The following is a 57,425-nucleotide window of genomic DNA, read 5'->3' on the forward strand; positions in this document are numbered from 1 at the left end:
CCCTGGAGAGTGCCGCCATCTGTTCGCCAAGTCCGCAGGCACACGATGCTGTCTTCATTGCGAGTGTGCCAGCGTTCATCGTTGCGGTCCGGCCAGCGGCGTGCAGCGCTGGCGCTGCCTGGCCTGCCGACGCCGATTCAGTGCGTTGAAGAACATGCAGCTGGCTCGTCTGCGCAAGTGGACCGCCTGGCTACCCTGTTTGCAATATATGCCATTGTCGGATTATCAGATTACACGCTTTGGTTGGCATATGAGCTGGCTATCGGTAATGCAAGGATGATATTGCTCGGTACTCAGCCAAACACTATTGAAGTCATGAATTATGATATACCTCAAAACCCAGGTCGCCTCGATTTTATTCGCAGTTTGCATCATGGTGCCATGCTCCTCGGCGTTAGCGCTCGATACTATTACCACCTTGCCAAGGCCTGAAGAAGTAAAGCGCGCATCCATCGGGTTCTATGGATTGCATATCGACACCTATGCTCCCGTCTCACAAGCGCAGATCGTACAAAACGGCTGTAATTATCTCACCAAGGAAGGGTCCAAGGAGAATGTGGAGTTAATTCAAATTCTTCGGGATGGCGTCAAATTATCAGACAAAGGCCCCCACCGATTTCGCTTGCGCACCATAATCAATCTACATTTGAAAGATGATTCGGTGTTCACCATGCTGATAAGCGACGCCGGCAATAAATTCCCCGGTGTATTCGGTACTGTTGATAATGAACAGCATGACGCCCAAGGTTTCCTGACGTCGGACTTGAAAACGCTAAAAACTTTAAGGAGCTGGGCCAGTAAGCATTTACAAGCAAGACAACTGAACCACCATTGTCAGATATAAAGACCGGTCAGCGATCCGGCCGCTACTAACCGGGTCTCGAAGCATGCAGGCACAGCGGACGAGCGGTCGATCTGCGCGCCGGGATCAAGGCGGGTGGCGCGATCGATCCGAAATAACGTGGATGCCTTGCATGCGCGATGCAAGAACTAGGTCAAGCGCTTCAATGGCAATGCAGTTGCTACCTTGTTAACTATTCAATCGGCTGTAGTAAGCCGGGCGCCTTTTCAAGGTCCGGCAGGAGCGATCCTCATCGTGGCGTGGAGCAAGTCCCTACCAGGCGCCGGGTAGATTCAAGCAAGCCGTACTCACTCACGCAAAATCAGCTTGCAAAAGAGAGGGGCATCATCGATTTTGTTCACCGGTGCACGACTACCAGGACGGCCTTTGCCTCGGCCTTGCCTGTATTGCGAATCACATGGTTCTGGTCGGCCGGATAGCGCGCCGTCGCCCCGTGCCGCACCTTCCTTTTTTCGTTCCCCACTTCCAGCTCGACCGTCCCGGTGATGACCGTCAAATGTTCCCCGGTGCCCGGGTCGTGCGCCTGCGACGCCAGCTCTCCGCCCGGCGCGAGGGTCAGCTCATACCATTCGTACTTGCCCGCCAGGTCCATCGGACCCAGGATGCGCAGGGAGTAGCCGGCATGGGCGCCGGGCAGGGTAGGGATCTCGTGGGCGTCGACCACCCGGATCAGGTCGGCGGTACGCACCTCGGACGACAGCAGTTCGCCGATCTGTACCCCAAGCGCATTGGCCAGGCGCCAGGTGATGGCGATGGTCGGATTGGCCTTCTCGCGCTCGATCTGCGACAGCATCGATTTCGATACGCCGGCGATACGCGACAGGTCTTCCAGCGTCAGGCCGCGCGCCAGCCGCAGGCGTTGCAGCGTCGCGCCAACTTCTGGAGGTGCATTATTTGTTAGAGTGGTGCTCATTTTCCGTGTGCGTGCCTGTCAGGTATTGCCTGATTCAAATTATTTATAAGGATATGTCGACCCGCTTGCCAAGTTCATTGGCTGGGCGTAAGATTCGATATATCGAATTTCTGTTCGAGATAGCGAACTAGTTCTCTACATCGAACAAGCCAACGGTACAACATCCGCCGACCGCCGGTCAAGCCGCCGGTCTGCCCACACCACCAGGGAACAGGGGAACACCATGAGCGATCAAGCTTTCTACAGCAGCCTGCAGCAAAAACTCGCCACCTTGAACGAAGATGGCCTGTTCAAGCCCGAGCGCGTGCTGGCCTCGCGCCAGGGCGCCGAAGTGGTTGCGCAGGACGGCCGTACCTTGATCAATATGTGCGCCAATAACTACCTGGGCCTGTCGGGCGACCTGGAAACGCAGCAGGCGGCGGCGGCCGCGCTGGAAAAATACGGTTATGGCCTGTCGTCGGTGCGTTTCATCTGCGGCACCCAGACCGTGCACAAGGAACTGGAACAAGCGCTGTCCAGGTTCCTCGGCACCGAAGACACCATCCTGTACGCGGCCGCCTTCGACGCCAACGGCGGTGTGTTCGAACCGCTGTTCGACGAGAACGACGCGATCATCTCGGATGCCCTGAACCACGCCTCGATCATCGACGGCGTACGCCTGTGCAAGGCCGCGCGCTATCGCTACGCCAACAACGACATGGCCGACCTCGAGAAGCAGCTGGTCGCCGCCACCGAAGCGGGCAAGCGCCACAAGGTCATCGTCACCGACGGCGTGTTCTCGATGGACGGCACCATCGCCCGGCTGGACAAGATCGTCGCATTGGCCGAGAGGTACGGCGCGCTGACCATGATCGACGAATCGCACGCCTCCGGCTTCATGGGCGCGACTGGCCGCGGCACCCACGAGCACTGCGGCGTGATCGGCAAGATCGACATCATCACCGGCACCCTCGGCAAGGCCCTGGGCGGTGCGATGGGCGGTTTCACCTCGGGCAGGAAAGAAGTGATCGAGACCCTGCGCCAGAAGTCGCGTCCTTACCTGTTCTCGAACACGCTGGCGCCGATGATTGCCGGCGCCTCGCTGGCGGTGCTCGAGCGCATCTCCAAGTCGACCGAGCTGCGCGACCGGCTGCATGAAAATACCGCCTACTTCCGCAAGGAGATCGAGCGCATCGGCTTCACCATCAAGCCGGGCACGCACCCGGTAGTGCCGGTGATGCTGTTCGAGGCGCCGGTCGCACAGAAGTTCGCGGCGCGCATGTTCGAACTGGGCGTGCTGCTGTCGGGCTTCTTCTACCCGGTGGTGCCGATGGGCCAGGCGCGCGTGCGCGTGCAGCTCTCGGCAGCCCACACCCGCGCGCAGCTCGACACCGTGCTGAAGGCTTTCGAGCAGGCCGGCAAGGAACTCGGCATTATCAAGAACTGAACAAGAATAACTCAGCATCAAGGAATCGACAGCATGGAACGCATCCTCATCATCGGCGCCAACGGCCAGATCGGCAGTGAACTGGTCAGCGCGCTGGCCGACAAGCACGGCGCGCAGAACGTGATCGCCTCGGACATCGGCGCCAACAACCTGTACGGCGCCGCGCGCTACACCGTCCTCGACGTGCTGGACAAGGACAGCCTCGCGCGCCTGGTGGCAAACGAGGACATCACCCAGGTCTACCAGCTGGCGGCCATGCTGTCGGCCACCGGCGAAAAAGCGCCCTTGAAGGCCTGGAGCCTGAACATGGACGGCCTGCTGAACATCCTCGAGATCGCGCGCGAACGCGGCGAAGCCGGCAAGCCGCTGAAAGTGTTCTGGCCATCGTCGATCGCCGCCTTCGGCCCCAACACGCCGAGCGAGAACACGCCGCAGTTCACGATCATGGATCCGACCACGATCTACGGCATCAGCAAGCTGGCCGGCGAGCGCCTGTGCGAGTACTATCACAGCAAATACGGCGTCGACGTGCGCAGCATCCGCTACCCGGGCATCATCAGCTACAAATCGCCCCCGGGCGGCGGCACCACCGACTACGCGATCGCGATCTTCCACGCGGCCCTGCGCGGCGAGACCTATGAATGCTTCCTGGGACCGGACACCACGCTTCCCATGATCTACATGCCGGATGCGATCCGCGCCACCATCGAGCTGATGGAGGCCCCAGCCGAACAGGTCGTGATCCGCTCGTCGTACAACGTGGCCGGCGTGTCGTTCAACCCGCGCGAACTGGCCGCCGCGATCTCGATCGCGCTGCCACAGTTTTGCATCGACTACAAGCCGGACAGCCGCCAGCAGATCGCCGACTCGTGGCCGAAGAGCCTCGACGATAGCCGCGCCAATGCCGATTGGGGCTGGAAGTCGCGCATCGGCGTCGACGAGATGGTCGATTCGATGTTGAAGAATATCGACGTCGGGCTGGGCGTCGCGGCCTAAGCTTCGCACACCGAGCATCCAACGGCCTGCCGCCTCGACGCGCCAGGCCGATTCACTTTATAAGAACAAAGACCAGCGAGACAACCATGGACATGAGCGTTTTTGATTTGTTCAAGATCGGCATCGGCCCCTCGAGCTCCCACACCGTGGGCCCGATGGTGGCCGCGCGCCGCTTCCTGCTCGAATGCGGCCTGCTGGAACAGGCGGTCGGCGTCGAAGCCCACCTGTACGGCTCGCTGGCGCTGACCGGCGTCGGCCACGCCACCGACAAGGCCGTCATCCTCGGCCTGATGGGCGAGACCCCGCAGGGCGTCGATCCGGTCGCGGTCGAGGACAAGCTCGCCGAAGCTGAACTCGACGGCGTCCTGTACCTGCTCGGCAGCAAACCAGTCCCGTTCAGCGCCAGGACGCACCTGGTCTGGCACAAGGCCTCGACCCTGCCCGAACATCCGAACGGCATGCGCTTCGTGCTGAACCTGGCGGACGGCAGCATCATCGAGCGCATCTATTACTCGGTCGGGGGCGGTTTCATCACCGCGGCCGGCGAGGGCCAGGCGCGCGCGGCCGAGAGCACCGCGGCCCCCGTCCCGTATGCCTTCGACACGATGGCCCAGCTGCTCGAGCACGGCCGCCACAACGGCCTGAGCATCCCGCACATGCTGCGCGCGAACGAGTGCACGCGCATGAGCAGCGATGAACTGGACGCTGGCCTCGACAACATCTGGCGCGTGATGCGCGACTGTATCTGCCACGGCCTCAAGACCGAGGGTCGCCTGCCCGGCGGCCTCAACGTGCGCCGGCGCGCGGCCGGCCTGTGGAAGCAGTCCCAGCAAACCCAGCAGCAACCGCTGAACGCCTTGCCGCACGACGCGGTACAGCAGGTGAGCCTGTACGCGATGGCGGTCAATGAAGAAAACGCGGCCGGCGGCCGCGTCGTCACCGCGCCGACCAACGGCGCGGCCGGCATCATCCCGGCGGTGCTGCGCTACTACGCCGAGGACTGCCGCCCGATCGATCCGCAGCGCGGCGTGCGCGACTTCTTGCTGGCGTCCAGCGCGATCGGCATGCTGTGCAAGAAGAATGCGTCGATCTCGGGCGCCGAAGTCGGCTGCCAGGGCGAAGTGGGCGTGGCCTGCGCGATGGCTGCCGCCGGGCTGGTGGCGGCGCTCGGCGGCAGCAACGAGCAGATCGAGAATGCCGCCGAGATCGGTATCGAGCACCACCTCGGCATGACCTGCGACCCGATCGGGGGGCTGGTGCAGATTCCCTGCATCGAGCGCAACGGCATGGGCGCGATCAAGGCGATCACCGCCGCTTCGCTGGCGCTGAAGGGCGACGGCACGCACTTCGTCAGCCTCGACAGCGCGATCGAGACGATGCGCCAGACCGGCGCCGACATGCAGGTCAAGTACAAGGAAACGTCGCTGGGCGGGCTGGCGATCCACGTTGTGACCGTCAACCACGCGGCGTGCTGAAGCGGTCGTGGCTGCGCGCCGGTCCTGGATTCCCGCTTGCACGGGAATGACCGTCTTCAGGCGCGCAGGTGCGACGAGCCGGCCAATGATTCAGCGCCGGCAGATGCACGTCATTCCCGCGAAAGGCGGGAATCCCGGCGTACCGCCCCCCACCGCCCAATTTTATTTCCCGAATAGAGTTTTTTGCAGCACAGCATACATTTTCCCCGGCTCCTACTATAATAAAGTTTCAACGTGAGCCAACCGGATCTTCAAACTGTATGCATTATGTGTCCACCCGCGCGACCAGCGCGTCCGCAGCACGCAATCCCCAGCAATTCTCCGACATCCTGTTAGGCGGCCTGGCCCCGGACGGCGGCCTGTATCTGCCGGCCGAGTATCCGCAGGTCACGGGCGCCGAGCTCGACGCCTGGCGCAAGCTGTCCTACGCCGAGCTGGCCTATGAAATCCTGCGCAAGTTCGCCACCGACATCCCAGACGCCGACCTGAAGGACCTGACCGCGCGCACCTACACGCTTGACGTCTTCCGCAATGCGCGCGCCGACGAAGCGGCCACCGAGATCACCCCGCTGCGCGTGCTCGAAGACGGCCCGCAAGGCAAGCTCGTGCTGCAGGCGCTGTCGAACGGCCCGACCCTGGCCTTCAAGGACATGGCGATGCAGTTGCTGGGCAACCTGTTCGAATACGCGCTGGCCAGGAACAACGATGAGCTGAACATCTTCGGCGCCACCTCGGGAGACACCGGCAGCGCCGCCGAATATGCGATGCGCGGCAAGCGCGGCGTGCGCGTGTTCATGCTGTCGCCGCACAAGAAGATGAGCGCCTTCCAGACCGCCCAGATGTTCAGCCTGCAAGATCCGAACATTTTCAATATCGCGGTCGAAGGCGTGTTCGACGATTGCCAGGACCTGGTCAAGGCCGTCTCGAACGACCTCGAATTCAAGGTGCGCCAGAAGATCGGCACCGTCAATTCGATCAACTGGGCGCGCGTCGTGGCCCAGGTGGTCTACTACTTCCGCGGCTACCTGCTGGCGACGACCAGCAACGATCAACGAGTGTCGTTCACCGTCCCATCGGGGAACTTCGGCAATATCTGCGCCGGCCACATCGCGCGCATGATGGGCCTGCCGATCGACAAGCTGGTGGCCGCCACCAACGAGAACGACGTGCTGGACGAATTCTTCCGCACCGGCGTCTACCGCGTGCGCAAGTCGTCCGAGACCTTCCACACCAGCAGCCCGTCGATGGACATCTCGAAGGCCTCGAACTTCGAGCGCTTCGTCTACGAACTGGTGGGCCGCGACGCCGAGCGCACCCATGCCTTGTTCCGCAAGGTCGACACCCACGGCGGCTTCGACCTGTCCGGCGCGCCGGGCAGCGATGGCGACGAGTTCAAGCACGTGGACAAGTACGGCTTCCAGTCGGGCCGCTCGACCCATGCCGACCGCCTGGCCACGATCCGCGACGTCGCCGACGACTACGGCATCACGATCGACACCCATACCGCCGACGGCATCAAGGTGGCGCGCGAGCACCTGGCGCCGGGTGTGCCGATGATCGTGCTCGAGACCGCGCTGGCCGCCAAGTTCAACGAGACGATCCTCGAGGCGCTGGGCCAGAACGCCGAGCGTCCCGCCGGCTTCGAGGACATCGAAGCGCTGCCGCAGCGCTTCGATGTCATGCCAGCCGATGTGCGCCTGATGAAGGCCTACATCGCCGAACGCACGGGGCTGTGATGAGCGCACCGGTACAGAAAGCGCCGATGCTGTCGGTGCGCGAGGCGCTCGACTTCCTGCTCGCGGCGGCGCGTCCCGTGGAGCAGGTCGAGACCGTGCCGACGTTCGAGGCCAACGGCCGCGTGCTGGCGCAGGACCAGCTGGCGACGATCGACGTACCCTCGGCCGACAATACGCAGATGGACGGCTACGCCTTGCGCGCCGACGACTGCGCGGGCGGCAGCGCGACCCTGAAGGTCAGCCAGCGCATCCCGGCCGGCAGCGTCGGCCACGCACTGGAACCCGGCACGGCGGCGCGCATCTTCACCGGCGCCTTGATTCCGCCGGGCGCCGATGCGGTCGTGATGCAGGAGCAGGCCGAGGCGGTCGGCGACAGCGTCACCATCCACCATGCGCCGCGCGCCGGCGAATGGATCCGCCGCAGGGGCGAGGACATCAGCGCCGGCGCCGTGATCCTGCCGGCGGGCAGCCGCCTGCGCAGCCAGGAGCTGGGACTGGCCGCATCCGTCGGCCTGGCCAGCCTGCCGGTGCGCCGGCGCCTGCGGGTGGCGGTGTTCTTCACCGGCGACGAGCTGACGATGCCGGGCGAGGTGGCGGCCGACCAGCTCAAGCCGGGCGCGATCTACAACTCGAACCGTTTTACCTTGCGTGGCCTGCTGGAGAACTTCGGCTGCGAGATCAGCGACCATGGCATCGTGCCGGATTCGCTCGCGGCGACCCGCGCCACCCTGGTGGAAGCGGCGAAAGAGAACGACTTGATCATCACCTCGGGCGGCGTCTCGGTCGGCGAGGAAGACCACATCAAGCCGGCCGTGGAGGCAGAAGGGCGCCTGTCGATGTGGCAGATCGCCGTCAAGCCGGGCAAGCCGCTGGCGTTCGGCGAGGTGCGCCGCGACAATGGATCGGCGTTCTTTCTGGGATTGCCGGGTAACCCGGTGTCGAGCTTCGTCACCTTCCTGCTGTTCGTGCGGCCGTTCCTGCTGCGGCTGCAGGGCGTCACGGGCCAGGTCGAGCCGCAGGGCTATGCGGTACGCGCCGATTTCGACTTGCCAAAGGGCGATCGCCGCAACGAATTCCTGCGCGTGCGCCTGAACGCGGCCGGAGGGCTGGACCTGTTCCCGAACCAGGGCTCGGGCGTGCTCACTTCGACGGTGTGGGGCGATGGCCTGGTCGACAACCCGGCCGGCAACCGCATCGCGGCGGGCGACCTGGTACGCTTCATTCCGTTCGCCGAACTACAGCATTAGGAAAGTCATGAAGATCAGTTTGAAATACTTCGCCGCGCTGCGCGAGGCGGTGGGGACGGGGCAGGAACAGCTGGAACTGCCGCCGGATGTCACGACGGTGGGCGGCGTGCGCGAACTGCTGCGCGCACGCGGCGGCGCCTGGGCCGAGGCACTGGCGCCGGAACGGTCAGTGCGCATGGCCCACAGGCACGTTATGTGCGGTGGCGATACCCAGGTCGAGGACGGCGCCGAAGTGGCGTTTTTCCCGCCGGTGACCGGGGGTTGAGCAGTCGAACGCGCCGCCGTGCCTTACAGCGCCGCGATCGACTGCTCCGCCAACGCCATCAGCTTCGCGCAATTGCTGTTACGCGCCGCGAAATCCTTCCACGCCGTGTTACGCGCGACCGACTGCCAGCCGCGCAGCGCCTCCGGATTGAGGTCGACCACGCGCGCGCCGACGCCGCGATAGACCGACACCACCGCCGCATCGTCGACGCGCGCCATCTTCATCGCGAACTGCTCCAGGTCGGCGCCGACCTTGACGATGGCGTCCTGCTGGGCTTTGGAGAGGCGCTCGAACACGGTGCGCGACATGAGCAGCGGCTCGAACATGAACCAGTACGAACCGCCGCGCGCCGTGGTCAGCGAGCGCGCCGTCTCTTGCAGGCGGAACGAGATCAGGGACGTGGACGACGTCAGCGCCGCGTCCAGCGCGCCGCTGCGCATGGCGCTGTGGATTTCGTTGGACGGCAGGCTGACGACGGTCGCGCCGGCATCCTGCAGCAGCATATCCATCTCGCGCGAGCCGCCGCGCACCTTCAAGCCGCGCACGTCCTCGGGCGTGACGATCGGGTCGCCGCGCGAGGCGACGCCGCCAGCCTGCCAGATCCAGCTGACGATGACCAGTCCCTGTTCGCCCAGGATGCGCGTCAGTTCGCGCCCGACCGGGGCGTTCTTCCAGCCATAGCCCTGTTCGTAGGACGTGACCAGTGCCGGCATCAGGCCGATATTCGCCTCCGGCGCTTCGGTGCCCGCATACGACAGCGGCACCAGGGCCATATCGAGCGAGCCGCTGCGCAGCGCGCCGAACTGGGCGTTCGGCTGCATCAGGGTCGAACCGGGATGGATGGAAAACTTCAGGCCGCCGCGCGTGCGCTTCTCGACCTCGGCCGCGAACATGCGGCACAGGCGGTCGCGGAAGTCGCCGCGGGCGATGTTGCCGCCGGGGAACTGGTGCGAGATATTGAGATTGTTCGGCTGCGCCCAGGCGGACTGCATCCATAGCGGACTGGTCGCGAGCGCGCCCAGCATTGCCCTGCGGGTCGTGAACGACCTGTTATCTACCGACATATACATCCTCCAAGATGTTTTAACGGACTACCGTATGAATCGTGGCTCACCTCGTCTATGCGGGCGCCATCGTTCACATTGGCGTGTACAAGAATATTCCTGCTACACAGCGTGTCAAGCGAAATATTGCAGCTATGACAAAGGCATACACATGCCACTGCCGCAGTATTACGCAGCCCGGCGGGACCGGCCTTGATCCACCCTGGAGAAAATTCGGGTCAACGCGACTTGTCGGAGATGGCCTGGCTGGCCGCACGCCAGCGCGCGGCGACGAAAATGGCCGCCGCTGCGGCAGACCATGCCAGGGTCGGGCCCCAGGTCGCGGCCAGGCTGTCGCCGCGCATCAGGTCGATCGCGGACAGCAGCAGGAACATGGTGCCGGCGGCCAGCAGATACTGGCCGATCCAATGCAGGTAGGGTTGTGACGCTGGACGCATGGAGACGACTCCTTTCAACGACGGTCGAGATAACGGCGCAGGATGCCGGCCAGCGCGAGCGGCTGGTCGATCATCAGGAAGTGGCGCGACGGCGCGATCGGGACCACCTCGACCGAGGGGATTCCTTCGACCAGCATCCGGTAGTGCTCGACCTTGTCGTTCACCGTCAGCGCATCCTGAGCCGCATCGTACTGGTAAAACGGGGCCACGACCAGCACCGGGGCGCTGATTTTCGCCAGGCCCGGGCGCAGGTCGAGCGCCAGCAGGTCGGCCACGTAGGCGCCGACCGCCTCGCGGTCACTGCGCAGCAGCAGCGGCGTGATGTCGTCGGCCTTGCCGATATCGAGTACGCCCTGGCCGCGCATGTACTGGCGCTGCTCGGCGGCGTAGGCGGCCGGCCGGCTGGCCGCCATCCGCGTGCGCACGTTGATCGCGGCCTGCGGACGCTGCTGCGGCGGCATGTTCTCGGTACCGGGGAAGACCGGCAAGCCGTCCAGCGCGACCACGCCGCCGATGGTGCTGCCGAGGTCCTGGGCCACCGCGTAGGCCAGCGTGCCGCCCAGGCTGTGGCCGACGATCACCGGCTTGTCGAGACTGCGCTGGGCGATCAATCCGCGCAGGGCGGCGCGCGCACCCTCGAACGGCGCGCCCGCGGGCGCCGGCCGGCCGTCGAAGCCGGGCAGGGTGACCACGTACAGCGTGAATTCGTCCTTGAACTGGCGGATCACTTCTTGCCACACCCACGGGCCGCTGGCAAGACCTGGCACCAGGATCACGGGCCGGCCGCGGCTGCCGTGGCGCTCGACCAGCAGCGTGCCGGATTCGAAGCGTTCGGCGGGCTCGATGGTGGCGGCGAAGCGGTTGGCGACTGGCGCAGGCTGGGCCGGGGGCTGGGCCTGGGCTGGCGCGGTCGAAGCAGCGCCGGCGGCCAGTGCGGCCAGCGCGAACAGCAGGGAGGTGTGTTTCATGCGGTTTCCTGATCGGGTGAGAAGATGGCTTCGACCGGCAGGCCGAACAACCGTGAGATGGCGAAGGCGAGCGGCAGGCTGGGGTCGTAGCGGCCGGTCTCGATCGCATTGATGGTCTGGCGCGAGACGTCGAGGCGCTCGGCCAGCTCGGCCTGGCTCCATCCGAGTTCGGCGCGCAGTGCGCGGATGCGGTTCTTCATCGCTGGCGCAGCGCCCGCACCACGCTCACCACGGCGGTGGTCGCGCCAAGCACCATCCACACGGCGAACATCGACAGGCGCGGATAGCCGGCGGTCTCGAGGAAACCGTAGCTGAAGGTCAGTCCGGCGGTGAGGGCGGCGGCCAGCGCGAACGATTCGAGCAGATGGCGGCGCAGGTATTCGTCGACCCGGTTCAGGTGGCGCGCGATCGCCCACAGCATCAGGCAAAAGCCGAGCATCGGCGACAGCAGGGCCAGGGTGCGCAGCAGCCCGTCGTCCATCGGGCGGCCGTAGCGGATCGTCCCCACCAGCAAGGCCGCGTACACGGCAAGCGACACGCCCAATTCGCGCAGATATGCCTTGCCGACCCGCTTCTCATGGGTAGTCGACTTCATGTGCAGCCCCCGTCATGTGGTAAAGGATGCTTTACATCGTAGGCCGCTCCCGACGCCATGTCAAGCATCCTTTACATGGTCGCCACGGGCCCAAACTCGACTACAATGCGGGTCCTTCCATCCCCGCATCGCGTCCTGTCATGAATCTGTCCATCCAAACTCCACAGCGCGTCGCCGTGATCGGCGGCGGCCCTGCCGGGCTGATGGCGGCCGAGGTGCTGGCGGCTGGCGGCGTGCAGGTCGACGTCTACGACGCGATGGCGAGCGTCGGCCGCAAATTCCTGTTGGCCGGGAAGGGCGGGATGAACATTACGCACTCCGAACCGTACCCCGACTTCGTGCGGCGCTACGGCGCACGGCGCGAGGAAGTGGCGCGCTGGCTGGCCGGGTTCGACGCCGACGCGGTGCGCGCCTGGATTCACGGCCTCGGCATCGAGACCTTCGTCGGCAGTTCGGGCCGCGTGTTCCCACTGGAGATGAAGGCGGCGCCGCTGCTGCGCGCCTGGTTGCATCGCTTGCGCGAGGCCGGGGTACGCTTCCATATGCGCCACCGCTGGGTCGGCTGGCAGGATGGCTTGCTGCGCCTTTCGACGCCGGACGGCGAATGCCTGGTCAAGGCCGACGCCACGATCCTCGCGCTCGGTGGCGCCAGCTGGGCAAGGCTCGGTTCGGACGGCGCCTGGGTTCCCTTGCTGGCCGATCGCGGCGTCGCAGTCACCCCGCTGGTCCCCGCCAACTGCGGTTTCGACACCGGCTGGAGCGAGCATTTCAGCAGCCGCCACGCCGGCGCGCCGCTGCTCACGGTCGCCGCTGGCTATCAGGACCAGGATGGCCAGATCGCCTGGCGCAAGGGCCAGTTCGTGATCACGCAGGCAGGCGTGGAGGGCAGCCTGGTGTATGCGCTGTCGGCGCAGCTGCGCGACGCGATTTCGCGCGACGGCAGCGCCACGCTCTGGCTCGACCTTGCGCCCGACCACGACGCCGGGCGCGTGTTCGACGAAGTGACGCGGCCGCGCGGTTCACGCTCGATGTCGAGTCACCTGCAAAGCCGGCTGGGGATCAAGGGCGTCAAGGCCGCTTTGCTGCACGAATGCCTGTCGCGCGACGCGTATGCGGATCCCGCGCGCCTGGCGCAAGCCGTCAAGCGCCTGCCGCTCACGCTGCTGCGCACCCGGCCGATCGACGAGGCGATCAGCAGCGCCGGCGGCGTGCGCTTCGGCGCCCTGGCGGACCGGGCCAGCATGCTGGCCGCGCTGCCGGGCACGTTCGTGGCGGGCGAGATGGTCGATTGGGAAGCGCCGACGGGTGGCTACCTGCTGACGGCGTGTTTCGCCAGTGGCCGCGCCGCCGGGCGCGACGTGCTGGCCTGGCTGGCGAGCGCAGGCGATCGCGCCTGAAGCGCCGGGATGCTTCCTTCGCGCTGGCGTTCACCCGCGGCTTGGGAGAACCATGCCGGTACAGGCATCATGCGAGCGGGTGCGGGCCGGCAAGCGCGAAGTCCGGCGCCTCGGCAAAACGCATGACCGGCCGATGCAATACGTGAATCGTGACGCGGTGTGACATTCGGTGAGCCATGGGGCCGGGCGAGGGGATAATATGGGCCTTTTGTCGCCTGGCCCTCCATGAAACCCCTCCGTGTACTGACACTGGCTGCGCTGCTCGCGTTCATCAACACTGCCGCATCGGCCGCCATGTACTGCGCGGAACCATGCAACACCCTGGTCCGCGACGCGCACCTGCTCGAGGGACAAGGCAAGTACCAGGAGGCGATGGACAAATACACGGCTGCGCAGAAGGCCGATCCGAAGGCTTCGCTGCCGCTGTCCCTGCAGGCCGGGTTGCTGTTCAAGCTGTCCAGCACGGCCCCGAAGGACCGGGCCGGGCAGGTGCGCGACATGGCGCGCGACCTGGCCGAGCGCGCGAGCGCGCTCGCTGCCGACGACCCGATCGCGCACGAAGTCCTGCGCATGCTGGACGACGAGGGCCTGTCGCCCCTGCATACGCCCAACCCCAGGGCCGACAAGCTGCTGTCCGAAGGCGCAGCCTTGTTCACGCAGCGCAAGCCGAAGGAAGCGCTGGCCAGGTACGAGGCGGCGATGGAGGCCGACCCGAAGGCGTCGATGGCCTGGGTCGGCGCCGCCGACTGCTACTTCGTGCAGGGCGACTGGGCGCGGGCAGAGACGCTGTTCCGGCGCGCGACCGAGATCGAGCCGGACAATGCGCAGGCATGGCGCTTCCTGTCCGACGCGCTGCTCGCGCAACGCCGGCGCGCGCCGGCCGAAGCGGCCTTGTATGCGTCGATCGCGGCCGATCCTTCGCAACGCCCGAGCTGGGGCAAGCTGGCCAGGCTGCGCGCCGCCGCCGGCCTGCCGCTCAAGGCGCTCGCGTTCAAGCGTGGCGTGCGCGTGGTGCAGGGCGCGGACGGCAAGTACACGATCAATGTCGACAAGACGACCGCCGACATGAGCAAGACGCCGAACCAGGCGATCCGGCTGGCGCTTGCAATGGGCGAAGTCAATGCGCGCAAGACCGATACGGCAAAAGCGGGGTCGCCCTATGAAATCGAGCTGGCGTCATGGCGCATGGCCCTGAAAGTCATGGACGAAGTCGCCGCAGCCGGGGGCGAGGCGGTCACCGATCCCGCCTTGCTGCAAATGCAGGCGCTGGCGAAGGACGGGCAGCTGGAAGCGGCGATCCTGCTGCTCATGTTCCGCCAACGGTATCGCCCGGCGCTGGAAACCTGGCTGGCCGCCAATCCGGGCGGCGTGAAAGGCTTCATCGATCGCTACGGCCTGCAACCCTGACGTACCCGGGCGAAGCGAACGGCCGCGCGTGCCGGCTTTCGGTATAGTGCGGCCATGCCTTCACCCGACAAGTATCCCACTACCCCGGATGGACGTTATTTCGTCGTCTCGGGCCGGCTCTGGCGGACCAGCAATCCCGACCTGGCGCCGGACACGCGCCAGCGACTGGTCGACCAGCTCATGCAGGCACGCCGCGAAGTCGCCGCCGCCCTGAAGGCACGCGATGGGGCAGCCGAGCGGGCCGCGCGCGCGTCGGTCGACCAGGCCAAGCGCGCATTGGGTGAACGCGGTCCCGTGTGGTGGACCGACGGCGCGCCGGACCTCAACCGCAGGATGGTGGCCAACACGCCGTATGCAAACTGGTTCGCGGCGCTGTCGCAATGAGCGTCAGTCGCTGACCTTGCCCCGCAGGGCCTTGGTCCGGCCGCTGCGCGCCTTTGCATCCAGGCGCCGCAGCTGCGATCCGCGTGTCGGCCGGGTGGGGCGGCGCGTGACGGGCACGATCGAGGCCTTGTCGACCAGTTCCTGCAGCCGGCGCAGCGCGTCTTCCTTGTTCTGTTCGAGGCTGCGCGACTGCTGCGCTTTCAATACGAGTACGCCGTCCTGGGTAATGCGGGCATCATTCGAGGCCAGCAGGCGTTCCTTGACGTGCTGCGGCAACGAAGACGCCGCGATGTCGAACCGCGCATGCACGGCGCACGAGACCTTGTTGACGTTCTGCCCACCCGGACCCTGGGCGCGGATGGCGCTGAACTCGACTTCGATGGGATTGATGACTGCCATGCCACCATTGTAAACCGGCCCGCGTCCTGCACGAAACGCGAAGATATTAGACAATAGAGGGTTCCGCTTTATCTTCATGGACTTCACATGACCACTTCAGCAACATTGTCCGGCGCACGACGCGCCGATATCAATCTGCGGCCCTTCGGTGTCGCAAGCGTTCTCATCGTGCTGGGCTCCTGGTACCTGGCGCAGGTCGTCGGCCCGCGCCAGGCGGCACTCTACGTGGTCGGTGCGCTGCTCGGCGTCGCCCTGTACCACGCGGCCTTCGGCTTTACCTCGGCCTGGCGCGTCTTCATCGCCGACGGCCGCGGCGCCGGCCTGCGCGCGCAGATGCTGATGCTGGCCGTCGGCGTGGCGCTGTTCTTCCCGGCGCTCGCCAGCGGCACGCTGTTCGGCAACCCCGTGACCGGCCTGGTGCAGCCGGCCGGCACCTCGGTCATCGTCGGCGCCTTCATCTTCGGCATCGGCATGCAGCTGGGCGGCGGTTGCGCTTCCGGCACCTTGTACACGGTCGGCGGCGGCAGCACGCGCATGATCCTCACCCTGCTCTTTTTCATCGTCGGCTCGCTTATCGGCACCGCCCACATGCCGTTCTGGACGTCGATGCCGCAACTGCAGCCGCTGTCGGCGGTCAAGGAGCTCGGCCTGGCGCCGGCCCTGGGGCTGAACTGGATCGTGTTCGCGCTGATTGCCGCGCTCACCGTCGTCGTCGAGAAGCGCCGCCACGGCCGGCTGGTCGCGGCACATGTGCAGCCCAGGAGCGGTTCGCGCTGGCTGCATGGCCCGTGGCCGCTGGTGGCTGGCGCGCTGGCGCTGGTCGTACTCAACTTCGCGACGCTGGCCCTGTCGGGGCGTCCGTGGGGCGTGACCTCGGCGTTCGCGCTGTGGGGCGCCAAGGCGGCAGCCGTGATCGGCGTCGATACGGCAAGCTGGGCCTACTGGTCGACCAAGGCCAACGCCGCCGCGCTGGCGGCGCCGATCTCGCACGACGTGACTTCGGTGATGGATATCGGCATCGTGCTCGGGGCGATGCTGGCGGCGGCGCTGGCCGGGCGCTATGCCCCTGTATGGAAGCTGCCACTGCGCTCGCTGATCGCGGCGATCGTTGGCGGCCTGCTGCTCGGCTATGGCGCGCGGCTGGCCTACGGCTGCAATATCGGCGCCTACTTCAGCGGCATCATCTCGGGCAGCCTGCACGGCTGGCTGTGGCTGGTGGCGGCCTTTGTCGGCAATGTGGTCGGTACGCGCCTGCGTCCGTTCTTCGGCCTGGAAGTCGAACGGGTGAGGCCGACTTCCTGCTGAGGGAGCGCCTGGTTCGCGCGCGAAAGCGGCGGCCAGCCACACGCGCGCGTGCGAGGTGGCCTGGCCTACCGTCGCACCAGCGCGACTGGCACGCCGGAGCGCACCGTGTTGTGTATTTCGGCCACTGCGTCGGTTTCGCGCAGCAGCTGCGCTACTGCCGAATTCGAGGCGGGCGAGGATACGGTTGCCCGGTAGGTGATATGCGTGGCGGCCAGGCCAATGCCTGGAAACTCGGCGCTTGCCTCGACTTCGACGCCGTCGATCGGTATGGCGAGACGTTCGGCTTCGCGATACAGATCATTGCAGTAGCAGGTTGCCAACGCGAGCATGAGAAACTCGCCACCATTGACGGCGGAGCCTTTGCCCACGCTCTTTGGCGGCACACTCAAGGCCTGGGCCGAGTTGCCGGTCCGAACGATGACGTCGTGTCCGGTAGCGGTATTCGTGACAATCGCCGTGATCCGCATGGGTCCTCCGTGGCGTCTCGCGCCGCCTGGTGCAGGAATGGCGCCAGGCAGGGGCCATGAGAGCATGATTCCCGCCGTCGCGGCGCCGCGGTAGCCGCTGGCGCGGTGCGAATCCGCTTACTCGTGATAGCTCACGCTCCCGCTGCCCGACCGGCTGGCGCTGCGCTCGGCCGGATTGCCATACACCTCGACATCGCCGCTGCCGCTGAGCGCTACCTTTACCTTGCTGCGCGCCTGCACCGCGCTATCTCCCGAGCCGCTCTGGCTGACCGTGACTTCCTCGGCGCGCAGGTGCTCGGCATCGAGGTGGCCCGAACCGGTGGTGCTGGCGTCGAGTTCCTGCGCGCTGCCGACCACGGTGATGCGGCCCGATCCCATCAGGCGCGTCTCGACCCGCTCCATGGCGGCGCCGCCGTTCATATCCAGGTCGCCGCTGCCGCTCACGCCCACCTTGGCGTTACGGAAGCGGCCATTGAAGCGCACGCTGCCCGAGCCGTTCAGCTGCACCTCGATCTCGTCGCCCGAGAAGCCATTGATGCTGCTGTCACCGCTGCCGTCGATCCGAATCGCGGTCAAGACCGGCAGGGTCAGGTCGACCACCAGCGGTTCGCGGTGGCGCAGCACCATGCCGCGGATGCCGATATGCAGCACCTTGCCGTCGCCCGATACTTCGACATTGCCCAGCATGCGCTGCTCGCCACTGACCTGCAGCGAAGGCGTGGCGCCATAGCGCAGGTTCAGGTCGATGGGGCCGTCGAGTTCGACCATCTCGACGCCGGCCGGCACGCTTCGCGTGTCCTGCGCCACGGCGCGTCGTTCGGTCATGCTGGTGGTGCCGTTGGCGCGCAGCATGCTGTAGCTCAGCGCGACCAGCACGGCGGCCAGTACCAGCAGGGCGAATCCGACTCTCATCAATGCGTGCATGTCCTTATCCCTTCAGCAGCGACAGGTTCATGTTGACGTAGCGGCGGATGCCCTGCAGCGTGTACTTGGTGAGCACGATGGACAGCAGGAACAGCGCGATGCCGCCCAGGACCAGCGCGCAGCCGAAGGCCACCTGGGTCGTGCGCGAACCCGGATCCATCTCGGTCGTGATCTGGATCTTGCGCTCGGCCACCGCCTCGGCGCCGCGCAGGACGCGCGATCCGCCGTCGCTGCCCACGTCGGGATCGGTCTCGTCGGCGCCCGGAGCGGGTTCGTCGAAGACCTGGATGCCATTCGAACCGATGGTGACCCGGGTCTGCGATTCGACCGGCTCGCCATCGCTGCTGATCACCATGCGGGTCAGCGGCGCGCTCAGGACCAGTTCATTGGAGCCGGCCAGCCCGCTCGCGGTCACCGCGATGCCCGACACATAGACCCCGAAGGCCGACAGGTACAGCGACATCAGGAGCGAGGCGAACACCGCCGCCGGGATCAGCATGAACAGGTTGAAGATCAACAGGCCGACGCCCGACACGATCGTCCGGGCGACGTTGCTCGGTGGTTTCTTGTCCTTCAGGTCGGCCAGGTGGGCGCTGGTGCGCAGGGTCACCGCGACCTGGCGCGGGTCGCCCAGTTCGGCGGCCACGTCATGCTCCATGCGGCCGCAGGCCGTGCCGTCGACGAAGCGCTGCTCGTACCAGGCCAGGGTCCTGGCCTGGGTCTCAGGCGGCAGGCCCATCAGGGCCCGCTTGAGCGCGTCGAGGTATTCCAGCTTGCCCATATGTGCCGTGCCTCGCCTAGTAGCGGCCGATGGCCGGGATGGAGCCGATCGCCATTGCGGTTGCATGCGCCGAGCCGCCGATCAGCTCTGGCTTGACCAGCACCAGGGTGCTCGCGGCCACGATGGCGAGGATGGCGACGGCGTGCAGGCCGAGACGGGGTTTCATGATCGTTTCCACAAGACTTGTTTTGATGGTGCTACCTTACGGATTGGCCGGGCGCCGCGCCATCGGTGTGCGACAGGCTGCGCTTTTCGCGGGGCAGGGCGCCATAGGCGCGGATGGCTGTCGCCGCCGCCTGGCCGCTGCGCACCGCCGTTTCCAGCGTGGCCGGATAGTCGCTGGCGGTGTAATCGCCGGCCAGCACCAGCCCCGGTAACGGCGTGATATTGCCAGGACGTACCAATTCAGGCGTGCAACTGAAGGTTGCCCGTTTCTCGGTGATCAGCTGGGTCCAGGCGGGCGAAGCCAGTTCCGGCCGTTCGAAATCCTGGGCCAGTTGGGTGGCAAGCGCGGCCGCGAGCTCCTCGCGCGGCAGGTCCGCCGCGTCGCCCGCGGCGCTGACCACCACTGCCAGCAAGCCGTCCTGGGTTGGATCGAGCCGCGCGCGGTCGAACACGAACTGGCCCCAGCGCTTGGTTTCCGGGTCGTCCAGCAAGGCGTAAAACGGCAGCGCGAGGCGGGTGCCGGGCGCGTACTGCAGATAGCAGGTAGCGATCGGTTCGTGGGTCAAGCCGTCCAGCTGGCCGGCCAGCGCCGCCGTATCCGGCAAGGTCGCCAGCAGCGCCGCGCTGACCGGCGCCGGCGTGGCCAGCACGACGGCGTCGAAACGTTCAGGCGGCGCATCGCCGCCGGTTTTTACCAGCCAGCCGTCATGGTCGCGCGCCAACCCCGCAACCTTCACGCCCAGGCGCACGGCATGCCCCTGGCGCTCGAGCCAGGCGCCGGCCGGTTCCGGGAACAGCGCGCCCATCGTCAGGCGTGGCAGCAACATGTCGGAGGCGGCGCGCCGGCCGGCGCCCAGGCTGTCGCGCAGCACCGCCAGGAAGACGTTGGCGGACGCGCGCTCGGGCGGCGTGTTCAGGGCGGCCATGCATAGCGGGCGCCAGAGCAGGCGCACCAGGCGCCCGGTCTGGTCGAAGCGTTCCAGCAGTTCGGTCACCGTGCAGTCGTCGTTCAGCTGCCAGCCCATCCAGCGTCCTGCGCTGTTGAAGCGGGCCAGGGCCAGCTTGTCGGCGCGCGCCAGTCCCTTGGCGCGCAGCAGGGCAAGCGCCAGGTGCAGCGGGGCTGGCAGGCGCGGGGCAGCGAAATCCATGCCGTCACCGCCGTCCGGGTAGCGCATCTGCACCGGCAGGCGCAGGAAAGCGGTTTTCTCGTCGACGCCGACGCGCTGCATCAAGCGCAGCGATTCGCGGTAGGCGCCCAGCAGGATGTGCTGGCCGTTGTCGAGGGCCAGCCCGCGCACCTCGACCCCGCGCGCGCGCCCGCCCAGCATGCGGGCGGCTTCGAACAGGGTGACCCGGCAGCCCTGGCGCGCCAGTTCGACGGCCGCCGCGCAGCCGGCCCAGCCACCGCCGGCAACCGCGACCCGCAGGCCCGGTTCAGGTGCGGACATAGGTCTTCCACGCCAACCACAGCTTGCGCAGCGGCGTGAGGGAGATGCGCTGGTTGAGCACGTGGAAGCCGTCACGCTGGATCTCGTCCAGCAGGGTGCGGTAGATGGCGGCCATCATCAGTCCCGGACGCTGGGCGCGCCGGTCTTCCTTCGGCAGCAGGGCCAGGGCTTCGTCGTAGATGGCTTGGGCGCGCTCGGCCTGGAACCGCATCAGCGCCTCGAATTTCTCGCTGTGCTGGAGCTTGAGCAGGTCGTTGGCGGTGACGCCGAACTGCTGCAGCTCATTCACCGGCAGGTAGATGCGGCCCTTGCGCGCGTCGTCGCCGACATCGCGGATGATGTTTGTCAGCTGGAACGCCAGGCCCAGTTTCTCGGCATAGGCCAGCGTCTGCGGATTGGTATAGCCGAAGATGCTGGCCGACAGGATGCCGACCACGCCCGCCACATGCCAGCAGTAGCGCTGCAGGCCGGGATAGTCGAGGTAGCGGCTCTGGTCGAGGTCCATCTCCATGCCGTCGACGATCGCCAGCAGGTGCTTTTCTTCGAGCTTGTAGGCGGCGATGTGCGGCTGCAGGGCCAGCATCACCGGGTGGGTCGGGGCGCCGCCATACATCTTCGACACCTCGGTGCGCCACCAGGCCAGCTTGATGCGCGCCACCGAGCCGTCGGTGGCCTCGTCGACGGTGTCATCGACTTCGCGGCAGAAAGCATACAGCGCCGTGATCGCGCGCCGGCGTTCGGGCGGGAGGAACAGGAAGCTGTAATAGAAACTGGAGCCGCTTTGGACGGTCTTTTGCTGGCAGTATTCGTCTGGAGACATGAAATCGTCGTGAAATGCTGGTCGGGGCGCGCCTGAACCGGGTGGCGGCGCGCGGTCAATCCGCTATCTTAGCCGATGAGGGTGAACTTATGGCGCAATCCGCCGCGATGGCGGCATGGGACCCGGATGCCGGGTCACATGCGCAAGGCGCCCCAGCCCACCAGAAACCAGTCCGGCGCCGACAGCACCGGCCGGCGCCGGAACACGTCGTAGCCGGCATGCTCGATGCGCTCGAGGATGCGCAGTCCACCCTGGACGATCATGCGCAGCTCCCAGCCGATACGGCCCGGCAGGCGCTTGGCCAGCGGGGCGCCCGACAGCATCAGGGCGCGGGTGCGTTCGACCTCGAAGCGCATCAGGGCCTGGAACGGCGCATCGACCGTGCCGGCGCGCAGGGCCGCCTCGGTCACCTTGAAGCGGGCCAGGTCTTCCAAAGGAATGTAGATACGGCCCTTCTCGAGGTCGATGGCCACATCCTGCAAAAAATTCGTCAACTGCAGCGCACTGCAGATGGCGTCCGATTCGCGCAGGTTGACCTCGTCGTCGGCCTGGTACAGCGCCAGCATCAGGCGCCCGACCGGGTCGGCCGAACGGCGACAATAGTCGAGCAGGCTCGCATAATCGCCGTAACGCTGGGTGACGACGTCCTGCTTGAATGCGGAGAGCAGGTCACGCATCGGGTCCAGCCGCAGGCGGTACTGGGCCACGACGCCGGCCAGCCGGGCAAACATGGGGTTCGACGAGGTCGCGCCGACAGCGATCTGGTCCAGTTCGCGTTCGTAGGCGGCGAGGCCGGCCAGCCGCTCTTCGGGCGTGGCGACGCCTTCGTCGGCCAGGTCGTCGGCGCTGCGTGCGAAGGCATAGATCGCTTCGACCGCCGGTACCAGGCGGCGCGGCAGCAGGATCGAAGCAACGGGGAAGTTTTCGTAGTGGTCTACGGCCATATTGGACGGATGACTCTAAAGTCGTCTGAATTGTCTGTTTGCATGATTATAATTGCTGGATTACAAACTGGCGCTATCCATTCAGCCAGCTCCGGCGCGAGACGCCGTTAGATTAGTCAAAGGACTGCCATCGTGTTTGACCGAATTCCTTCCAGCACCCTGCGTCTGGCCGTGCTGGCGCCGCTCGCAGCCGCGGTGCTCGTCGCCTGTTCCAAACCCGCGCCCCCGCAACCAGACGTACGTCCGGTGCGCGTGGTGACCCTGGCGACGGATACGGCCGGCGAGCGCCTGGAATTCTCGGGCGACGTGCGTCCGCGCTATGAGTCGCAACTGGGCTTCCGGGTCGGCGGCAAGATCGTCGAGCGCAAGGTCGACGTCGGGGCGACCGTCAAGCGCGGCGATGTATTGATGCGGCTCGACCCGCAAGACCTGCGGCTGGCCGAGAGCCAGGCGCGCGCCACGCTGCGCGCCGCCGAGACCGAGCGCGACCTGGCCCAGGCCGACTACAAGCGCCACGTCGACCTGCGCAAGCAGAATTTCGTGAGCCAGGCGGTGCTCGACACCAAGCAGAGCGCCTTGAAGGCGGCGCAAGCCAATGTCGACGCCGCCCGCGCCGGCCTGCGCGGCCAGTCGAACCAGTCCAACTACACGAGCCTCGCGGCCGACGCCGACGGCGTGGTGACCGCCATCGAGGCCGAAGTGGGGCAGGTGGTGCAGCCCGGCACGCCGGTGGTCCGGGTGGCGCGCACGGTCGAGAAGGAAGTGGTGATCGGCATCCCCGAAGACAAGGTCGGGCAGCTGCGTGCAGCCGGTGGCGTGACCGTGCGCCTGTGGGCCAACGAAGCCGTGGCGATCCCCGGCAAGATCCGCGAAGTCTCGCCGGTGGCCGATCCGGCCACACGCACCTATACCGTCAAGGTCGCGCTGCCCGAGAACGCCGAGGCGCGCCTGGGGATGACCGCGACGGTCGAACTGGCCACCGGCGGCGAAGGCGCGGCCGGCCTGCGCCTGCCGCTCACCGCCCTGGTCCAGAACAAGGGCGCCAGCGCAGTCTGGATCGTCGAGAACGGCGCCGTCACGCTGGTGCCGGTGCAGGTGGTCGGCCAGGTGCGCAATGACGTGCTGGTGACCGGGAAGGTGGCCGCCGGCCAGAACGTCGTCACCGCCGGCGTCAACCTGCTCAGGAACGGCCAGAAGGTGCGGATCCTGACCGCCGACGTCTCGCGCCGCGCGGACACCGAGGCGCAGGTGGCGGGCGAGGGCCGCAAATGAAAGGTTTCAACCTGTCGCGCTGGGCGCTGGAGCACATCCCGCTCACGCGCTTCCTGATCGCCGCCTGCATGCTGTTCGGCATCCTCAGCTACTTCGAACTCGGCCAGGACGAGGATCCACCATTCACCTTCCGCGCGATGGTGGTACGCGCCGTGTGGCCGGGCGCGACGGCGCTGCAGATGGCCGAGCAGGTGACCGATCCGCTCGAACGCAAGCTGCAGGAGACGCCTTATATCCACACCATCCGCAGTTTTTCCAAGCCGGGCGAGACCACCATCATCCTCGAGCTGCGCGAGTCGACGCCGCCGAGCGAGACGCCGGGCGCCTGGTACCAGGTGCGCAAGAAGATCGGGGACATCGCCGGCACCCTGCCGCAGGGCGTGATCGGTCCGTTCTTCAACGACGAATTCGGCGATACCTACGGCTCGATCTTCGCGCTGTCCGGCGACGGCTTCACGTATGCCGAGATGCGCGACTACGCCGACTTCGTGCGCCAGCAACTGCTGCGGGTGCCGCTGGTGGCCAAGGTCGAGCAGTTCGGGGTACAGAACGAAAAAGTCTATATCGAGTTCTCGAGCAAGAAATTCGCCCAGCTGGGCGTGCCGTTCGAGCAGATCGTCAACCAGATCGCCACGCAAAACCAGGTCGAGGCCAGCGGCATGCTGGTGACGCCGACCGACAACCTGCAAGTGCGCGTCACCGGGGCCCTGCGCACGCTGCGGCAAATCGAAGACCTGCAGTTGCGCGCCGGCGGCACCACCTTCCGCCTGGGAGACTTCGCGACAGTCAAACGCGGCTACCAGGATCCGCCGGCCGAGAAGATGCGCTTCAACGGCAAGGAAGTGATCGGCCTGGGCGTGTCGATGGAAAAAGGCGGCAATATCATCACCATGGGCGAGGGCCTCACGGCGACGCTCGACCGCATCCGTTCCCAGCTCCCGGTCGGCATCGAGCTCGAACGCGTGGCCGACCAGCCGCAGGCCGTGACGGCCTCGGTCGGCGAATTCGTCAAGGTGCTGATCGAGGCGGTCGTGATCGTGCTGGCGGTATCCTTCCTGGCCCTGGGCCTGCACACCAAGCCGACCTGGCGGGTGGACGTGTACCCGGGCCTGGTGGTGGCGCTGTCGATCCCGCTGGTGCTGGCGATTACCTTCCTGTTCATGCGCATGCTGGATATCTCGCTGCACAAGATTTCGCTGGGCGCCCTGATCATCGCCCTTGGCCTGCTGGTCGACGACGCCATCATCGCCGTCGAGATGATGGTACGCAAGATGGAAGAGGGCCTGTCGCGCTTCGAGGCCGCCACCTTCGCCTATACCTCGACCGCGATGCCGATGCTGACCGGGACCCTGATCACGGCCGCCGGCTTCCTGCCGATCGGCCTGGCCGAATCGGCGGCCGGCGAATATACCTTCACGATGTTCTCGGTGAACGGGCTGGCGCTCTTGATCTCGTGGGTGGTGGCGGTGACGTTTACGCCGTATATCGGCTTCCTGCTGTTGAAGGTCAAGCCGCACGCGGCCAAGGATGGACAAGGCGGCGGCCACGACGTATTCGATTCGCCCGGCTACCAGCGCTTCCGGCGCCTGGTGAACCGCTGTGTCGAATGGCGCAAGACGACCGTCGCCCTGAGCCTGGGCGTGTTCGCGCTGGGCGTGTTCGGCTTCAATTTCATCGAAAAGCAGTTCTTCCCGGACTCTAGTCGCCCCGAGCTGATGGTCGAGATGTGGTCGCCCGAAGGCACCAGTTTCGCCGCCAACGAGGCGGTCGTGAAGCGCTTCGAGGCGTTTCTCGCCAGGCAGGAGGGCGTGCAAAGCGTGACGAGCTATGTCGGCACCGGCAGCCCGCGTTTCTACCTGCCGCTGGACCAGATCTTTCCTCAGTCGAACGTCTCGCAGCTGGTGGTGCTGCCGGTCGACACACAGGCGCGCGAGCGCCTGCGCCTGAAGATCGTCGAGGTCTTCAAGACCGACTTCCCCGAGGTGCGCGGCCGCGTGAAGATGCTGCCGAACGGGCCGCCGGTGCCGTATCCGGTGCAGTTCCAGGTGCTGGGCCCGGACATCGGCGTGGTGCGCACCATCGCCGACCAGGTCAAGGAAGTGATGGCCGCCAATCCGAACACGCTGGGCGTGAACGACAACTGGAACGAGTCGGTCAAGGTGCTGCGCCTGGACCTCGACCAGGACAAGCTGCGCGCGCTGGGCGTGACCTCGCAGGCCGTGCGGCGGGTGGTCAATACCACGCTGACCGGCACCGCGATCGGCCAGTTCCGGGAGTCGAACCGCCTGATCGACATGGTGGTGCGCCAACCGGTCGAAGAACGTTCGACCATCACGCGGTTGTCGGAGGCCCTGGTGCCGACCGCCGGCGGACGCGCCGTCACCATCGGCCAGGTCGCGCGCGTGCAGTTCGTATGGGAGCCCGGCGTCGTCTGGCGCGAGGGCCGCGAGTGGGCGATCATGGTGCAGTCCGATGTCGTCGAAGGCATCCAGGGGCCGACCGTGACCGACCAGGTGAATGGCAGGCTGGCCGATATCCGGGCCAGGCTGCCGGCCGGCTACCGCGTGGCGGTGGAGGGCGCCGCGGCCGACAGTAGCGAAGCGGAGGCCTCGATCATGGCCAATGTCCCGCTGGTGCTGTTCATCACGTTTACCTTGCTGATGCTGCAGCTGCACAGCTTCTCGCGTTCGCTGCTGGTATTTCTCACCGGGCCGCTGGGCGTGGCCGGGGCGGCGATGGCGCTGCTGATCCTGGATCGTCCGTTCGGCTTCGTCGCCAACCTGGGTGTAATCGCCTTGTTCGGGATGATCATCCGCAATTCGGTGATCCTGGTGGACCAGATCGAGCATGACATCGCCAATGGCAGCCAGCCATGGGACGCGATCGTGGAATCGGCGGTGCGGCGTTGCCGACCGATCCTGTTGACGGCGGCCGCGGCGGCGCTGGCCATGATTCCGCTATCGCGCTCGACGTTCTGGGGGCCGATGGCGGTGGCGATCATGGGTGGCTTGATCGTGGCGACGGCGTTGACCTTGTTGTTCTTGCCGGCGCTCTATGCGCTGTGGTTCCGCGTAAAGAAACCGGATGCATAAGGAAGGCGGCCGCGCCGCCTTCCTTATGGATGAGCCGGCATCTTCATTGCGCCAGACCGCGCACCGCTAAAAATGATGCCCAATAGTGTCAGAAATTCCAGTAAAATAATCGTTTGAAGTTGTAGCCCCTAAACATTGGAGTGCAGGGCGGCCGGTTTCACTGTCGGTCGTCCTTTGTTTTTGTGGCAATTATGCAATCCTGAGCGAGGATGGCGAAATTGGTAGACGCACCAGGTTTAGGTCCTGACGCCAGCAATGGTGTGGGGGTTCGAGTCCCCCTCCTCGCACCACGAATAATTATTTTTTTGGACGATTTTTACAATGGCAACTGCAGTCGAAACCCTGGGTAAACTCGAGCGTCGCTTGACGATCTCTTTTCCGGTCGCTGACGTCCGTACCGAAGTCGAAAAGCGCCTGAAACAGCAGGCCAAGACGGCCCGCGCGCCGGGCTTCCGTCCAGGCAAAGTGCCTCTGAAGATGGTCGCTGCCCAGTACGGCTACCAGATCGAAACCGATGTGCTGAACGACAAGGTCGGCCGCGCTTTCAACGAAGCGGCCGTCGAGAACGAACTGCGCGTTGCCGGTTTCCCGAAAATCGAACCGAAGCAAGATGCACCTGAAGGCACCCTGTCCTTCGACGCCACCTTCGAAGTGTATCCAGAAGTCGTGATCGGCGACCTGGCGGCGGTCGAAGTCGAAACCGTCGGCACCGACGTCAGCGACGTCGAGATCGACAAGACCATCGACATCCTGCGCAAGCAGCGCGTGCACTACCACACCAAGGGTGAGGCAGGCGAGCACGGCACCGGCGGCGACGCCGTGGCTGCCGATGGCGACCGCGTGACCGTCGACTTCGTCGGCACCCTGGACGGCGTCGAATTCGCTGGCGGCAAGGCCGAAGACTACGCCTTCGTACTCGGCGAAGGCCGCATGCTGCCAGAGTTCGAGGCAGCGACCGTCGGCCTGAAGGTCGGCGAAAGCAAGACCTTCCCACTGGCTTTCCCAGAGGACTACCATGGCAAGGACGTGGCCGGCAAGACCGCCGAGTTCACCATCACCCTGAAGGCCCTCGAGTGGGCGCACCTGCCGGAAGTCGACGCTGAATTCGCCCAGTCGCTGGGCATCGAAGACGGCTCGATCGACAAGATGCGTGAAGACATCAAGGTCAACCTGGAACGCGAAGTGCGCGCCCGTGTCAAAGCACGTAACAAGGAAGCCGTGATGGACGCCCTGGTCAAGTCGACCGAACTGGACGTGCCGCAAGTCATGATCGAGCAGGATTCGGAGCGTCTGGCCGAAATGACCCGCCAGGACATGGCGCAGCGCGGCATGGACGTGTCCAAGCTGCCATTCCCGGCCGAGATGTTCAAGGACAAGGCAGAGCGCCGCGTGCGCCTGGGCCTGATCCTGTCGCAACTGGTCGCCGACAACAACCTGCAAGCTACCCAAGAGCAGGTGAAGGCCCAGATCGAAGACTTCTCGCAAAGCTACGAAGACCCGAAAGAAGTGCTCAAGTACTATTTCAGCGACCGTCGTCGCCTGGGTGAGGTCGAAGCTCTTGTATTGGAAGAAAACGTCGTCAACTATGTACTCGGCAAGGCGAAAGTGTCGACCAAGACCATCGCTTTCGATGAACTGATGGGCAGTGTCCCACAGGCCTAAAGAATCGAACTTGCCGGCCTGCGTGGCCGGCATTTTTTTCAATGGCCTCTTTTTAAGGAACGAGACAGGTATGATTCGTAATCCGGCATTGGATACACAAGCACTCGGCATGGTGCCGATGGTGATCGAACAGAGTGGCCGCGGCGAGCGCGCCTATGACATCTATTCGCGCCTCTTGAAAGAGCGCGTGATCTTCCTGGTCGGCCCTGTCAACGACCAGATGGCGAACCTGATCGTCGCCCAGCTGCTGTTCCTGGAAAGTGAAAATCCTGACAAGGATATTTCGCTCTATATCAACTCCCCGGGCGGTTCTGTGTCGGCGGGCCTGGCGATCTTCGACACGATGAACTTCATCAAGCCGGACGTGTCGACCCTGTGCACCGGCCTGGCGGCGTCGATGGGCGCCTTCCTGCTGGCCGCCGGCGCCAAGGGCAAGCGCTTCTCGCTGCCGAACTCGCGCGTGATGATTCACCAGCCATCGGGTGGATCGCAGGGTATGGCCTCGGATATCGAAATCCAGGCCAAGGAGATCCTGTATCTGCGCGAGCGCCTGGCGCGCATCATGGCCGACAACACCGGCCAGAGCATCGAGCAAATCCACAAGGACACCGACCGCGACCGCTTCATGTCTGCGGAGGAGTCCGTCGAATATGGCATGATCGACAAGGTCTTGACCAGCCGCGGCCAAGCCTGAACCTCGAAAGAGGTGTTGGAAAAAAACGCCCGGACGCAAGCACGTTCGGGCGTTTGTTTTTTATTTCGGGTAGCATGGTCGTACGTGCACAAGTTGCGCCGCCGAGGCGGCATATCATATCCATACTTGTTGCACGGACTTGTTACATGCCTGTATAAGCGCTATATTCACAGCAATTCAATAGAGTCCTGCCCCCATGTCAGACAAAAAATCCTCCAGCGGCGAAAAACTTTTGTACTGCTCGTTCTGCGGAAAGAGCCAGCACGAAGTCAAGAAGCTGATCGCGGGACCGTCGGTGTTCATCTGCGATGAATGCATCGACCTGTGCAACGACATCATCCGCGATGAAACGTCGAACGTCGAAACGGTGGCGGGCGCCAAGTCCGACCTGCCGACGCCTCACGAAATCACCGGGCTGCTCGACCAGTACGTGATCGGTCAGCAGACGGCCAAGCGCATCCTGTCGGTCGCGGTGTACAACCACTACAAGCGCCTCAAGCACCTGGGCAAGAAAGACGAAGTCGAACTGGCAAAGAGCAACATCTTGCTGGTTGGACCAACCGGCTCGGGTAAAACCCTGCTGGCCCAGACGCTGGCGCGCATGCTCAATGTCCCGTTCGTGATCGCCGACGCGACCACGCTGACCGAAGCCGGCTATGTCGGCGAAGACGTCGAGAACATCATCCAGAAGCTGCTGCAGAGCTGCAACTATGAAGTGGAAAAGGCGCAGCGCGGCATCGTCTACATCGACGAGATCGACAAGATTTCGCGCAAGTCCGACAATCCGTCGATCACCCGCGACGTTTCTGGTGAAGGCGTGCAGCAGGCGCTGCTGAAGCTGATCGAGGGCACGATGGCCTCGGTGCCGCCGCAGGGTGGCCGCAAGCATCCGAACCAGGACTTCGTGCAGATCGACACGACCAACATCATGTTCATCTGCGGCGGCGCCTTCGATGGCCTGGCCAAGGTGATCCAGAATCGTTCGGTCAAGAGCGGCATCGGTTTCGGCGCCACGGTCAAGAGCCTGGACGACAGCTATAACGCCGAGATCCTGCTCGAAGCCGAACCGGAAGACCTGATCAAGTTCGGCCTGATCCCCGAGCTGGTCGGCCGTCTGCCGGTCGTGGCCGCCCTCTCCGAGCTGACCGAAGAAGCGCTGATCCAGATCCTGATCGAGCCGAAGAACGCGCTGATCAAGCAGTATTCGAAGCTGCTCGAGATGGAAGGCGCCGAGCTGGAGATTCGCCCTGCGGCCCTGCACGCGATCGCCAAGAAGGCGCTGGCGCGCAAGACCGGCGCCCGCGGCCTGCGTTCGATTCTCGAACACGCGCTGCTGGACGTGATGTATGAATTGCCTAGCCAGCAAAACGTCGTGAAAGTCGTGATCGATGAAAATACAATCACGAATGGCGCGAAACCTTTGCTGATTTATAGCGAAACCGCGAAGGCGTCCGGAGAGAACTGAAAAAGCCCGCACGCTTGCCACGAAAAGGCTTGCCGTGCGGATTCAACTCGGTACAATCAATCTCAATAAAAGACGCCAGGCTTCATTCGAAAAGCCACTCGCGGCACTCCGCGCGGTGGCTTTTTCTATTTAAAAGCGGTCTTTTATTGGAACGGCTATATTTATCGGCAAGTTGAATTTTTTACTTGTAGAAAATATTTTTGTCGGCTGGCCTTGAGTTTTCACTGCCCAGCGCCCAAGTTCAGCAACACGCTTTCTATAAGGTATGCCATGACAACTCCGAAATTAACCGAGCAAACGACGCTGCCACTTCTGCCGTTGCGCGATGTGGTTGTGTTCCCGCATATGGTGATACCTCTGTTCGTCGGTCGTCCAAAATCCATCAAGGCGCTCGAAGCCGCCATGGAGCAGGGCAAGAGCATCATGCTGGCGGCCCAAAAGGCTGCCGCCAAGGACGAACCTTCCGCCGCAGACATCTATGAGATCGGCTGCGTGGCCAATATTCTGCAAATGCTGAAACTCCCGGACGGCACCGTGAAAGTGCTGGTCGAGGGTTCGCAGCGCGCGCGCATCGATAATATTACCGATGGCGCCACCCATTTCGTGGCCGACCTGACGCCGCTCAATTCCGAAATCGGCGACGATTCCGAAGTCGAGGCGATGCGTCGTGCGATCGTCCAGCAGTTCGACCAGTACGTCAAACTCAATAAAAAGATTCCACCCGAGATACTGGCTTCGCTGGCCGGCATCGACGACGCCGGCCGCCTGGCCGATACCGTCGCCGCCCACCTGCCGCTCAAGCTCGAGCAAAAGCAGGTGATCCTCGAGATCTTCAACGTCGCCAAGCGCCTCGAGCACCTGCTCGGCCAGCTGGAAGGCGAACTGGACATCCTGCAGGTCGAGAAGCGCATCCGTGGCCGCGTGAAGCGCCAGATGGAAAAATCGCAGCGCGAGTACTACCTGAACGAACAGGTCAAGGCGATCCAGAAGGAATTGGGCGAAGGCGAAGAGGGCGCCGATATCGAGGAACTCGAGAAGAAAGTCATCGCTGCCAAGATGCCGAAGGAAGCCCTCGAAAAAGCCCAGGCCGAGATTCGCAAGCTCAAGCTGATGTCGCCGATGTCGGCCGAAGCGACCGTCGTGCGCAACTACATCGACACCCTGGTGTCGCTGCCGTGGAAGAAGAAGTCGAAAGTCACCATCGACCTGCAGAATGCCGAAGCGGTGCTCGAGCAGGATCACTACGGCCTCGACAAGATCAAGGAACGCATCCTGGAATACCTCGCGGTGCAGCAGCGCGTCGACAAGCTGAAGGCCCCGATCCTGTGCTTCGTCGGGCCTCCGGGCGTCGGCAAGACCTCGCTGGGCCAGTCGATCGCCCGCGCCACGAACCGCAAGTTCGTGCGCATGGCGCTCGGGGGCGTGCGCGACGAAGCCGAGATCCGCGGCCACCGCCGCACCTATATCGGCTCGATGCCGGGCAAGGTGCTGCAGTCGCTGGCCAAGGTCGGTGTGCGCAATCCCCTGTTCCTGCTCGATGAAATCGACAAGATGGGCGCGGACTTCCGCGGCGATCCGTCGTCGGCCCTGCTCGAGGTGCTGGACCCGGAACAGAACCACACCTTCTCGGACCATTACCTGGAAGTCGACTTCGACCTGTCGGACGTGATGTTCGTGGCGACCTCGAACTCGTTCAACATCCCGCCGGCGCTGCTGGACCGGATGGAAGTCATCCGCCTGTCGGGGTACACCGAAGACGAGAAGACCTCGATCGCCCAGCGCTACCTGCTGCCGAAGCAGTTGAAGAACAACGGCCTGCGTGAAGAAGAGATCAAGGTCGAAGAGTCGGCGGTGCGCGACATCATCCGCTACTACACCCGCGAAGCCGGCGTGCGTTCGCTCGAGCGCGAAGTGTCGAAGATCTGCCGCAAGGTGGTCAAGATGCTGCTGCTGAAAAAAGGCGCGAATGCGGCCGAGAAGCGCGTGATCGTCAATGCCAAGAACCTGGACAAATTCCTGGGCGTGCGGCGCTACGACTTCGGCGTGGCCGAGAAGGACAACCAGATCGGCCAGGTGGTCGGTCTGGCGTGGACCGAAGTCGGCGGCGACCTGCTGACCATCGAAGCGGTCAACGTGCCGGGCAAAGGCGGCATCATCCGCACCGGTACGCTGGGTGACGTGATGAAGGAGTCGATCGAGGCCGCCCGCACCGTGGTGCGTTCGCGCGCGCAGCGCTTCGGCATCAAGAGCGAAGTGTTCGAGAAGACCGACATCCACATCCACGTACCGGAAGGCGCGACGCCGAAGGACGGTCCGTCCGCCGGTATCGGCATGACGACTGCGCTGGTGTCGGCCTTCACCGGCATCCCGGTGCGCGCCGATGTCGCGATGACGGGCGAGATCACGCTGCGCGGCGAAGTGCTGCCGATCGGCGGCCTGAAAGAGAAGCTGCTGGCGGCGCATCGCGGTGGCATCAAGACGGTCCTGATCCCCGAGCAGAACGTGAAAGACCTGGCCGAGATCCCGGACAACGTCAAGAACAAGCTCGAGATCGTGCCGGTGCGCTGGATCGAGAAAGTCCTCGAAGTCGCGCTGGAGCGCCAGCCGGAGGCGTTGCCCGATGTGCCTGCGGTCGCCGTGGCGCCGGCCCCGAGCGAAGGGCAGAGCGAAGTGGTCAAGCACTGACCAGAAGCTCGTGTAGTGCATGAAGCAGGCGCCCGTGTGGCGCCTGTTTTTTTGTCCGCAGTGCGTGAACCGCGTATCCGCAGTCGCCGGGCGCCTGGGCGGGGAGGGGCGTGCGACGGCAACGCCGACACGACGCCGGATACGCCACAACGTCAATACTGACGGGCTTTCTGACCCGTTAACCGAAGTCTCCCTCGACCATGCAAGCTTGACATCCCTATGTTGCCCTTGTTTAATATACGCTTGCACTTTTGCACCAATGGCGCGACGTGCGTCACGAACGGATAACGAGGAAACGAGTGAACAAGACAGAACTGATCGAAGAAATCGCGAAGTCCGCGGACATTACGAAGGCCTCGGCAACGCGTGCACTCGACGCCATGATCGACGCCGTTACCGAAACCCTCAAGAAGAACGACAGCGTCACGCTGGTGGGCTTCGGCACCTTTACGGTGGGCGAGCGCGCGGCGCGCACCGGGCGCGATCCGCGCACCAAGGAACCCATCAAGATCAAGGCTGCGAAGGTTCCGAAATTTAAGGCTGGCAAAGCGCTGAAAGATGCTGTAAACTAATGCCTTCTTCGCGATGACAAGCGTAGAAAGCAGCAGGATAATGTTGTATCCGTCCTGATGCTGAGTTGAGTGTTTTTTGCTGGAGCGGTAGTTCAGTTGGTTAGAATACCGGCCTGTCACGCCGGGGGTCGCGGGTTCGAGCCCCGTCCGCTCCGCCAACAAAAAACATGCAACACAAGTCTGGAGCGGTAGTTCAGTTGGTTAGAATACCGGCCTGTCACGCCGGGGGTCGCGGGTTCGAGCCCCGTCCGCTCCGCCAGAATTCAGTAAGACAGGGGCAGCTCCGAAAGAGCCGCCTCGAAACGAGAAGAGGCGAACGCGAGTTCGCCTTTTTTTTTAACGTTTGCTGTTATTGCATTCTCAACCTTGAATGGCTGACCATGTTTGAATTTATTCGGACCCACAAGCGCTGGATGTACGGGATCCTGCTGCTCTTGATCGTTCCTTCGTTCGTCTTCGTGGGGATGGAGAGTTACCAGGGCAGTGACGGCGGCGCCGGTGTCGCCACCGTCGACGGCCAGAAGATCACCCAGCAAGAGTGGGAAGACGCGCAGCGCCGCCAGATCGATCAGGCGCGCCAGATGATGGGCGCCCAGTTCGACCAGAAGCTGTTTGAAACCTCGGAAGCCAAGCAGGCGATCCTCAACAACCTGGTGGCCGAACGCGCCATCAATGCCGAGATCAACCGCGCCCACATGACCGTGAGCGATGCGACGCTGCAGAAGACCATCATGGACATCCAGCAGTTCCGCCTGCCTGACGGCGGCTTCGACATGGAGGGCTACAAGGCCGCGCTGGCGGCGCAGGGCATGACGCCCGAGATGTTCGACCAGCGCCTGCGCCGCGACCTCGCCGTGCAGCAGCTCTCCGGGGCGATCCAGGGGACCGCATTCGCACCGCGCTCGGTGGCCAGCCGCCTGTCGGACATCAATGACCAGGAGCGCGAAGTGCAGGAGCTCTTGTTCCCGATCGCGACCTATCTGCCGCAGGTGAAGGTCACCGACGACATGGTCAAGGCCTACTATGACAAGAACGCCCAGCTGTTCCAGATCCCGGAGCAGGTGAAGGCCGAGTACGTCGTGTTCAACGCGTCGACCGTCGAGAACCAGGTGCAGGTGAGCGATGCCGAAGTCGCCGACTTCTATAACAAGAACCTCAAGAACTACACCACGCCGGAGCAGCGCAGCGCGAGCCACATCCTGATCACCGTGTCGGGCGACGCCGACGCCGCAACCCAGGCAGCGGCCAGGACGAAGGCGGAAGCCGTGCTGGCGGAAGTGCGCGCCAATCCTGGCAACTTCGCCGCCATCGCCAAGGCCAACTCGCAAGACCCGGGCTCGGCCCAGTCGGGCGGCGACCTGGGCGTGGTCGAGAGAGGCCTGTTCGTGAAATCGGTCGAGGAGGCGATCTATGCGCTGAAACAGGGCGAGACGAGCGGCCTGGTGCAGTCGGAATTCGGCTGGCACATCATCAAGGTCACCGGCATCAAGCCGTCGACCCAGCGCTCGCTGGACGACGCGAAGGCCGATATCGCCGCGGACCTCAAGAAGCAGAAGATGTCGGCCAAGTACACCGAGCTGGCTGGCGTGTTCAGCGAGACCGTCTATGACCAGTCCGAAAGCCTGAAGCCGGTCGCCGACAAGCTCAAGCTGGAGATCCAGACGGCCGACAACCTGACCCGTACGCCGAACCCGGCGCTGGGCGATGCACCGATCAACAACGCCAAGTTCCTGGCCGCGCTGTTCAGCACCGACGCGATCAAGAACAAGCGCAATACCGAAGCGGTCGAAGTGGCGCCAAGCGTGCTGGTCTCGGGCCGCGTGCTCGAGTTCCGTCCCGCGTCGAAGCGTCCCCTGGCTGAAGTTGAAGCACAGATCCGCCAGCGCGTGACGCTGGAAGAAGCGGCCCGCCTGGCCCGCGCCGCCGGCGAGGCGAAGCTCAAGGCCGCCAGGGCCTCGGGTGACGCCACCGGTTTCGCGGCGCCAGTGAGCGTGTCGCGCACCAAGGAACCAGCCATCAACCAGAGCGCCGCGATCGCCGTGCTGAAGGCCGACGTGAGCAAGCTGCCGGCCTATGTCGGTGTCGAGGTGCCGGGCCAGGGTTACGGCGTGTACCGGATCGCCAAGGTGTCGCAGCCGGCAACCCCGGATACGGCGCGCCGCAAGCAGGAAGCCGGCCAGATCGGCGGCCTGGTGGGGCAGCAGCAGATGTTTGACTACGTCGAAGCGCTGAAGGCCAAGGCCAAGGTGAAGATCAACGTCAAGCCGGCTGAACTCGGCGCCAACACCGACGGTCAGTAATCACGTCGCTGGAGGGTAAACAAGCCCGGCTGCGTGAGCAGCCGGGCTTTTTGCTTATCGGTCCGGGCGGTTCAGCCGGTGCGCGGCCGCCAGGAAGTCAGCCGGCGCGATATCGTCCAGTTCCAGCACTTCGGCCTGCGGATAGCGCACGAAGTTACGCTCGATCGAACGCAGGTAGGCCGGATCGTAATGCTGCACCAGCAGCTGGTCGACCAGCGCCGCCATCTGGCCGCCATTGGCCATCGCATGCCAGGCGTCGATCTGCGCACGCCCATGCAGTTGCACCAGGTGCTCGAGCTGCACGTTGAGCGCGGACGGATCGGCGCAGAAGTGCTCGTAGTCTTCCATCAGGAGCCGCACACGGTTCGGGCGCGACAGGTTGACGGCGATGCAGGGCGAGGCGCGCATGCGCTCCATGACCAGGCCGGGCACGCGCAGGTTGCCGACCTTCTTGCTCTCGGATTCGACGAAGACCGGCTTGGCCGGGTCGAAGCGGCGCAGCTTGTCCCACACCAGGCTCTCGAACTTCTTCTGGGTCGGCTGCGGTTCGCCCGGCAGGTGGCCCAGCACCGAGCCGCGATGGGCCGCCAGTTGCTCGAGGTCGAGCACTTGCGCGCCGATGCCGTCGAGCGTTTCCAGCAAGCGGCTCTTGCCGCTGCCGGTGGTGCCACAGATGACCCGGAACTCCAGCGGCGGCGGGCTTTCCAGCGCCGCGCTGACGTGCGCGCGATAGGCCTTGTAGCCGCCCTCAAGCTGCGCCACCGGCCAGCCGATGCGCGCCAGGATGTGCGCCATCGCGCCACTGCGGTTGCCCCCGCGCCAGCAATACACGAGCGGGCGCCAGTCGCGCGGCTTGTCGGCCCACAGGCTGTCGATGTGGCGCGCGATATTGTGCGCGACGATCGGCGCGCCAACCTTCTTGGCTTCGAATGGGCCGGTCTGCTTGTATAGCGTGCCGACGCGAATGCGCTCCTCGTCGTTCAGGACGGGGCAGTTGATCGCGCCCGGGATGTGGTCGAGGGCGTACTCGGCCTCGCTGCGCGCGTCGATGATCACATCGAATGCATCGAGTTGCGCCAGCAGGGCGTCGAACTCCAGGACTTCAGGATACTTCATGGCGGTGCTTACTTTTGGATGAGGGCCGCGAACTGCGGCCAGATGTTGTTGAGGATGATCGGATGCGCCTCGGCCGTCGGATGCAGGCGGTCTTGCTGGAACAGCGCCGGCTTGTCCGCCACGCCTTCGAGCATGAACGGCACCAGCGGCGATTTCGTGGATTTCGCGACGCTCTCGAACATGGAGAAGAAGCGCTCGGTGTATGCGCGTCCGTAATTTGGCGGCATGCGCATGCCGATCAGCAGCACGCGCGCCCTGGTCTCGTGCGCCATGGCGATCATGGCGCGCAGGTTGGCTTCGGCCGACGCCACGGGCAGGCCGCGCAGGCCGTCATTGGCGCCCAGTTCGACGACCACGATGTCGGGACGATGCTGCCTGATCAGGGCCGGCATGCGCGCGCGGCCGCCGCTGGTGGTCTCGCCGCTGATGCTGGCGTTGACCACCTTGGCGTCGAGTTTTTCAGCCTTCAGTTTCTGCTCCAGCAACGCCACCCAGCCCGCGCCGCGCGCGATCCCGTATTCGGCCGACAGGCTGTCGCCCACCACGAGCACGGTTTTTGGTGCAGAATAGGCGCTCGCCGTCGCGGCCACCGTGAGGCATGCGACGACAGTCAAATTTTTAAGAAAAGCAAGCATGCGTGATCATCCCGAGGCATTCAAAAACAGCGTCATCGACGCTGGCGTTCATGCAGGCCGTCCGCCCGCGATCCAGGTAAGCGGCTTGTCGAAGAAGGTGGCCGATGCCAGTGGCGAGCTCACCATCCTGCAAAATATCGATTTTACCGTGCAAGCGGCCGAGACGCTCGCGTTGGTGGGCGCTTCCGGTTCGGGCAAGTCGACCTTGCTGGGCCTGCTGGCCGGCCTCGACACGCCATCCTCGGGCACGGTGCTGCTCGACGGCACCGACATCTTCGCCCTGGACGAAGATGGCCGCGCCGCGTTTCGCAAGGCCAAGCTGGGCTTCGTGTTCCAGTCGTTCCAGCTGCTCGCGCATCTGACCGCGCTGGAGAACGTGATGCTGCCGCTCGAACTGCGCGGCGACGCCGGTGCCCGCGACAAGGCCACCGAGATGCTGGGCCGGGTTGGCCTGTCGAGCCGCCTGAAGCATTACCCCAGGTTCCTGTCGGGCGGCGAGCAGCAGCGGGTCGCGCTCGCCCGCGCCTTCGTTACCGAACCGCCGCTGCTGTTCGCCGACGAGCCGACGGGCAGCCTGGACGCCGCGACCGGCGAGTCCGTGATCGGGCTGATGTTCGACCTCAATCGCGAACGCGGCTCGACCCTGGTGCTGGTGACCCACGATCCGGTCATGGCGGCGCGCTGCAGCCGCACCATCACGATCGCCGCGGGCCATCTGGTCGAATAAATCCATCAACGGCCGGCGGCCTGGTTCACCAGCCGGTTCAATACCTTGCGTGCGGCTGCCGGCAGTTCGCCGGCGGTGAGCCCGATCGGGCCGATACCTTCGTCGACCAGGGCGTCGGCCGCCGCGCCGTGAATCCAGGCCGCGGCCGCTGCCGCGTCCCAGCCGGGCCATCCCTGCGCCAGCAAGGCGCCGCAGATCCCGGCCAGAACGTCGCCGCTACCCGGCGTGGCCAGGCCCGCATTGCCGGTCGGGTTCACCAGCACTTCACCGTCGGGCCGCGCAATCACGGTGCCGGAACCCTTCAGTATCACCGTCGCATTCGTGCGCAGCGCCATTTCGCGCGCGGCTTCCAGCCGGTCGGATTGCACGACCGTCACCGTCATGCCCAATAATCGCGCCCCTTCCAGCGGATGCGGCGTCAAGACGGCTGGCGCGGTGCGCTGCGCCAGGCGCGATTGCAGGTCGGGACTGGCGCCGATCAGGTTCAGCGCATCGGCGTCGATCACCAGCGGGCTGTCGCCATCGAGCGCCTTGGCCAGCAGGCGGATCGCATTGGCCGAGTCGCCCATGCCGGGGCCGATCACCAGCGTGCGGCCGAAGAAATCGAGGTCGTCCGCCGCGCGGAACATGATCTCGGGCTGGCTGCTGTCGTAGCCGGGCGGCGTATTGAGCGCAGCGACGTAGACGCGGCCTGCGCCAGCATACAGCGCGCCGCGCGCGGCCAGCACGGGCGCGCCGGCCATGCCGTGGGCGCCGCCGACGATGGCGACGTCGCCGAAGCTGCCCTTGTGCGTGTTGTGGCGCCGCGCGGCAAGACGTCCGGAGAACAGCAGCGGGCCGCTCAGTTGCGCTGTCGCGCGCGGCAACACGTCGGCGCCCACGCCGAGCATGTCGACCCGCACCTCGCCGGCATGATCGCGGCCTTCGGCGGTGTGCAGGCCGGGCTTGTCGCCCAGGAAGGTAATGGTGTGCGTGGCGCGCACCGCGATGCCGTCCGGGCCGATCACGGCGCCGGTGTCGGCGTCCAGCCCGCTTGGCACGTCGAGCGCCAGGATCGGACAGCGGATCGCGTCCAGTCCGACCACCAGCTCGCGGTAGTCACCGTCGACGGGCCGTTCGAGGCCGATGCCGAACAGGCCGTCGATGACCAGGCCCCATTCGGCGTCGGGCGGCAGCATGTCGATCCAGCCGACCGAGCCGGAGCGGGCGCGTTCATAGGCGGCCGCGGTTTCGCTCGATGCCTCGCGCCGTCCTGGCAGGTGCAGGACCGTGGCGTCGACGCCGGCGTCGGCCAGGTTGGCCGCGGCTTCGAGCGCGTCTCCGCCGTTATTGCCGGGGCCGGCCAATACCAGCACCGGCCGGTCGCGCCGGTCTCCCAGCAGTTCGAGGGCGCAGGCCGCGGCGGCCTTGCCGGCGCGCTGCATCAACGTGCCCGGCTGCAGGCCGTCGCAGGCCGCCTGTTCGATGGCGCGCAGTTGCGCGACGGTGTAAAGATGTCGTTCCATGCTCGTCGATATTGGTGGAGGCAGGCTTTATTGTCGTGCATTCCCGCCAACGTTGTCGCGCCGTCCGATCTACAATAGGCGCTTGACTCGATACGGCGGGAGCAAGGCATGGATTGGCAGTTCTGGATCGACCGAGGCGGCACCTTCACCGACATCGTGGCGCGGCGCCCGGATGGGCGACTCGTCACGCACAAGCTGTTGTCCGAGAATCCTGAACGGTACCGTGACGCCGCCGTGGCCGGCATCGGCCACCTGCTCGGGGTGGCGCCTGGCGAACCGCTACCGGCGTCGAGCGTCGAGGCGGTCAAGATGGGCACCACGGTCGCTACCAACGCGCTGCTCGAGCGCAAGGGCGAGCCGACGGCGCTTGCCATCACGCGCGGCTTTCGCGACGCCCTGCGCATTGCCTACCAGAACCGGCCGCGCCTGTTCGACCGCCACATCGTGCTGCCCGAGCTGCTGTATGCCCGGGTGGTCGAGATCGACGAGCGCATGGGAGCGCATGGCGACGTCGTGCTGCCGCTGGATGAAGCATCGGCCCGCGCGGGGCTCCAGCAAGCCTACGACGCCGGCCTGCGTTCGCTGGCGATCGTGTTCATGCACGGCTACCGCCACACGGCGCACGAAGCGGCGGTGGCGCGCATCGCGCGCGCCATCGGCTTCACTCAGGTGTCGGTGTCGCACGAGGTGAGCCCGATGATGAAACTGGTGGCGCGCGGCGACACCACCGTGGTCGACGCCTACCTGTCGCCGATCCTGCGCCGCTATGTCGACCAGGTGGCGGGCGAACTGCCGGGCGTGAACCTGCAGTTCATGCAGTCGAACGGCGGTCTGACCGACGCGCGCGCCTTCCAGGGCAAGGACAGCATCCTGTCCGGCCCGGCCGGCGGCATTGTCGGGATGGTGCGCGCCAGCCGGCTGGCCGGCTTCGAGAAGGTGATCGGTTTCGACATGGGCGGCACCTCGACCGACGTCTCGCACTTTTCCGGAGAGTTCGAACGCGTGTTCGAGACCCAGGTCGCCGGCGTGCGCATGCGCGCGCCGATGATGAGCATCCATACGGTCGCCGCCGGGGGCGGCTCGATCCTGCACTTCGACGGCAGCCGCTATCGCGTTGGGCCCGACAGCGCCGGCGCCAACCCGGGGCCGGCCAGCTACCGTCGCGGTGGACCGCTGGCCGTCACCGACTGCAACGTCATGCTGGGCAAAGTGCAGCCGAATCATTTCCCGCGCCTGTTCGGCCCGGGAGGCGACGAGGCGCTCGACGCCGATGCGGTATGTGCGCGTTTCGACGAGATGGCCGACCAGATCGGCGCCGCCACCGGCGCGCGGCCAGCGCCGGAAGCCGTGGCCGAAGGCTTCATCCAGATCGCGGTCGGCAATATGGCCAATGCGATCAAGCAGATCTCGGTGCAGCGCGGCCATGACGTCACCGACTATGCGCTCACCAGCTTCGGCGGCGCCGGCGGCCAGCACGCCTGCCTGGTGGCCGACGCGCTGGGCATGAAAACGGTATTCATCCATTCGCTGGCCGGCGTACTGTCGGCCTACGGCATGGGCCTGGCCGACCAGAGCGCGATGCGCGAGCAGGCGGTCGAAGAAAGGCTGTCGGATGCGGCGCTGGCGTCGCTGGCGGCGCGCCTGTCCTCGCTGGCCCACGCGGCGCGTGGGCAGTTGTTGAAGCAGGGCGTGGAAGCCGGGCGCATCGCCATGGTCGAGCGCGTGCACCTGCGCTACGAGGGCACCGACTCGGCGCTGCTGGTGCAGTTCGACGACGTCGCGGCGATGCAGGCGCAGTTCGAGCAGGCGTACAAGCGGCGCTATTCCTTCCTGATGCCGTCGCGCGCGCTGGTGGTCGAGGCGGTGTCGGTCGAGGCCATCGGCCAGTCCGACGCGCCGCCCGAGCAGCCAGCCGGTGAGATGACGCATGAGGCCGCGCCGGCGCCGCGGGAACACGTGCGCATGTACAGCGGCGGCCAGTGGCACGACACCGGTATCTACGTCCGGCGTACTCTGGCGCCCGGCCATGCGGTGCATGGACCGGCCATCATTGCCGAAGACAATGCGACCACGATCGTGGAGCCGGGCTGGCAGGCGCAGGTGACGCGCTACAACCACCTCGTGCTGCGGCGCGTGGAAGCGCTGCCGGAGCGGCGTGCGATCGGCACCACGGCCGACCCGGTGATGCTCGAGATCTTCAACAACCTGTTCATGTCGATTGCCGAGCAGATGGGGCTGAGGCTGCAGAACACGGCGTACTCGGTCAACATCAAGGAGCGCCTCGACTTCAGCTGCGCTATCTTCGACCACGACGGCAACCTGGTCGCGAACGCGCCGCACATGCCGGTGCACCTGGGGTCGATGGGCGAGAGCATCAAGACCGTGATGCGCGAGAACGCGGGCCGGATGCGCTCGGGCGACGTCTACGTGCTCAACGATCCCTACAACGGCGGCACCCACTTGCCCGACGTGACGGTCATTTCGCCGGTGTTCGACGAAGCCGGCCGGGAGATCCTGTTCTACGTCGGCTCGCGCGGCCACCACGCCGATATCGGCGGCACCACGCCGGGCTCGATGCCGCCCGACTCGGACCACATCGATCAAGAGGGCGTGTTGATCAACAACTTCAAGCTGGTCGACGGCGCCGACGGCATCCTGCGCGAGGACGCGGCGCGCGCCATGCTGCAAGGCGCGCGCTACCCGGCGCGCAATCCCGATCAGAACATGGCCGACCTGCGCGCGCAGGTGGCCGCGAACCAGAAGGGCGTCGAAGAGTTGGGCAAGATGGTGGCGCACTTCGGCCTGGATGTCGTACGCGCCTACATGGGCCATGTGCAGGACAACGCCGAGGAAGCAGTGCGGCGCGTGATCTCGGCGCTCAAGGACGGCAGCTTCCACTACGAGCTCGATAACGGCGCCCACATCGACGTCGCGATCCGGGTCGACCAGGCTGCGCGCAGCGCCGAGATCGACTTCACGGGCACTTCCGGCCAGGTGCCGAACAACTTCAATGCGCCGTCCGCTGTCTGCATGGCGGCGGTGCTGTACGTGTTCCGTACGCTGGTGGACGACGAGATTCCCCTGAACGCCGGCTGCCTGAAGCCGTTGAAGGTCATCATCCCGGCCGGTTCCATGCTCAATCCGCATTATCCGGCGTCGGTGGTCTCGGGCAATGTCGAGACGTCGACCTGCATCACCAATGCGCTCTACGGCGCGCTGGGCGTGATGGCGGCGGCGCAGGGCACGATGAACAACTTCACTTTCGGCAACGCCCGCTACCAGTACTACGAAACCATCTCGGGCGGCTCGGGTGCGGGGGAGGGTTTCGATGGCACCGACGTGGTCCAGACGAATATGACCAACTCGCGGCTGACCGATCCCGAGATCCTGGAGTTTCGCTTCCCGGTGCGGCTCGAGAGCTATGAGATCCGGCCCGGCTCGGGCGGGGCGGGTCGCTGGCATGGCGGCAATGGCGGTGTGCGCAAGGTACGCTTCCTGGAGCCGATGACGGCGGCGATCCTGTCGAATAACCGCATCCATGCGCCGTTCGGGATGGCGGGAGGGGCGCCGGCGGAGCGCGGACGCAACCGCGTCGAGCGCGCTGACGGCCAGGTCGAGGCGCTGGGCCATATCGGCAAGGTCGACATGGGGGTGGGCGACGTGTTTGTGATCGAGACGCCGGGTGGTGGCGGATACGGGGTGTCTGCCTGACCCGGTTGCTCCCGTTGCTCAGCGGCGCGGATGAGCGCGGCCGCGCCCGTGGCCTCCATGATGTTGGCCGCCATGCCTGCCATGCTCGCCACGCCAGTGACGGCCGCCGTGCGGGTTCTTCCAGCCATGGTGACGACCGTGCCCGTCGTGGCGCGGCGCGCGGTCGTAGTACGACAATCCCAGGCCCAGCGTCACGGGCGGATAGACGTAGGCAGGACTGCCGTAGGCATGGACGCCGTAGTAGGGGTAGGCTGGATAGCTGGAGTATCCATACGCGGGCGCATAGGCGCCGTCATAGGCCGCATAAGGAGGGCCGTAGGCCACGCACCCTCCGAGACCGCATGCCAGCAACAGCGAAAGAATCAGGCGTTTCGCGGCGCCCTTGATCTGCAGGTTCATGGCAGACCCTCATCGGTAGACGATGATTCATTCTAGTCCCGCGCCAGGCCATCGCCAGCGCCGCATTTGTAAGGAATTGCTACGGCTCCCGGGGCGACGTGCCCGGTGCGCGATGATGTGAATCAGCTGCGCGATATGGCGGTCGCAAAATGAAGGATCGCCCCGGCCGGCCCGTGATCGAATCGAAGAGGAGAATGCATGGCGTATCCACCGGTTGCGCGATTCGCCGCGTCGTGCCTGCGTCGCCATGGCCATGCCGGGGCCGGCACGGCGCGCGCGGCGCGCTCGCCTCGCGCGCCCTTCGCCCTCTTTGCGCTGTGCGGCGTACTGGGCGCGTGCAGCAGCACGCAGGCCGAGACGCGTTCCACGGCAAATGCGGCGGCCCGCCCGCCTGGCGCCGCGGCGGCGCTGACCGTGGTCGGCGCGGCCTGGGACAACTTCAGTCACCGCGGCACCGTCATGTGGGCGTGCCGCGACCTGGCCAGCGGCGACATCGTCTTGACCAGCCTGTGTCACGGGCTGGCCAAGGACGACCGCCATTGGCCGGGAATGGCGCCGCCGTCCAGCTACCGCGGCATGCCCGACCCTTGACGCCGCCTAGGTCGCGGCAATGCCATACTTCCTGCGTGCCGCCTGGTACTCATCGGTCAGCGCCGCCAGCCGCGGATGCTGCGCATCCTGCGCCCGTATCCCGTCGAGCAGCCTGGCCGCCGTCTCGCCCAGCGGGTGATCCCATCCCAATTCGTTCACCTGGCGCAAGATACCGCCGGCCGTCGCCACCATCACCTGCAGGTTGTGCGGCGCGATATGCAGTGCTTCGAGCAGTGTCTGCACCGCCCCGCGCACATCGCCCATATTGCGCTTCTCGTCGGCCACGCCCAGCAGGATCTGCGCCTGCGCCCGCAACTGCTGGCCCATGCCCTCGAGCATATCGGTGCGGCCGGCATTGACGAACACGTGCATCGCCTGGTCGACCGAGACGCCGCTGCCGGTGTCGTTCATCACGCTCATCATGACGGCGGAGGCCTGCTCGTCCAGCCGATGATCGAGGCAGGCCTTGGCCAGCGCCATGCGCAGGCCGGGCGAGGCCGCACCGCCGGCGCGCAGCGCGGACACGGCCGCCTGCAACTGCGCCACGGCGCCCCCCTGGTTGCCGGTCTTGTCGTGCAAGAGCGCATTGGCGTAGGCGCGGCAGGCGTCCGCGGCGGGATTGCCGCGCATCGAGCGCTCCAGGTCGCGCGCCACGCCAGTCGCGCCGAGCAGGTCGTCGCGCGTGACGAGCGCCTTGACCAGGTTGACATGGTCCTCGGGATCGCGAAACTCGGAATAGCGCGCCCTGGTCACGACCTGGCGGAATGATTTCTCGGCGCCTTCTGCGTCGCCCGCCGCGAGCGACACTTCGCCGAGCCTGCGCAGGCGGCGCACCACGTGCGGCGAGATCGCGACGGCGTCCTCGAGCACCTTCTTCGCCGCCTCGTGTTCGCCGCTCGCTTCCAGGCAGCGCGCCATCAGGTCGTAGCCCGCCATCAGGCGCGGGTTGGCGACCAGCAGCTCGTCGAGGATGGCGCGGGTGTCGTTGACCTGGTCGAGGGCGAACAGGGTGCGCGCCAGTCCCAGCGCGGCCCAGCCCAGCGGCCGCTCGGCCAGCACCTCGCGGTAGACCGCGGCGGCGTCCAGGTGCTCGCCCAGGGTCATGTGCAGCTCGGCGCGGATGCGCGCGAAGTCGGCGCCGAAGCGCGGCTGCGCGGCGGCGCCGTCGCGGCAGGCGGCGATCGCTTCGCGCAGCTTGCCCTGGGCCGCCAGCTGCCAGGCCTGCAGCAGGGCGCCGCGGCGCTCCAGGGCGCGTTTGATGCGGCTGCTGAGCATCTCGACCGTGAAGGGCTTCAGCACATAGTCGGTGGGCGTCAGTTCGGCCGCGCTGACCACCTTGTCGTATACGCCTTCGGAGGTGAGCATGATGAAGATCGTCGAGGCCGAGATCAGGCGATGATGGCGCAGGTCTTCCAGTAGTTGCTGGCCATCCTGGCCTTCGGCGCCGCCGCCGGCCAGGTCGTATTCGCACAGGATGATGTCGTAGGCGCGCCGCTGCAGTTGCCGGATGGCGGTGTTGGCGTTGATCGCATACTCGATCTTGGCGATGCCCGCCAGGTTCAGCATGTTCTGCAGGCTGGTACGCATTCCCGGGTTGGGATCGACCACCAGAACCGCCAGGTTTCCGTTTTCTTGCATTGTCGCTTTCGTCTATGCCGTTCACGTCGCCTCCGCAGGGGCGCACATCTACTATTGTCTACCGTAAAGATACCGGCAAGTGTCAAATCGATCAAGGAAACATCGCTGTCACGGTGCCAGTCAGCCGGCGGCCCGACCCATAGTGCAACACTGTATAATAACGGGCTATCTTCCACCCTAGCAGCGACGCTGCATCAACGACTGTCCAAGCCATGTTGATTCTGCCGGGTTCCAATGCCCTGTCCGCCTTCCGTAGCCAACGCCTCCTGAGCCAACTGCAAGCCGTCGCCCCGTCGATCGCCGCCGTCCAGGGACGCTTCTACCACTTCATCGACACCAGTGCGCCGCTCTCCACCGACGACACAGAGCGTCTGTCGGCCATGCTCACCTACGGCGAGCCGGCGCTCGAAACGCTGTACGAGGGCGTGACCGAGGAGTTCTTCGTCATTCCGCGCCTGGGCACGATCTCGCCCTGGGCCTCGAAGGCGACCGACATCGCCCACAACTGCGGCATGGCGCACGTGCACCGCATCGAGCGCGGCGTCGGCTACACGGTCGTGCTCAAGAGCGGCATCCTGGGCAGCAGCATCGGCGCCGCCAAGAAGCTCGGCGCGCAAGAACTGGAAGCCGTCAGCGCGCTGCTGCACGACCGCATGACCGAATCGGTGCTGCGTAATGCCGACGACGCCCAGCACCTGTTCAACGAACTCGAAGGCAAGCAGCTGGAAAGCATCGACGTGCTGGCGCAGGGCCGCGACGCGCTGGTGCGCGCCAACACGGAACTCGGCCTGGCGATGTCGGAAGACGAAGTCGACTACCTGCACGATGCTTTTACCAAGGCCCAGCGCAATCCGACCGACGTCGAACTCATGATGTTCGCCCAGGCGAACAGCGAGCATTGCCGCCACAAGATCTTCAACGCCGACTGGATCATCGACGGTGTCAAGCAGGACAAATCGCTGTTCGGCATGATCAAGAACACGCACCAGTTGAACCCGCGCGGCACGGTTGTCGCCTACAGCGACAACTCGTCGATCATCGAAGGCGCCACCGTCACCCGCTTCTTCCCGCGCGACGGCGAAGAATACGGCGCGTCGACCGAGCTGGTTCATACCCTGATGAAGGTCGAGACCCATAACCACCCGACCGCGATTTCCCCATTCCCTGGCGCCTCGACCGGCGCCGGCGGCGAAATCCGCGACGAGGGCGCGACCGGCCGCGGCGCCAAGCCGAAGGCCGGCCTGACCGGCTTCACGGTGTCGAACCTGCAGCTTCCGGACGCCCGGCGTCCGTGGGAGAACGCGTCCGACGTCACCAGGGGCGAGCGATCGGAAGCCATCTACGGCAAGCCGGAACGCATCGCGACGCCGCTGCAGATCATGATCGACGGCCCGCTCGGCGGCGCCGCCTTCAGCAATGAATTCGGCCGTCCGGTCCTGGGCGGCTACTTCCGCGCCTACGAACAGAACGTCGGCGCCGCGGGCGCGGTCTACGGCTACCACAAGCCGATCATGATCGCCGGCGGTATCGGCAGCATCTCGGCCCGGCACACCCACAAGGACGAGATCCCGGTCGGCAGCCTGCTGATCCAGCTGGGCGGGCCTGGCATGCGCATCGGCATGGGCGGCAGCGCCGCCTCGTCGATGGCGACCGGCACCAACACGGCCGACCTGGACTTCGACTCGGTCCAGCGCGGCAATCCGGAGATGGAACGCCGGGCGCAAGAAGTCATCAACGGCTGCTGGCAGCTGGGCGAGGAAAACCCGATCATCTCGATCCACGACGTCGGCGCCGGCGGCCTGTCGAACGCCTTCCCGGAAATCGTCAACGACGCCAAGCGCGGAGCGATTTTCGACCTGCGCAAGGTGCCGCTGGAAGAAAGCGGTCTAGCGCCGAAGGAAATTTGGTCAAACGAGTCTCAAGAGAGATATGTGCTGGCGATTTCCCCGGATAGCCTTGCAAAGTTTGCATCCCTGTGCGAGCGCGAGCGCTGCCCGTTTGCTGTCGTCGGCACCGCTACCGAAGAGCGCCAACTCAAGCTGATCGACGAACAGGAAGGGAATGCGCCGGTCGACATGCCGATGGACGTCCTGCTCGGCAAACCCCCGAAGATGCTGCGCGACGTCGAACACGTCAAGCACGCCTTCCCGCCGGTCGACCTGACCGGCATCGCGCTGGCCGAGGCGGCGCGCCGCGTGCTGCTGAACCCGGCCGTCGCCGACAAATCGTTCCTGATCACGATCGGCGACCGTACCGTCGGCGGCACCAGCGTGCGCGACCAGATGGTCGGCCCATGGCAGGTACCGGTCGCCGACTGCGCGGTCACCGCGATGGCCTTCGAGGGCTTCGTGGGCGAGGCGATGGCGATGGGCGAGCGCACTCCGCTGGCCGTGATCGACGCCGCCGCGTCGGGCCGCATGGCCGTGGGCGAGGCGATCACCAACATCGCCGCGGCCGCGATCAGCGACATCTCGGACATCAAATTGTCGGCCAACTGGATGGCGGCCTGCGGCCAGCCGGGCCAGGACGCCGCGCTGTTCGACACCGTCAAGGCCGTGGGCATGGAGCTGTGCCCGGCGCTGGGGGTGTCGATCCCGGTCGGCAAGGATTCGCTGTCGATGCGCACCACCTGGAACGACGATGGACAGAACAAGGCCGTGATTTCGCCGGTCTCGCTGATCGTGTCGTCGTTTGCGCCGGTGGTCGACGTGCGCCGTTCGCTGACTCCGCAACTGCGTACCGACGCGGGCGACACCGCCCTGATCCTGGTCGACCTGGGTCGCGGCAAGAACCGCCTGGGCGCCTCCATCCTGGCCCAAGTCACCCAGCAGCTGGGAGACTCGGTGCCGGACGTCGATGCGCCGCAAGACCTGAAAGCCTTCTTCGTCGCCATCCAGCAGCTGAACGCCGACGGCAAGCTGCTGGCCTATCACGACCGTTCGGACGGCGGCCTGTTCGCCACGCTCACCGAGATGGCCTTCGCGGGCCGCACCGGCGTGTCGGTCAACCTCGACATCCTGACCATGGAAGGCGAGCACGCCTCCGACTGGGGCGACGCCAAGAACTGGGCCGGCCAGGTGGCCGAGCGCCGTAACGAGATGACCCTGCGCGCCTTGTTCAGCGAAGAGCTGGGCGCCGTGATCCAGGTGCGCGCCGGGGACAAGAGCGCGGTGATGAACGTGCTGCGCGACCAAGGCCTGGGCGCCTGCAGCCACATCATCGGCAAACTGAACGAGCGCGGCGCGATCGAGTTCACGCGCGACGCCAAGGTGATCTATAACGAGACCCGCAGCAGCCTGCACCGCCTGTGGAGCGAGACGAGCTGGCGCATCGCGCGCCTGCGCGACAACCCGGCCTGCGCCGATGCGGAATATGACCGCCTGCTGGACGAAAGCGATCCAGGCATGCAGCCGAAGATCACCTTCGACCTGCGTGATAACGTCGCCGCACCGTTCATCGCGACGGGCGTGCGCCCGCGCGTGGCGATCCTGCGCGAGCAGGGCGTCAACTCGCACATCGAGACCGCCTGGGTGATGCATCAGGCCGGCTTCGCCGCGATCGACGTCCACATGAGCGACCTGATCGCCGGCCGCGCCAGGCTGGACGACTTCCACGGCGTCATCGCCGTCGGCGGTTTCTCGTACGGCGACGTGCTCGGTGCGGGCGAAGGCTGGGCCAAGACCATCCTGTTCAATCCGCAGCTGTCGGATCAGTTCGCGAAGTTCTTCGCGCGCCAGGACACCTTCGGCCTGGGCGTGTGCAACGGCTGCCAGATGATGAGCAACCTGAAGTCGATCATCCCGGGCGCGCAGGCGTGGCCGAAGTTCACCCGTAACAAATCCGAGCAGTTCGAGGCGCGCTTCGGCATGGTTGAGGTGCTCGATTCGCCGTCGATCTTCTTCGCGGGCATGGCCGGCACCCAGGCGCCGATCGCCATCGCCCATGGCGAAGGCTTCGCCGATTTCTCGCTGACCGGCGACATTGGCGCTGCGCACAAGGCGATGCGCTTCGTCGACAACCGCGGCCAGGCGACCGAAGTGTATCCGTTCAACCCGAACGGCTCGCCGGACGGCCTGACCTCGGTCACCACCGACGACGGCCGCTTCACGGTGCTGATGCCGCACGCCGAGCGCGTGTTCCGCGGCGTCGTGCATTCGTGGGCGCCGGAATCGTATGGCGACGAGTCGCCGTGGATGCGCATGTTCCGCAATGCGCGCAAGTGGGTCGGCTAAACGGCTCGTCCACCGAACATCAACGCCTCTTCGGAGGCGTTTCTTTTGGGCGCTGTGCGCGTTAAATCGGTTCTTTCCGGCGGCAAGTCGGGCATTGGACGATCGCGGTCAGCGATTGCGCTGGTGTACGCAAAGCGCCGTCATCCAGGAAACCCTGCCAGCCCGAATAGTTCACCGGGTAACGACTGGCGATGCCATTGCAGCGCTTGAGAAGGTCAGCGCGATCAATACTTCTTCGAAGACCACGCCTTGCACCATCGCCACCTGATGAGTTAACTCGACAGTGGCTGAGACCGGCGCGAATGGGAAAGGTTCGCATAACTAACGCGAACAGCGCCGCTGTGTGCCGGTGCGCTAGTTGGGGTCACTGCGCCGCCGCTTCCAGACATGGCCCCCGAACCGAGGCCCGATCTGGAAAGCATGGCGTTCGTGCGGCGCTCGGGTAGTCAGGACGCCGGGCGCGCCAGCGTGTAGCGCACGTCGGCAGCGCCAGCGTCGGCCCTGGTCCAGCCCTGGCGCGCATAGAACAGGTCGGCGCGTGTGCCGGCCCCGGTGTCGAGCGCTATCTCGGCGCACCCCGTGTCGAACAGCCATGCCGTCGCCAGGCCGAGCAGGGCTTTCGCCAGGCCCTTGCCTTCATGTCCGGGGTCGACGAACAGCGCCCAGATCGCGCCATCGAGCCGGTTGGCATAGCTGAACCCAACCGTCACGCCATCGACCTGCGCCACCCAGCCGCGGCCATCGCGTTCGAGGAAGTCCTCGTACATCTGCTGCGTGACCCGGGCAGGGTCGCGCAGCCGGTTCTCGTGCACCGACAGCCGGATGCGCGCCATCTGTGGGATATCGGCGGCGGTTGCGCGCCGAAATGCGGGCAGGGATGGGTTCATTTATTCACGCACACAAGAAAAAAGCGCTCCCGCGGGAGCGCTCTTCGAGACTGCGAGGCAGCGATTACTGCACCTTGGCCTTCTTGACCAGGCTTTCGCGGTAGGTGGCCAGCTGACGCTGCTGCAGGCCTTCGGTGACTTGCTGCTTGACTTCGTCCAGCGGCGGGATCTTGGTCGCGCGCACGTCTTCCAGCTTGATGACGTGGAAACCGAACTGCGATTTCACCGGGGTCTCGGTGATGGCGCCTTTTTGCAGGGCGACCATGGCTTTCGAGAACTCAGGCACATAGGTTGCCGGGCTTGCCCAGCCCAGGTCGCCGCCGTTCTGGGCGCTCCCGTCTTTCGACTGCTTGGCCAGCTCCTCGAACTTGGCGCCGCCCTTCAGCTTGCCGATGATATCCTTGGCCGTGGCTTCGGAGTCGACCAGGATGTGGCGCGCATGGTATTCCTTGTCGCCGATCATGGCTTTCTGCTTGTCGTACTCGGCCTTGATCTCGGCATCCTTGATCGGATTTTTCTTGACGTAGTCGGCCAGCATCGCGTTGATGATGATGCTCTGGCGGGCATTGTCGATGGCCGACTTGACGTCGGCGCGGGCGCCGATATTCTGCTTGTCGGCTTCCTGGATCAATACTTCACGGCTGATCAGGTCGTTCTTGATTGCTGCGCGCAGCTCAGGGGAATCGGCGGCGCGGCCCTGTGCGACGACTTGCTTGACCAGCTGGTCGACCCTCGCTTGCGGGATCGCCTTGCCATTGACGGTTGCAGCGTTTTGCGCGAGTGCGGGCAGGGCAACCAATGCGGTCATGGCTAACAACAGGCGGGCTGGCTTCAAAATCATTGTTGAGATCCTATATAAACACGAAAAGTATCGCCGCAGGCGACGAAAGCCGGCGCGAACTCAGCACCGGCGACAGCACATATTACTGCACCTTGGCCTTCTTGACCATTTGCTCCTGGTAATCACGCAGCTTCTCTTGCGACAGCGATTCGGCAATCTGCGGTTTGACTTCGTCGAGCGACGGCAGCTTGACCGGACGGGTGTCGTCCAGCTTGATCACGTGGAAACCGGCATTGGTCTTGACCGGCACGTCGGTGATCGCGCCTTTCTGCAGCTTGGTGAAGCCGGCCGCGAATTCAGGCGGCAGCGCGTTCGGGGTAACCCAGTCCAGGTCGCCGCCGTTGTTGGCGGTGCCGGTGTCCTTCGAGGTCTTGGCCAGGTCTTCGAACTTGGTGCCGCCTTTCAGCTTGGCAATAGCTGCCTTGGCTTCGTCTTCGGTGCCCAGCAGGATGTGACGCACATGGTATTCCTTGTCGCCGGTCTGCGCCTTGAACTTGTCGTACTCGGCCTTGATCTGGGCGTCGCTCACCGGGTTCTTGGTGATGTATTCGCGGGCCAGGGCATTGACGACGATCGACTGGCGGGCATTGTCCAGCGCTTCGCGCACTTCGGGTTTCTTGTCGTAGCCTTGCTTGACGGCTTCTTGCATCAGCACTTCGCGGGCGATCAGGTCGTTCTTGACGGCTTCGCGCAGCTGCGGCGAATCCTGGCCCTGGCCCTGGGCCACGACCTGCTTGACGACGGCATCGGCGCGCGACGACGGGATCGCCTTGCCGTTCACCACTGCGAGGTTCTGGGCGAAGGCGGGAGCCGATGCAACGGCGACAAGGGCTAACAGCAGGCGAGCTGGCTTAAAGGTCATGTGTGTTCCTGTAGCGGGGAGTTTGCTGGACGAGATTGGATTAATTGTTTTGACTAGCAGTGCAAATTGTCGGGCAAATTACTTAAAACTGCCTGAAGCCGACGCTCAGGACAGCTCGGAAGGCGCGGTCGCGTTGATGGCGAGCGCGTGGATTTCCGCCTTGTTGATCATATCGTGAACGGCATCATACACAAGACGATGGCGCATGACCAGCTTGAGGCCCTCGAACCGCGATGACACGATTTTGACGGTGTAGTGGCTGCCCCCGGAGGCCGCGCCGGCATGGCCGGCGTGCAGGTGCGAGTCGTCGGTGATCTCGAGGGAAGCGGGGGCCAGCTCGGCCTCGAGAATGGCGCGCAGGCGTGCTTCGCGGTCGCCCTTGTCGGTTGCAGTGGTCATGCGTCTTCCTCCTTGATGTATTTGGACAGCATCATCGTCTGGATCACGATGAAGGCAAAGAAAATGCCGGTAAAGCCGAACAGCTTGAAGCTGACCCAGGCGCTGGTATCGCTACGGAAGACCACGAAGGCCATCAACAAGTTCAACAGGCCCATGCCGACGAAAAACAGGATCCAGCTGTAGCCGATGCGGCTCCATACCGGATCGGGCAGCTTGATATTGGCTTCCATTACGGAGCGCATCAGGTTCTTCTTGTAGAACACTTGCGCCACCAGCAGGGCGAGGGCGAAGGCCCAGTACAGGATGGTCGGCTTCCACTTGATAAACAGGTCATCGTGGAAATAGATCGTGGCGCCGCCGGCAACCAGGATCACGGCCAGCGACAGCCACAGCATATTGTCGACCTTGCGGCCGCGCACCAGCAGGTAGCCGACCTGCAGCGCCGTGGCGACGATGGCCACCGCGGTCGCCAGCAGGATCGCCGACTGCGCCGGCGGCACGGCGCCGCCGGCGATCAGCGGGCCGAGGTACTCCACGGTCATGCGGTGCGCCCAGTCCTGGTTGCTGTCGCCGTATTTGTATACGCCGAAGAACAAGAGGACCGGGAACAGGTCGAACAGGAATTTAATCACTACCTGGCCCTCAGAGCGGTTCGAACCGCATCGAGGCGGAATTGATGCAGTAGCGCAGGCCGGTCGGCGGCGGACCGTCCGGGAACACGTGGCCCAGGTGGGCGTCGCACACGCCGCAGATGACCTCTGTACGCACCATGCCGTGGGTACGGTCGACCTTCTCGATCACGTTCTCCGGATCGAGGGCCTTGAAGTAGCTGGGCCAGCCGCAGCCCGAATCGAACTTGGTGTCGGACTCGAACAGCGCCGTATCGCAGCATACGCAGTGGTAGATGCCGTGCTCGTGGTGGTCCCAGAACTTGCCGGTGAAGGCGCGCTCGGTGGCGGCTTGGCGCGTCACCTGGTATTCCATCGGGTCGAGCTGGGCACGCCATTCGGCGTCGGTCTTGGTCACTTTGTTGGTCATGATTGTCTTTCTTGGGGTAAACAAGGGCGGGGCCGCGGCCTCAGGATGAGCAGCTCACCTCGAGATGCGCCGCCCAGTCCGGCGGCAGGGCCGCATAGGCATCGTTCTCGGGCTGCTCGTCGAACGGACGTTCCAGCACGGCCAGCAATTTGTGCACGCCGCTGTAGTCGCCGTTTTGCGCCTGCTCGATGGCGATCTGCGCGAGGTAGTTACGCAGGATATATTTTGGGTTGGCCTTGTGCATGGCTTCGCGACGGGCAGCGTCGACGCTGCCTTCCTGGCGCAGCCGGGCGCGGTATTCGACCGCCCAGGCGTCGAACCCCACGCGGTCGATGAACAGGTCGCGTAGCGGCTCGTCGCCGGCCGGCCCGTCGATCTCGAGCTCGCCCAGGCGGCGGAAGAACAGCGTGAAGTCGGCGTGGTTCTCTTGCAGCAGGCTGAAGGTACGGTCGAACAGGCCGGCATCCTCGTCGCGGTGTTCTTTCAGGCCGAGCTTGGCGTGCAGCAGCGTATCGAGCTGGCGCCCGAATTCGGGACGGTAGACGGCGAGGGCTTCTTCTGCCGCCTCGGGTTCGCCGATCAGCGGCAGCAGGGCATTGGCCAGCGCATAGCAATTCCAGTGGCCGACCGGCACCTGGTTAGCGTACGAGTAACGGCCGCCCTGGTCGGTGTGGTTGCAGATGTGCTTGGCGTCGAAGGCTTCCATGAAGCCGAACGGGCCGTAGTCGAGCGTCAAGCCCAGGATCGACATATTGTCGGTGTTCATCACGCCATGCATGAAGCCGACCGCCTGCCAGTGCGCGATCATGCGCGCGGTGCGGCGGGTGACCTCGGCCAGCAGCTCCTGATAGGGATTGGCGGCGCCCTGCAGCTCGGGATAGAACTGGCCGATCACGTAGTCGGCCAAGGTGCGCAGTTCGGTCTCGCGCTCGCGCGAGGCCCAGTGCTCGAAGGAACCGAAGCGGACGAAGGTCGGCGCCATGCGCGTCACGACGGCGGCGCTTTCCATGGTCTCGCGGGCGATCGGTTGCGGCGATCCGGTCACGACCAGCGCGCGCGTGGTCGGGACCCCGAGGGCGGCCATGGCCTCGGAGCAAAGAAATTCGCGGATGGACGAGCGCAGCACCGCGCGACCATCGCCCATGCGCGAATACGGCGTGCGGCCGGCGCCCTTGAGCTGCAGTTCCAGCGGACCATTCGGGGTGGCGATCTCGCCCAGCGTGATCGCGCGGCCATCGCCGAGCTGGCCGGCCCAGACGCCGAACTGGTGGCCTGAATACACGGCCGACAAGGGCTGCGAGCGCGGCGCCACCTTGTTTCCGGTCAGGACCTCGACAAAATCGGGGCGCGCGAGATCGCCCGCACTCAGCCCGATCAGGGCTGCGGCGGGACTGCTCGCCGCAATGAAGTGTGGCGAGGGCAACGGCGTCGGCATGAGGCGCGTGTAGAACGCCGGTGGCAATTCGGCAAACGAATTGTCGAAGGGGAGTTCGTCGGCAGTGATGGCAGTGTCCTGGCAAAGTGGTCAAGATTGGCGGAATTTTACCGCACCAGGCCGATTCTATCCGCGCACCGGTGCGCTGTGCGCCGGCGTTACATCCGGTAACCGGGCAGGGCGCTATTACTCAGTGACTTGATGCGGTGCATCATCGAATCCGGTTGACGGCCACACGATGCGAGGATGACACTTTCCTTGTTGCCATTTGTTCATGGAGTCCCCATGCAAGCGTACCCGATGAGCCCGCTGCAAGGCCAGATGATGGATCAACCGCTGCTGGTGTCAAGCATCCTCGAGTCTGCAGCGCGCCACTATGGTGACACCGAGATCGTCTCGCGCCGGGTGGAAGGCGACCTGCACCGCTACACCTATCGCGACTGTGCGCGGCGCGCGCGCCAGCTGGCCGGTGCGCTGGGCGGCCTGGGCATCGGGATGGGCGAACGCGTCGCTACCCTGGCCTGGAACGGCTACCGTCATATGGAGCTGTATTACGGCGTGTCCGGCTCGGGCGCGGTGCTGCACACGATCAATCCGCGCCTGCATCCGGCGCAGATCGCCTATATCGTCAACCACGCCGACGACCGGGTGCTGTTCTTCGACCTGACGTTCCTGCCTGCGATCGAGGCCATGGCGCGCGAATGCAAGACAGTCAAGGCCTACGTCGCCCTGTGCGGCCGCGAGCACATGCCGCCCGCGGGCGCAGTCGCGGGCCTGCTGTGCTACGAGGAGCTGATCGAGGCCGCGTCGAGTGACTATGCATGGCCGCAGTTCGACGAGCGCTCCGCGGCCGCGCTGTGCTACACCTCGGGCACGACCGGCAACCCGAAAGGCGTGCTGTACTCGCATCGCTCGACCGTGCTGCACGCCTACGCCTCGGCGATGCCGAATGCGCTCGGCGTCTCTAGCGCCGACGTGGTGCTGCCGGTGGTGCCGATGTTCCACGTGAATGCCTGGGGCTTGCCCTACTCGGTGCCGCTGGCGGGCGCCAGGCTGGTGTTCCCGGGACCGGCGCTGGACGGCAAGTCGCTGTACGAGCTGTTCGAGGCCGAGCGCGTGACCTTCTCGGCCGGGGTGCCGACGGTCTGGCTCGGCCTGGTCAACCACATGCTGGCGAACGACCTGCGCTTCTCGACTTTCCGCCGCACCGTGATCGGCGGATCGGCCTGTCCGCGGGCGCTG

General features: G+C 65.2%; 51 protein-coding genes and 3 tRNA genes (1 of these 54 only partly in view). 28 read left to right on the plus strand and 26 right to left on the minus strand.

Annotated features, from left to right (window positions below; genetic code table 11):
- Positions 1-19: 19 nt before the first annotated feature.
- Both AC56KW_RS10225 and AC56KW_RS10230 read left to right on the plus strand, forming a co-directional pair.
- The gene (locus AC56KW_RS10225) at positions 20-280 is read left to right on the plus strand and encodes a transposase (RefSeq protein ID WP_497170676.1); all 261 of its coding nucleotides are present in this window, start codon (positions 20-22) and stop codon (positions 278-280) included.
- Between the two features lie 42 nt (positions 281-322).
- Entirely contained in the window at positions 323-844 is a 522-nt protein-coding gene (locus AC56KW_RS10230; protein ID WP_497170623.1) for a hypothetical protein, read from the plus strand.
- A 355-nt stretch (positions 845-1,199) separates the two neighbouring features.
- On the opposite strand, the gene AC56KW_RS10235 is transcribed toward AC56KW_RS10230, so the two are convergent.
- Positions 1,200-1,775 (minus strand): helix-turn-helix domain-containing protein, encoded by a 576-nt coding sequence (locus tag AC56KW_RS10235; protein WP_497170624.1) that lies wholly within the window; start codon positions 1,773-1,775, stop codon positions 1,200-1,202.
- A gap of 223 nt (positions 1,776-1,998) precedes the next feature.
- Here AC56KW_RS10235 and AC56KW_RS10240 point away from each other — a divergent pair, with 223 nt between their 5' ends.
- The 6 genes from AC56KW_RS10240 (at position 1,999) to moaD (ending at position 8,920) form a co-directional block, all read left to right on the plus strand.
- On the plus strand, positions 1,999-3,201 hold the full coding sequence (locus AC56KW_RS10240) for a glycine C-acetyltransferase (protein WP_497170625.1): 1,203 nt from the start codon (positions 1,999-2,001) through the stop codon (positions 3,199-3,201).
- 33 nt (positions 3,202-3,234) lie between these two features.
- On the plus strand, positions 3,235-4,197 hold the full coding sequence (locus tag AC56KW_RS10245) for an NAD-dependent epimerase/dehydratase family protein (protein ID WP_497170626.1): 963 nt from the start codon (positions 3,235-3,237) through the stop codon (positions 4,195-4,197).
- Positions 4,198-4,283: 86 nt separating this feature from the next.
- A complete protein-coding gene (locus AC56KW_RS10250) occupies positions 4,284-5,672 on the plus strand; it encodes an L-serine ammonia-lyase (protein ID WP_497170627.1) in 1,389 nt (462 codons plus the stop codon).
- Between the two features lie 260 nt (positions 5,673-5,932).
- Positions 5,933-7,408 carry a threonine synthase gene (gene thrC, locus AC56KW_RS10255; RefSeq protein WP_497170628.1) on the plus strand — a complete coding sequence of 492 codons (1,476 nt, stop codon included), beginning with the start codon at positions 5,933-5,935 and terminating at the stop codon, positions 7,406-7,408.
- Positions 7,408-8,655: a molybdopterin molybdotransferase MoeA gene (locus AC56KW_RS10260; RefSeq protein ID WP_497170629.1), complete on the plus strand. Its 1,248-nt coding sequence runs from the start codon at positions 7,408-7,410 to the stop codon at positions 8,653-8,655. Before thrC ends, AC56KW_RS10260 begins: the two co-directional genes overlap by 1 nt.
- 7 nt (positions 8,656-8,662) lie before the next feature.
- Positions 8,663-8,920 carry a molybdopterin converting factor subunit 1 gene (moaD, locus tag AC56KW_RS10265; protein ID WP_497170630.1) on the plus strand — a complete coding sequence of 86 codons (258 nt, stop codon included), beginning with the start codon at positions 8,663-8,665 and terminating at the stop codon, positions 8,918-8,920.
- A gap of 23 nt (positions 8,921-8,943) precedes the next feature.
- On the opposite strand, the gene dctP is transcribed toward moaD, so the two are convergent.
- The 5 genes from dctP to AC56KW_RS10290 form a co-directional block, all read right to left on the minus strand.
- A complete protein-coding gene (gene dctP / locus AC56KW_RS10270) occupies positions 8,944-9,984 on the minus strand; it encodes a TRAP transporter substrate-binding protein DctP (protein ID WP_497170631.1) in 1,041 nt (346 codons plus the stop codon).
- Between the two features lie 218 nt (positions 9,985-10,202).
- Positions 10,203-10,421, minus strand: coding sequence for a hypothetical protein (locus AC56KW_RS10275; RefSeq protein WP_497170632.1), 219 nt, complete (start codon positions 10,419-10,421; stop codon positions 10,203-10,205).
- 14 nt (positions 10,422-10,435) lie between these two features.
- The gene (locus tag AC56KW_RS10280) at positions 10,436-11,389 is read right to left on the minus strand and encodes an alpha/beta fold hydrolase (protein ID WP_497170633.1); all 954 of its coding nucleotides are present in this window, start codon (positions 11,387-11,389) and stop codon (positions 10,436-10,438) included.
- Complete coding sequence (locus tag AC56KW_RS10285; protein WP_497170634.1) at positions 11,386-11,589, minus strand: helix-turn-helix transcriptional regulator; 204 nt, start codon at positions 11,587-11,589, stop codon at positions 11,386-11,388. The genes AC56KW_RS10280 and AC56KW_RS10285 overlap by 4 nt, the downstream gene beginning before the upstream one ends.
- A complete protein-coding gene (locus tag AC56KW_RS10290) occupies positions 11,586-11,984 on the minus strand; it encodes a hypothetical protein (protein WP_497170635.1) in 399 nt (132 codons plus the stop codon). The genes AC56KW_RS10285 and AC56KW_RS10290 overlap by 4 nt, the downstream gene beginning before the upstream one ends.
- 140 nt (positions 11,985-12,124) lie before the next feature.
- On the opposite strand from AC56KW_RS10290, the gene AC56KW_RS10295 reads away from it, so the two are divergent.
- The 3 genes from AC56KW_RS10295 to AC56KW_RS10305 all read left to right on the plus strand — a co-directional run bounded on the left by AC56KW_RS10295 (position 12,125) and on the right by AC56KW_RS10305 (position 15,172).
- The gene (locus AC56KW_RS10295; RefSeq protein ID WP_497170636.1) at positions 12,125-13,381 is read left to right on the plus strand and encodes a TIGR03862 family flavoprotein; all 1,257 of its coding nucleotides are present in this window, start codon (positions 12,125-12,127) and stop codon (positions 13,379-13,381) included.
- Between the two features lie 225 nt (positions 13,382-13,606).
- On the plus strand, positions 13,607-14,788 hold the full coding sequence (locus AC56KW_RS10300; protein WP_497170637.1) for a tetratricopeptide repeat protein: 1,182 nt from the start codon (positions 13,607-13,609) through the stop codon (positions 14,786-14,788).
- Positions 14,789-14,842: 54 nt separating this feature from the next.
- Positions 14,843-15,172, plus strand: a complete 330-nt coding sequence (locus tag AC56KW_RS10305; RefSeq protein ID WP_497170638.1) for a hypothetical protein — start codon at positions 14,843-14,845, stop codon at positions 15,170-15,172.
- Between the two features lie 3 nt (positions 15,173-15,175).
- Here the strand turns inward: AC56KW_RS10305 and arfB are convergent, their stop codons facing one another.
- Entirely contained in the window at positions 15,176-15,571 is a 396-nt protein-coding gene (gene arfB / locus AC56KW_RS10310) for an alternative ribosome rescue aminoacyl-tRNA hydrolase ArfB (protein ID WP_497170639.1), read from the minus strand.
- An 87-nt stretch (positions 15,572-15,658) separates the two neighbouring features.
- Here arfB and AC56KW_RS10315 point away from each other — a divergent pair, with 87 nt between their 5' ends.
- Complete coding sequence (locus AC56KW_RS10315) at positions 15,659-16,876, plus strand: YeeE/YedE family protein (RefSeq protein WP_497170640.1); 1,218 nt, start codon at positions 15,659-15,661, stop codon at positions 16,874-16,876.
- A 65-nt stretch (positions 16,877-16,941) separates the two neighbouring features.
- Here AC56KW_RS10315 and AC56KW_RS10320 read toward each other — a convergent pair whose 3' ends face one another.
- From AC56KW_RS10320 to hpnC, 7 genes are all read right to left on the minus strand, one after another.
- Positions 16,942-17,343 carry an OsmC family protein gene (locus tag AC56KW_RS10320; protein WP_497170641.1) on the minus strand — a complete coding sequence of 134 codons (402 nt, stop codon included), beginning with the start codon at positions 17,341-17,343 and terminating at the stop codon, positions 16,942-16,944.
- Positions 17,344-17,460: 117 nt separating this feature from the next.
- On the minus strand, positions 17,461-18,255 hold the full coding sequence (locus AC56KW_RS10325; protein ID WP_497170642.1) for a head GIN domain-containing protein: 795 nt from the start codon (positions 18,253-18,255) through the stop codon (positions 17,461-17,463).
- 16 nt (positions 18,256-18,271) lie between these two features.
- Entirely contained in the window at positions 18,272-19,048 is a 777-nt protein-coding gene (locus tag AC56KW_RS10330; protein WP_497170643.1) for a DUF1700 domain-containing protein, read from the minus strand.
- 16 nt (positions 19,049-19,064) lie between these two features.
- Positions 19,065-19,214 (minus strand): hypothetical protein, encoded by a 150-nt coding sequence (locus AC56KW_RS10335; RefSeq protein WP_497170644.1) that lies wholly within the window; start codon positions 19,212-19,214, stop codon positions 19,065-19,067.
- A gap of 31 nt (positions 19,215-19,245) precedes the next feature.
- Positions 19,246-20,661 carry a hydroxysqualene dehydroxylase HpnE gene (hpnE, locus tag AC56KW_RS10340; RefSeq protein WP_497170645.1) on the minus strand — a complete coding sequence of 472 codons (1,416 nt, stop codon included), beginning with the start codon at positions 20,659-20,661 and terminating at the stop codon, positions 19,246-19,248.
- A complete protein-coding gene (hpnD, locus tag AC56KW_RS10345; protein ID WP_497170646.1) occupies positions 20,648-21,481 on the minus strand; it encodes a presqualene diphosphate synthase HpnD in 834 nt (277 codons plus the stop codon). The genes hpnE and hpnD overlap by 14 nt, the downstream gene beginning before the upstream one ends.
- A 134-nt stretch (positions 21,482-21,615) precedes the next feature.
- Complete coding sequence (gene hpnC / locus AC56KW_RS10350; protein ID WP_497170647.1) at positions 21,616-22,425, minus strand: squalene synthase HpnC; 810 nt, start codon at positions 22,423-22,425, stop codon at positions 21,616-21,618.
- Positions 22,426-22,557: 132 nt separating this feature from the next.
- Here hpnC and AC56KW_RS10355 point away from each other — a divergent pair, with 132 nt between their 5' ends.
- From AC56KW_RS10355 to AC56KW_RS10405, 11 genes are all read left to right on the plus strand, one after another.
- Positions 22,558-23,697, plus strand: a complete 1,140-nt coding sequence (locus tag AC56KW_RS10355; protein ID WP_497170648.1) for an efflux RND transporter periplasmic adaptor subunit — start codon at positions 22,558-22,560, stop codon at positions 23,695-23,697.
- Positions 23,694-26,789 (plus strand): efflux RND transporter permease subunit, encoded by a 3,096-nt coding sequence (locus AC56KW_RS10360; protein WP_497170649.1) that lies wholly within the window; start codon positions 23,694-23,696, stop codon positions 26,787-26,789. The genes AC56KW_RS10355 and AC56KW_RS10360 overlap by 4 nt, the downstream gene beginning before the upstream one ends.
- 203 nt (positions 26,790-26,992) lie before the next feature.
- A tRNA-Leu gene (locus AC56KW_RS10365) sits at positions 26,993-27,079 on the plus strand.
- Between the two features lie 31 nt (positions 27,080-27,110).
- Positions 27,111-28,451, plus strand: a complete 1,341-nt coding sequence (tig, locus tag AC56KW_RS10370; protein WP_497170650.1) for a trigger factor — start codon at positions 27,111-27,113, stop codon at positions 28,449-28,451.
- 70 nt (positions 28,452-28,521) lie between these two features.
- Positions 28,522-29,145 (plus strand): ATP-dependent Clp endopeptidase proteolytic subunit ClpP, encoded by a 624-nt coding sequence (clpP, locus tag AC56KW_RS10375; protein ID WP_497170651.1) that lies wholly within the window; start codon positions 28,522-28,524, stop codon positions 29,143-29,145.
- A gap of 196 nt (positions 29,146-29,341) precedes the next feature.
- On the plus strand, positions 29,342-30,610 hold the full coding sequence (clpX, locus tag AC56KW_RS10380; RefSeq protein ID WP_497170652.1) for an ATP-dependent Clp protease ATP-binding subunit ClpX: 1,269 nt from the start codon (positions 29,342-29,344) through the stop codon (positions 30,608-30,610).
- Between the two features lie 270 nt (positions 30,611-30,880).
- Positions 30,881-33,295 carry an endopeptidase La gene (gene lon, locus AC56KW_RS10385; protein WP_497170653.1) on the plus strand — a complete coding sequence of 805 codons (2,415 nt, stop codon included), beginning with the start codon at positions 30,881-30,883 and terminating at the stop codon, positions 33,293-33,295.
- 299 nt (positions 33,296-33,594) lie between these two features.
- A complete protein-coding gene (locus tag AC56KW_RS10390; protein WP_497170654.1) occupies positions 33,595-33,867 on the plus strand; it encodes an HU family DNA-binding protein in 273 nt (90 codons plus the stop codon).
- Positions 33,868-33,948: 81 nt separating this feature from the next.
- A tRNA-Asp gene (locus tag AC56KW_RS10395) sits at positions 33,949-34,025 on the plus strand.
- Positions 34,026-34,049: 24 nt separating this feature from the next.
- Positions 34,050-34,126: transfer RNA gene (locus AC56KW_RS10400), tRNA-Asp, on the plus strand.
- Between the two features lie 121 nt (positions 34,127-34,247).
- Positions 34,248-36,167: a SurA N-terminal domain-containing protein gene (locus tag AC56KW_RS10405; protein WP_497170655.1), complete on the plus strand. Its 1,920-nt coding sequence runs from the start codon at positions 34,248-34,250 to the stop codon at positions 36,165-36,167.
- Between the two features lie 54 nt (positions 36,168-36,221).
- Here the strand turns inward: AC56KW_RS10405 and mnmH are convergent, their stop codons facing one another.
- Positions 36,222-37,283, minus strand: coding sequence for a tRNA 2-selenouridine(34) synthase MnmH (gene mnmH / locus AC56KW_RS10410; protein ID WP_497170656.1), 1,062 nt, complete (start codon positions 37,281-37,283; stop codon positions 36,222-36,224).
- Positions 37,284-37,291: 8 nt separating this feature from the next.
- Positions 37,292-37,918, minus strand: a complete 627-nt coding sequence (locus tag AC56KW_RS10415; RefSeq protein ID WP_497170657.1) for an arylesterase — start codon at positions 37,916-37,918, stop codon at positions 37,292-37,294.
- Here AC56KW_RS10415 and AC56KW_RS10420 point away from each other — a divergent pair.
- A complete protein-coding gene (locus tag AC56KW_RS10420) occupies positions 37,917-38,645 on the plus strand; it encodes an ABC transporter ATP-binding protein (RefSeq protein ID WP_497170658.1) in 729 nt (242 codons plus the stop codon). The two genes, AC56KW_RS10415 and AC56KW_RS10420, sit on opposite strands and share 2 nt — an antisense overlap.
- Positions 38,646-38,650: 5 nt before the next feature.
- On the opposite strand, the gene AC56KW_RS10425 is transcribed toward AC56KW_RS10420, so the two are convergent.
- Positions 38,651-40,150 (minus strand): NAD(P)H-hydrate dehydratase, encoded by a 1,500-nt coding sequence (locus AC56KW_RS10425; RefSeq protein ID WP_497170659.1) that lies wholly within the window; start codon positions 40,148-40,150, stop codon positions 38,651-38,653.
- 108 nt (positions 40,151-40,258) lie between these two features.
- Between AC56KW_RS10425 and AC56KW_RS10430 the strand changes: the two genes are divergently transcribed.
- Entirely contained in the window at positions 40,259-43,861 is a 3,603-nt protein-coding gene (locus AC56KW_RS10430) for a hydantoinase B/oxoprolinase family protein (RefSeq protein ID WP_497170660.1), read from the plus strand.
- 18 nt (positions 43,862-43,879) lie between these two features.
- Here the strand turns inward: AC56KW_RS10430 and AC56KW_RS10435 are convergent, their stop codons facing one another.
- Positions 43,880-44,260: a hypothetical protein gene (locus AC56KW_RS10435; RefSeq protein WP_497170661.1), complete on the minus strand. Its 381-nt coding sequence runs from the start codon at positions 44,258-44,260 to the stop codon at positions 43,880-43,882.
- A gap of 198 nt (positions 44,261-44,458) precedes the next feature.
- On the opposite strand from AC56KW_RS10435, the gene AC56KW_RS10440 reads away from it, so the two are divergent.
- Complete coding sequence (locus AC56KW_RS10440; protein WP_497170662.1) at positions 44,459-44,851, plus strand: hypothetical protein; 393 nt, start codon at positions 44,459-44,461, stop codon at positions 44,849-44,851.
- Positions 44,852-44,857: 6 nt separating this feature from the next.
- On the opposite strand, the gene AC56KW_RS10445 is transcribed toward AC56KW_RS10440, so the two are convergent.
- Positions 44,858-46,489: a response regulator gene (locus AC56KW_RS10445; RefSeq protein ID WP_497170663.1), complete on the minus strand. Its 1,632-nt coding sequence runs from the start codon at positions 46,487-46,489 to the stop codon at positions 44,858-44,860.
- Positions 46,490-46,701: 212 nt separating this feature from the next.
- Here AC56KW_RS10445 and purL point away from each other — a divergent pair, with 212 nt between their 5' ends.
- Entirely contained in the window at positions 46,702-50,721 is a 4,020-nt protein-coding gene (gene purL / locus AC56KW_RS10450) for a phosphoribosylformylglycinamidine synthase (RefSeq protein ID WP_497170664.1), read from the plus strand.
- A gap of 446 nt (positions 50,722-51,167) precedes the next feature.
- Here purL and AC56KW_RS10455 read toward each other — a convergent pair whose 3' ends face one another.
- The 7 genes from AC56KW_RS10455 to AC56KW_RS10485 form a co-directional block, all read right to left on the minus strand.
- Positions 51,168-51,608: a GNAT family N-acetyltransferase gene (locus tag AC56KW_RS10455; protein WP_497170665.1), complete on the minus strand. Its 441-nt coding sequence runs from the start codon at positions 51,606-51,608 to the stop codon at positions 51,168-51,170.
- Between the two features lie 64 nt (positions 51,609-51,672).
- A complete protein-coding gene (locus tag AC56KW_RS10460) occupies positions 51,673-52,449 on the minus strand; it encodes a peptidylprolyl isomerase (protein WP_497170666.1) in 777 nt (258 codons plus the stop codon).
- An 82-nt stretch (positions 52,450-52,531) separates the two neighbouring features.
- A complete protein-coding gene (locus AC56KW_RS10465; protein ID WP_497170667.1) occupies positions 52,532-53,311 on the minus strand; it encodes a peptidylprolyl isomerase in 780 nt (259 codons plus the stop codon).
- A gap of 105 nt (positions 53,312-53,416) precedes the next feature.
- Complete coding sequence (locus AC56KW_RS10470; protein ID WP_497170668.1) at positions 53,417-53,710, minus strand: BolA family protein; 294 nt, start codon at positions 53,708-53,710, stop codon at positions 53,417-53,419.
- Positions 53,707-54,339, minus strand: a complete 633-nt coding sequence (locus AC56KW_RS10475) for a septation protein A (RefSeq protein ID WP_497170677.1) — start codon at positions 54,337-54,339, stop codon at positions 53,707-53,709. The genes AC56KW_RS10470 and AC56KW_RS10475 overlap by 4 nt, the downstream gene beginning before the upstream one ends.
- 13 nt (positions 54,340-54,352) lie before the next feature.
- Entirely contained in the window at positions 54,353-54,748 is a 396-nt protein-coding gene (gene msrB, locus AC56KW_RS10480) for a peptide-methionine (R)-S-oxide reductase MsrB (protein WP_497170669.1), read from the minus strand.
- A 40-nt stretch (positions 54,749-54,788) separates the two neighbouring features.
- On the minus strand, positions 54,789-56,252 hold the full coding sequence (locus AC56KW_RS10485; RefSeq protein WP_497170678.1) for a protein adenylyltransferase SelO: 1,464 nt from the start codon (positions 56,250-56,252) through the stop codon (positions 54,789-54,791).
- Positions 56,253-56,468: 216 nt separating this feature from the next.
- Between AC56KW_RS10485 and AC56KW_RS10490 the strand changes: the two genes are divergently transcribed.
- Positions 56,469-57,425: the 5' portion of a 3-(methylthio)propionyl-CoA ligase gene (locus AC56KW_RS10490; RefSeq protein ID WP_497170670.1), read on the plus strand. 696 nt of this gene lie beyond the right edge of the window; only the first 957 of its 1,653 coding nucleotides appear in the window; the start codon lies at positions 56,469-56,471; the stop codon falls past the right edge of the window.

The sequence above is a fragment of the Telluria sp. RT2P19 genome, from assembly GCF_059685725.1.

Coding starts and splice junctions, on each gene's coding strand:
- AC56KW_RS10230 (WP_497170623.1), top strand. CDS start 323: ATGATATACCTCAAAACCCAGGTCGCCTCGATTTTATTCGCAGTTTGC.
- AC56KW_RS10235 (WP_497170624.1), bottom strand. CDS start 1,775: ATGAGCACCACTCTAACAAATAATGCACCTCCAGAAGTTGGCGCGACG.
- AC56KW_RS10240 (WP_497170625.1), top strand. CDS start 1,999: ATGAGCGATCAAGCTTTCTACAGCAGCCTGCAGCAAAAACTCGCCACC.
- AC56KW_RS10245 (WP_497170626.1), top strand. CDS start 3,235: ATGGAACGCATCCTCATCATCGGCGCCAACGGCCAGATCGGCAGTGAA.
- AC56KW_RS10250 (WP_497170627.1), top strand. CDS start 4,284: ATGGACATGAGCGTTTTTGATTTGTTCAAGATCGGCATCGGCCCCTCG.
- thrC (WP_497170628.1), top strand. CDS start 5,933: ATGCATTATGTGTCCACCCGCGCGACCAGCGCGTCCGCAGCACGCAAT.
- AC56KW_RS10260 (WP_497170629.1), top strand. CDS start 7,408: ATGAGCGCACCGGTACAGAAAGCGCCGATGCTGTCGGTGCGCGAGGCG.
- moaD (WP_497170630.1), top strand. CDS start 8,663: ATGAAGATCAGTTTGAAATACTTCGCCGCGCTGCGCGAGGCGGTGGGG.
- dctP (WP_497170631.1), bottom strand. CDS start 9,984: ATGTCGGTAGATAACAGGTCGTTCACGACCCGCAGGGCAATGCTGGGC.
- AC56KW_RS10275 (WP_497170632.1), bottom strand. CDS start 10,421: ATGCGTCCAGCGTCACAACCCTACCTGCATTGGATCGGCCAGTATCTG.
- AC56KW_RS10280 (WP_497170633.1), bottom strand. CDS start 11,389: ATGAAACACACCTCCCTGCTGTTCGCGCTGGCCGCACTGGCCGCCGGC.
- AC56KW_RS10285 (WP_497170634.1), bottom strand. CDS start 11,589: ATGAAGAACCGCATCCGCGCACTGCGCGCCGAACTCGGATGGAGCCAG.
- AC56KW_RS10290 (WP_497170635.1), bottom strand. CDS start 11,984: ATGAAGTCGACTACCCATGAGAAGCGGGTCGGCAAGGCATATCTGCGC.
- AC56KW_RS10295 (WP_497170636.1), top strand. CDS start 12,125: ATGAATCTGTCCATCCAAACTCCACAGCGCGTCGCCGTGATCGGCGGC.
- AC56KW_RS10300 (WP_497170637.1), top strand. CDS start 13,607: ATGAAACCCCTCCGTGTACTGACACTGGCTGCGCTGCTCGCGTTCATC.
- AC56KW_RS10305 (WP_497170638.1), top strand. CDS start 14,843: ATGCCTTCACCCGACAAGTATCCCACTACCCCGGATGGACGTTATTTC.
- arfB (WP_497170639.1), bottom strand. CDS start 15,571: ATGGCAGTCATCAATCCCATCGAAGTCGAGTTCAGCGCCATCCGCGCC.
- AC56KW_RS10315 (WP_497170640.1), top strand. CDS start 15,659: ATGACCACTTCAGCAACATTGTCCGGCGCACGACGCGCCGATATCAAT.
- AC56KW_RS10320 (WP_497170641.1), bottom strand. CDS start 17,343: ATGCGGATCACGGCGATTGTCACGAATACCGCTACCGGACACGACGTC.
- AC56KW_RS10325 (WP_497170642.1), bottom strand. CDS start 18,255: ATGAGAGTCGGATTCGCCCTGCTGGTACTGGCCGCCGTGCTGGTCGCG.
- AC56KW_RS10330 (WP_497170643.1), bottom strand. CDS start 19,048: ATGGGCAAGCTGGAATACCTCGACGCGCTCAAGCGGGCCCTGATGGGC.
- AC56KW_RS10335 (WP_497170644.1), bottom strand. CDS start 19,214: ATGAAACCCCGTCTCGGCCTGCACGCCGTCGCCATCCTCGCCATCGTG.
- hpnE (WP_497170645.1), bottom strand. CDS start 20,661: ATGTCCGCACCTGAACCGGGCCTGCGGGTCGCGGTTGCCGGCGGTGGC.
- hpnD (WP_497170646.1), bottom strand. CDS start 21,481: ATGTCTCCAGACGAATACTGCCAGCAAAAGACCGTCCAAAGCGGCTCC.
- hpnC (WP_497170647.1), bottom strand. CDS start 22,425: ATGGCCGTAGACCACTACGAAAACTTCCCCGTTGCTTCGATCCTGCTG.
- AC56KW_RS10360 (WP_497170649.1), top strand. CDS start 23,694: ATGAAAGGTTTCAACCTGTCGCGCTGGGCGCTGGAGCACATCCCGCTC.
- tig (WP_497170650.1), top strand. CDS start 27,111: ATGGCAACTGCAGTCGAAACCCTGGGTAAACTCGAGCGTCGCTTGACG.
- clpP (WP_497170651.1), top strand. CDS start 28,522: ATGATTCGTAATCCGGCATTGGATACACAAGCACTCGGCATGGTGCCG.
- clpX (WP_497170652.1), top strand. CDS start 29,342: ATGTCAGACAAAAAATCCTCCAGCGGCGAAAAACTTTTGTACTGCTCG.
- lon (WP_497170653.1), top strand. CDS start 30,881: ATGACAACTCCGAAATTAACCGAGCAAACGACGCTGCCACTTCTGCCG.
- AC56KW_RS10405 (WP_497170655.1), top strand. CDS start 34,248: ATGTTTGAATTTATTCGGACCCACAAGCGCTGGATGTACGGGATCCTG.
- mnmH (WP_497170656.1), bottom strand. CDS start 37,283: ATGAAGTATCCTGAAGTCCTGGAGTTCGACGCCCTGCTGGCGCAACTC.
- AC56KW_RS10420 (WP_497170658.1), top strand. CDS start 37,917: ATGCGTGATCATCCCGAGGCATTCAAAAACAGCGTCATCGACGCTGGC.
- AC56KW_RS10415 (WP_497170657.1), bottom strand. CDS start 37,918: ATGCTTGCTTTTCTTAAAAATTTGACTGTCGTCGCATGCCTCACGGTG.
- AC56KW_RS10425 (WP_497170659.1), bottom strand. CDS start 40,150: ATGGAACGACATCTTTACACCGTCGCGCAACTGCGCGCCATCGAACAG.
- AC56KW_RS10430 (WP_497170660.1), top strand. CDS start 40,259: ATGGATTGGCAGTTCTGGATCGACCGAGGCGGCACCTTCACCGACATC.
- AC56KW_RS10435 (WP_497170661.1), bottom strand. CDS start 44,260: ATGAACCTGCAGATCAAGGGCGCCGCGAAACGCCTGATTCTTTCGCTG.
- AC56KW_RS10440 (WP_497170662.1), top strand. CDS start 44,459: ATGGCGTATCCACCGGTTGCGCGATTCGCCGCGTCGTGCCTGCGTCGC.
- AC56KW_RS10445 (WP_497170663.1), bottom strand. CDS start 46,489: ATGCAAGAAAACGGAAACCTGGCGGTTCTGGTGGTCGATCCCAACCCG.
- purL (WP_497170664.1), top strand. CDS start 46,702: ATGTTGATTCTGCCGGGTTCCAATGCCCTGTCCGCCTTCCGTAGCCAA.
- AC56KW_RS10455 (WP_497170665.1), bottom strand. CDS start 51,608: ATGAACCCATCCCTGCCCGCATTTCGGCGCGCAACCGCCGCCGATATC.
- AC56KW_RS10460 (WP_497170666.1), bottom strand. CDS start 52,449: ATGATTTTGAAGCCAGCCCGCCTGTTGTTAGCCATGACCGCATTGGTT.
- AC56KW_RS10465 (WP_497170667.1), bottom strand. CDS start 53,311: ATGACCTTTAAGCCAGCTCGCCTGCTGTTAGCCCTTGTCGCCGTTGCA.
- AC56KW_RS10470 (WP_497170668.1), bottom strand. CDS start 53,710: ATGACCACTGCAACCGACAAGGGCGACCGCGAAGCACGCCTGCGCGCC.
- msrB (WP_497170669.1), bottom strand. CDS start 54,748: ATGACCAACAAAGTGACCAAGACCGACGCCGAATGGCGTGCCCAGCTC.